The 57,671-nt window shown below is 70.9% G+C and carries 33 protein-coding genes, 1 tRNA gene and 2 pseudogenes (2 of these 36 only partly in view); 13 read left to right on the top strand and 23 right to left on the bottom strand.

The features are described 5' to 3' along the window. The 4 genes in view from AB0A95_RS15635 to AB0A95_RS15620 are tightly spaced (each overlapping or abutting the next) and all read right to left on the bottom strand, a layout consistent with a single transcriptional unit that may run on beyond the window. Positions 1-744: the 5' end (the start) of a UvrD-helicase domain-containing protein gene (locus AB0A95_RS15635; RefSeq protein ID WP_357556404.1), read on the bottom strand. 1,395 nt of this gene lie to the left of the window's left edge; the window shows 744 of its 2,139 coding nt (coding positions 1-744); the start codon lies at positions 742-744; its stop codon lies off the left edge, out of view. Continuing rightward, positions 744-7,097 (bottom strand): DEAD/DEAH box helicase, encoded by a 6,354-nt coding sequence (locus AB0A95_RS15630; protein ID WP_357556403.1) that lies wholly within the window; start codon positions 7,095-7,097, stop codon positions 744-746. Before AB0A95_RS15630 ends, AB0A95_RS15635 begins: the two co-directional genes overlap by 1 nt. Further along, complete coding sequence (locus AB0A95_RS15625) at positions 7,094-11,806, bottom strand: class I SAM-dependent DNA methyltransferase (RefSeq protein WP_357556402.1); 4,713 nt, start codon at positions 11,804-11,806, stop codon at positions 7,094-7,096. Before AB0A95_RS15625 ends, AB0A95_RS15630 begins: the two co-directional genes overlap by 4 nt. Then, entirely contained in the window at positions 11,803-14,688 is a 2,886-nt protein-coding gene (locus AB0A95_RS15620) for a helicase-related protein (RefSeq protein ID WP_357556401.1), read from the bottom strand. The genes AB0A95_RS15625 and AB0A95_RS15620 overlap by 4 nt, the downstream gene beginning before the upstream one ends. Positions 14,689-14,791: 103 nt before the next feature. Here AB0A95_RS15620 and AB0A95_RS15615 point away from each other — a divergent pair, with 103 nt between their 5' ends. Then, entirely contained in the window at positions 14,792-15,226 is a 435-nt protein-coding gene (locus AB0A95_RS15615; RefSeq protein ID WP_357556400.1) for a very short patch repair endonuclease, read from the top strand. On the opposite strand, the gene AB0A95_RS15610 is transcribed toward AB0A95_RS15615, so the two are convergent. Genes AB0A95_RS15610 through AB0A95_RS15600 form a run of 3 tightly spaced genes read right to left on the bottom strand, consistent with a single transcriptional unit; the run spans position 15,216 to position 21,649 of the window. Next, the gene (locus AB0A95_RS15610; protein ID WP_357556399.1) at positions 15,216-16,958 is read right to left on the bottom strand and encodes a hypothetical protein; all 1,743 of its coding nucleotides are present in this window, start codon (positions 16,956-16,958) and stop codon (positions 15,216-15,218) included. The two genes, AB0A95_RS15615 and AB0A95_RS15610, sit on opposite strands and share 11 nt — an antisense overlap. A 12-nt stretch (positions 16,959-16,970) precedes the next feature. Further along, entirely contained in the window at positions 16,971-20,033 is a 3,063-nt protein-coding gene (locus tag AB0A95_RS15605) for a helicase-related protein (RefSeq protein ID WP_357556398.1), read from the bottom strand. Beyond that, positions 20,030-21,649, bottom strand: coding sequence for a sigma-70 family RNA polymerase sigma factor (locus tag AB0A95_RS15600; RefSeq protein WP_357556397.1), 1,620 nt, complete (start codon positions 21,647-21,649; stop codon positions 20,030-20,032). The genes AB0A95_RS15605 and AB0A95_RS15600 overlap by 4 nt, the downstream gene beginning before the upstream one ends. Positions 21,650-21,991: 342 nt before the next feature. Here AB0A95_RS15600 and AB0A95_RS15595 point away from each other — a divergent pair, with 342 nt between their 5' ends. Beyond that, positions 21,992-23,092, top strand: coding sequence for a DNA cytosine methyltransferase (locus tag AB0A95_RS15595; RefSeq protein ID WP_357556396.1), 1,101 nt, complete (start codon positions 21,992-21,994; stop codon positions 23,090-23,092). 36 nt (positions 23,093-23,128) lie between these two features. On the opposite strand, the gene AB0A95_RS15590 is transcribed toward AB0A95_RS15595, so the two are convergent. From AB0A95_RS15590 to AB0A95_RS15575, 4 genes are all read right to left on the bottom strand, one after another. Next, positions 23,129-24,451, bottom strand: coding sequence for a restriction endonuclease (locus AB0A95_RS15590; protein ID WP_357556395.1), 1,323 nt, complete (start codon positions 24,449-24,451; stop codon positions 23,129-23,131). 274 nt (positions 24,452-24,725) lie between these two features. Next, entirely contained in the window at positions 24,726-25,760 is a 1,035-nt protein-coding gene (locus AB0A95_RS15585; protein WP_357556394.1) for a site-specific integrase, read from the bottom strand. Then, on the bottom strand, positions 25,738-26,223 hold the full coding sequence (locus AB0A95_RS15580) for a hypothetical protein (protein WP_357556393.1): 486 nt from the start codon (positions 26,221-26,223) through the stop codon (positions 25,738-25,740). The genes AB0A95_RS15585 and AB0A95_RS15580 overlap by 23 nt, the downstream gene beginning before the upstream one ends. Before the next feature lie 117 nt (positions 26,224-26,340). Beyond that, a tRNA-Leu gene (locus AB0A95_RS15575) sits at positions 26,341-26,427 on the bottom strand. A 251-nt stretch (positions 26,428-26,678) separates the two neighbouring features. On the opposite strand from AB0A95_RS15575, the pseudogene AB0A95_RS15570 reads away from it, so the two are divergent. The 6 genes and pseudogenes from AB0A95_RS15570 to AB0A95_RS15545 all read left to right on the top strand — a co-directional run. Next, a pseudogene (locus AB0A95_RS15570) lies at positions 26,679-27,074 on the top strand (hypothetical protein); the annotation flags it as partial. Between the two features lie 1,782 nt (positions 27,075-28,856). After that, a pseudogene (locus AB0A95_RS15565) lies at positions 28,857-29,321 on the top strand (fibronectin type III domain-containing protein); the annotation flags it as partial. A gap of 177 nt (positions 29,322-29,498) precedes the next feature. Beyond that, on the top strand, positions 29,499-32,126 hold the full coding sequence (locus AB0A95_RS15560) for a fibronectin type III domain-containing protein (RefSeq protein WP_357556392.1): 2,628 nt from the start codon (positions 29,499-29,501) through the stop codon (positions 32,124-32,126). Positions 32,127-32,153: 27 nt separating this feature from the next. Beyond that, positions 32,154-33,149 (top strand): MoxR family ATPase, encoded by a 996-nt coding sequence (locus tag AB0A95_RS15555; protein WP_357556391.1) that lies wholly within the window; start codon positions 32,154-32,156, stop codon positions 33,147-33,149. 14 nt (positions 33,150-33,163) lie between these two features. Continuing rightward, the gene (locus tag AB0A95_RS15550; protein WP_357556390.1) at positions 33,164-34,369 is read left to right on the top strand and encodes a DUF58 domain-containing protein; all 1,206 of its coding nucleotides are present in this window, start codon (positions 33,164-33,166) and stop codon (positions 34,367-34,369) included. Further along, the gene (locus tag AB0A95_RS15545) at positions 34,363-36,675 is read left to right on the top strand and encodes a transglutaminaseTgpA domain-containing protein (protein ID WP_357556389.1); all 2,313 of its coding nucleotides are present in this window, start codon (positions 34,363-34,365) and stop codon (positions 36,673-36,675) included. The genes AB0A95_RS15550 and AB0A95_RS15545 overlap by 7 nt, the downstream gene beginning before the upstream one ends. Positions 36,676-36,714: 39 nt before the next feature. On the opposite strand, the gene AB0A95_RS15540 is transcribed toward AB0A95_RS15545, so the two are convergent. Together AB0A95_RS15540 and AB0A95_RS15535 are read right to left on the bottom strand one after the other, a co-directional pair. Continuing rightward, positions 36,715-37,506: an SDR family oxidoreductase gene (locus AB0A95_RS15540; protein WP_357556388.1), complete on the bottom strand. Its 792-nt coding sequence runs from the start codon at positions 37,504-37,506 to the stop codon at positions 36,715-36,717. After that, on the bottom strand, positions 37,503-38,486 hold the full coding sequence (locus AB0A95_RS15535) for an LLM class F420-dependent oxidoreductase (protein ID WP_357556427.1): 984 nt from the start codon (positions 38,484-38,486) through the stop codon (positions 37,503-37,505). Before AB0A95_RS15535 ends, AB0A95_RS15540 begins: the two co-directional genes overlap by 4 nt. A gap of 154 nt (positions 38,487-38,640) precedes the next feature. Between AB0A95_RS15535 and AB0A95_RS15530 the strand changes: the two genes are divergently transcribed. Together AB0A95_RS15530 and AB0A95_RS15525 are read left to right on the top strand one after the other, a co-directional pair. Beyond that, positions 38,641-39,855, top strand: a complete 1,215-nt coding sequence (locus tag AB0A95_RS15530) for a low temperature requirement protein A (protein ID WP_357556387.1) — start codon at positions 38,641-38,643, stop codon at positions 39,853-39,855. Between the two features lie 25 nt (positions 39,856-39,880). Continuing rightward, a complete protein-coding gene (locus AB0A95_RS15525) occupies positions 39,881-40,744 on the top strand; it encodes a DUF1028 domain-containing protein (RefSeq protein WP_357556386.1) in 864 nt (287 codons plus the stop codon). Positions 40,745-40,865: 121 nt separating this feature from the next. On the opposite strand, the gene AB0A95_RS15520 is transcribed toward AB0A95_RS15525, so the two are convergent. Next, positions 40,866-41,534 (bottom strand): maleylpyruvate isomerase N-terminal domain-containing protein, encoded by a 669-nt coding sequence (locus tag AB0A95_RS15520; RefSeq protein ID WP_357556385.1) that lies wholly within the window; start codon positions 41,532-41,534, stop codon positions 40,866-40,868. An 8-nt stretch (positions 41,535-41,542) separates the two neighbouring features. Next, positions 41,543-42,430, bottom strand: coding sequence for a phosphatase PAP2 family protein (locus AB0A95_RS15515; RefSeq protein ID WP_357556426.1), 888 nt, complete (start codon positions 42,428-42,430; stop codon positions 41,543-41,545). Positions 42,431-42,570: 140 nt separating this feature from the next. Between AB0A95_RS15515 and AB0A95_RS15510 the strand changes: the two genes are divergently transcribed. After that, entirely contained in the window at positions 42,571-43,263 is a 693-nt protein-coding gene (locus AB0A95_RS15510) for a DUF3159 domain-containing protein (protein WP_357556425.1), read from the top strand. A gap of 292 nt (positions 43,264-43,555) precedes the next feature. On the opposite strand, the gene AB0A95_RS15505 is transcribed toward AB0A95_RS15510, so the two are convergent. Beyond that, positions 43,556-46,462 carry a glycoside hydrolase family 48 protein gene (locus AB0A95_RS15505; RefSeq protein WP_357556384.1) on the bottom strand — a complete coding sequence of 969 codons (2,907 nt, stop codon included), beginning with the start codon at positions 46,460-46,462 and terminating at the stop codon, positions 43,556-43,558. A gap of 839 nt (positions 46,463-47,301) precedes the next feature. Here AB0A95_RS15505 and AB0A95_RS15500 point away from each other — a divergent pair. Continuing rightward, positions 47,302-48,645 carry a GH1 family beta-glucosidase gene (locus tag AB0A95_RS15500; RefSeq protein WP_357556383.1) on the top strand — a complete coding sequence of 448 codons (1,344 nt, stop codon included), beginning with the start codon at positions 47,302-47,304 and terminating at the stop codon, positions 48,643-48,645. 83 nt (positions 48,646-48,728) lie between these two features. On the opposite strand, the gene AB0A95_RS15495 is transcribed toward AB0A95_RS15500, so the two are convergent. The 3 genes from AB0A95_RS15495 to AB0A95_RS15485 all read right to left on the bottom strand — a co-directional run bounded on the left by AB0A95_RS15495 (position 48,729) and on the right by AB0A95_RS15485 (position 53,197). Beyond that, on the bottom strand, positions 48,729-49,142 hold the full coding sequence (locus tag AB0A95_RS15495) for a roadblock/LC7 domain-containing protein (protein ID WP_355008432.1): 414 nt from the start codon (positions 49,140-49,142) through the stop codon (positions 48,729-48,731). A 5-nt stretch (positions 49,143-49,147) separates the two neighbouring features. Then, positions 49,148-51,685 carry an ATP-binding protein gene (locus tag AB0A95_RS15490; RefSeq protein WP_357556382.1) on the bottom strand — a complete coding sequence of 846 codons (2,538 nt, stop codon included), beginning with the start codon at positions 51,683-51,685 and terminating at the stop codon, positions 49,148-49,150. Positions 51,686-51,784: 99 nt separating this feature from the next. Continuing rightward, on the bottom strand, positions 51,785-53,197 hold the full coding sequence (locus tag AB0A95_RS15485) for an FGGY family carbohydrate kinase (protein WP_357556381.1): 1,413 nt from the start codon (positions 53,195-53,197) through the stop codon (positions 51,785-51,787). A gap of 208 nt (positions 53,198-53,405) precedes the next feature. On the opposite strand from AB0A95_RS15485, the gene AB0A95_RS15480 reads away from it, so the two are divergent. Beyond that, positions 53,406-55,328 carry an anthranilate synthase family protein gene (locus AB0A95_RS15480; protein WP_357556380.1) on the top strand — a complete coding sequence of 641 codons (1,923 nt, stop codon included), beginning with the start codon at positions 53,406-53,408 and terminating at the stop codon, positions 55,326-55,328. A gap of 88 nt (positions 55,329-55,416) precedes the next feature. On the opposite strand, the gene wrbA is transcribed toward AB0A95_RS15480, so the two are convergent. The 4 genes from wrbA to AB0A95_RS15460 all read right to left on the bottom strand — a co-directional run. After that, positions 55,417-56,034, bottom strand: a complete 618-nt coding sequence (gene wrbA / locus AB0A95_RS15475) for an NAD(P)H:quinone oxidoreductase (RefSeq protein WP_357556379.1) — start codon at positions 56,032-56,034, stop codon at positions 55,417-55,419. A gap of 293 nt (positions 56,035-56,327) precedes the next feature. After that, a complete protein-coding gene (locus AB0A95_RS15470; RefSeq protein ID WP_357074482.1) occupies positions 56,328-56,696 on the bottom strand; it encodes a DUF3037 domain-containing protein in 369 nt (122 codons plus the stop codon). Further along, on the bottom strand, positions 56,693-57,451 hold the full coding sequence (locus AB0A95_RS15465; protein WP_357556378.1) for a HipA family kinase: 759 nt from the start codon (positions 57,449-57,451) through the stop codon (positions 56,693-56,695). Before AB0A95_RS15465 ends, AB0A95_RS15470 begins: the two co-directional genes overlap by 4 nt. A gap of 57 nt (positions 57,452-57,508) precedes the next feature. Further along, positions 57,509-57,671, bottom strand: partial view of a hypothetical protein gene (locus AB0A95_RS15460; RefSeq protein ID WP_357074476.1) — the final stretch only. It continues 230 nt past the right edge of the window; the window shows 163 of its 393 coding nt (coding positions 231-393); its start codon lies off the right edge, out of view; it ends in the stop codon at positions 57,509-57,511.

The following is a 57,671-nucleotide window of genomic DNA, read 5'->3' as shown; positions in this document are numbered from 1 at the left end:
CAGGAAGATCCGCCACGCCCCGAAGTCGCCGTTCTCGATGACACGGCGCAGCTCGTCCTGGTCGTCGATGAACGCGTACTGGAGAGCGGCCGCGGGCCGCTTGAGGGACTGCAGGACGTCGGCATCGGCGTCGCCGGTCGGGTCGGTCTTCTCGAGCTGCATGCGGGCGACGATCGCCTCGACGGTGTCGCCGGCGGCGAGGTCGACGAGGATGGTCCCGAGCCAGCCTTCGTGGCGCTGGGCGAGATCGAGCACGGCATCTTCGTCGGCGGCGGCCAGGGCTTGGTCGACGACGTCGTCGGGCAGGCCGAGTGTGTCGACGAGGTCGTTCCGGTCGTGCCCGAGGCGCACGAACAGCGGTGCGACAGACATTGCCACGGTCGGTGGTGGGGCGACGGGCGGGGCCACGGGCGACGTAGTGATCTCGTCGATCTGCGGTAGGCCGTTGATGGGGTTGACCTTCAGGCGTACGCGCTGGGCGACGGCGATCGCGTCGTCGTGCGGCCAGATGCCGTGGATGACGTAGTGGGTTTCGCCGTTGCCGTCCAGTCGGAACATGACCGCACGCCAGAACTCGTCGACCCGGCCGGTGCGCACCCGCGGGTCGGCGCAGTGCTGGATGGGTTCGACGTGCAGGCCGGGCGTGGTGTCGTCGGTGCCAAGCCTCTGCAGGAACGTCATCGCCTTGCCACGGATGGAGCCGTCGATCTTGCTGGCGAGCTTGCCCATGATGATCGTCGGCATCAACGTTCTCCGTGCTCGTAGGGGGTGACGTCGGTCAGGGCGGCGGCGACGCTCTCGGGCGAGGGGTCGACGACTCGCCAACCTGCGGCGGTGAGGTCCGCGCGGTCCTGGGGTGGCATGTGGGTGAAGGCGACGACCACCTGCAGGTCGGGCCAGGACAGGTCGAGCGGGATACCGTCGGGGCCTTCGGCACCGACCACGGGCGGGGCGAGCCCATCGCGGGCGGCGAGGGCCGCGACGAGCTTCCGCTCGTCGCCGGGTGTGGCGGCGTCGTAGACGTCCGCCCACGCACCCACAGGGCGCCCGTGGCCGGGAGTCGCGTCGGACAGGGCGGCGCTCGACGGTCCAACGACGCTGGTCGTCGTCACGATCGTCGGCCAGTCGCGCAGCGCGAGCGCGTTGGACAGGCGAAGCCACGCCCGCCACGCGTCACCGTGGGCGTCGTCTAGTACGCCGTCGCGGTCGTCGAGCACGGCGGCGACCTGCACGACACCGCTGCCGGCCATTTCCACGACCACGGCGAGGGCGCCGGTGCGGTGCAGGTGCACGCGACGTGTGCCCGCCGGCAGGTGCTCGTCGAGTAGGACCGCGCGGGCGACCTCGTCGAGGCCCGCCGTGTCGGGCACCTGGACGGGTTGTGCCCCGATCGACAAGAACATCGGCACGGCCCGGGCGACACTGCGCACCGCGTCGGGGCTGGGGTTCGACACCCACTCCACGAGCCAGTCCACGGGGCCCCTACCGAGGTCCTTGTAGGCCTCTGGGGGGGCCTGGAACTGCGGAACGTTCATCAGGTTTCCGGCCAGGTCGGGGTTGTACCACCGCGGCGCGGTGGCGTTGCCGTCGTCGGCTGCAGCGACGTCGTGGATGGTGATTCCGAGAACGACGAGGCCTGCGTCGCGCAGGTTCGTGCGCTTGCGAGCGTCGTCGGCGAGCCGGTTGACGGCTGCGGTGGCGTGGTAGGCCCGACCGTCGGTGAAGATCGCGACGGCAGGAACGTTCATGTCGTTGGTCTCGAGCAGGAAGTCGGGGCGGGAGTCCCCGACGTTGGCCTGCGGGGTGAGTGTCCACTGCCGGTGCGCGCCAGGCAGGGTGAAACGCACGGCGTTGCCGGTCGGGCCGGGTGCCTCGGTGACGGCAGCCCCGCTTCTGCGTAGGCGGCCGACGAACAGCCGGTGGAAGGCCCGTTCCAGGTGCGACTCGGGTTCCTCGTGGGGCGGCACCTCGGTCACGGTCCAGGTCGTCCCTTCGGCGGTCTCGGCTTCGGGGGGCAGCCCGAGGAGGGCGCGCAGGTGCCGGTCGGCTGACGCCCGCGAGACCCGTCGAATCGCGCCGGGGGCGGTGAACGGTAGCAGGCACCGGTGGCAGGCGAGGCGTTCCTCGTGGCGGCAATCGCAGTCGCGGACCCGGTCCCACGCGAGGATCAGCAGCTCACGAAGGCGTTCGGGGGTGGCGGTCTCGGCGAGGTAGCCGGTGCCGCCGGGTACGGCGTCGTGAAGCAGGATGGCGTCGTGGTTGTCCGTGCCATCGGACAGCGTCGGGTCGATCGCGTGTTCGACCCGGATGTGGTCGGGGTGGCCGCCCATCTGCTCGCGTAGGCCGAGCAGCAGGGCCGCGGAGAGACTGGGCACGGCGAAGTCGTCGCCGAGGCTCACCGCGCGGGGCAGCCGGATCAGTAGACCCTGGGTACGCAGGGTCCGGGACAAGGCGATTGTGCTCGTCACCTCGGTGGCGGCGGTCCGGTGGGGACACCATGGCCGGTGCTCGTGTGGCCGGTTGCGTCCCGTGTCGGTGTCCTTCTTTCCGCAGCCGGAGCAGACCCGGAACAGGGTGCCTTGGCGTTCGGCGCCGGAGATGGTGCGTGTCGTGCCGTGCCCGGGCGGGCCCATGTTGATCCACCGCAGGTCGACCACGCGCAGGTACGTGCATCCAAGGCCGGTGCCCTCGACGAACCACCGACGGGCGACGTGGGCGGGGTCGACGTCGGCGGCGGCGACGACCTGGAAGGCGACGTGGCCGCGCTCGTCCTTGCGGTCGGAGATCGCCACCTCGTCGCGGCGTACCTCGGCGGAGACGCGGGTCAGTTCGACAACGTCGAGGCGCTGGCCGGTGTCGTCGATGCCGGTGCTGCCGCAGCGCGGGCAGGACACTACGGGGACTTCGCGGCCAGACTCCACGACGTCGACGGCGTATCCGCAGGCGGGGCATAACGCCCACGTGCGGACCGACGCGCCGTCCAGACCCAGGTCGATCGCGTCGATCTCGATCTCCCAGCCACGTGCGTAGAACGTCGCACCCGGGGCGAACTCACGCAGCGCCTGCGCGGAGCCACGCTCGAACCGTGCACTGCCGTACTCGTAGGCCCCGGTGTCGGGGTCGGTCCAGGACAGGCCGACATCGAGGGTGACGGTGTCGTCGAGGAGGGTGTAGTTGGGCAGCAGCCCGTACTCCTCGAGGACGCTGATCCAGTACGTGCTGCGCAGGTGGGCGAGCTGGCTGGCGGTCAGCTTGCGAGTGGCCTGCGCGGAGCGCAGCGCCTGCCGGTCGTCGTCGGTCGCTGCCGGTGACGTGACGCGCGCCTCGAGGTCAGGGAGGATGGCGGCGATCCTGGCTTGCCGATGCTTCAACGTTTCGACGGTGTCCTGCCAGCGGCGGCTGGCGGCGTGCACGTGGGCGGCGAAGCCGCTGGTCCTCGGTCCGCCGGCGGGGCGCAGCCAATCACGAAGCCCGGTCACGACCTCAGCGGGCAGTTCGTCGAAGGTGGCGACGAACCGAGGCAGGCGCTCGTCGGCGTCCTGTTCGGCGTGGACCACGAGGTCACCGAGGAAGGTGCCCGGTGCGCTGGATCCGATGGCTCCGACCGCCGTCCTCGGGTGGCGTCGTCCGGTGTCGCGGGCGAAGCCGTCCACGAGGTACGCGGCGTACTGTCGGCGCAGGATCTCCTCGGCGGCCAGGTACGTCGCCGGGGGCCGGACCTCACCGTCGACGACCGACAGCGGGTCACCCAGCTTGGGCAGGTGCTCGCCGCGTCCGGTGACGAAGGCCAGGTTGAGCGCGTTACCGGTGAGGCGGCCGGCGCGACCGACCCTCTGCAGGTACGACGCGACGGTGCGCGGCAGCGATGCGAGGAACACCGCCGACAGGTCACCGATGTCGATGCCCATCTCCAGGGTGGGGGTGGCGACGAGGACGTTCGGCGCCTGCGGGCTGGTGGCTGCATCGCGGAAGCCGTCCTCGTACGCCAGGCGCGTCTCGTCGTCGAGGAGGCTGGTGTGTTCGCGGGCGACGACCCGGCGCATGTCGGGCGAGGCGTACAGGCGCCGGTAGAAGTTGTCGGCCAGCGCCTCGGGCAGGAGGTGGCCGCGGCAGCGTACGTGCAGGCACGGCGCGCCGGTGAGCTGCGCGACGGCCGACGTCGTGCCCGGTGTGGTGGCCCGGCACGTGTCGCAGACCAGCAGGTGGCGACCCGCCTCGAGGTCGTCCTCCTCGGTGGGCACGACGACGATCCCGGCGGCGGGAATCGCGTACACGGTCGCGCCGGCCCCGCTGGTCGTCGTCGAGAGCACACCGTCGCGGGCGAGCCGGTCGAGCAGCAGCCGCGCGAGTCGTCCGCCGTCGAGCGGTGATACGTCGAGCACCCGCGAGGTCCAGCGGGCGTACCACGACTGTGCAGACGTCACCGGGTCCAGGCCACCGTCGCGGTTCGGCTCGGCCGAGCCACCAACCTTCGGGTACGCGGGCGCGGGCCGGTCCCGAGGGAACGCGGGCATGCCCTCGCCTCGAGGCCGCCCACCCCAGATCGACCACCGGCGGCCGTCCTCGACGCGGTACCGGTCGAACCACGGGTGGTCGATTGCGCCCTGGGCGCGCAGCCGGTCCAGCACGCCGCGTACCCACTGCACGAGCGTCGCGTCGTCGGGCCCCGCCGAGCCGAGCGTCCCCTGCCATGAAGCACTCTGCAGGGCGGCGCGCGCCACGCTGGCCATCCGTGCAGGCAGACCCGCTTCGACCTCGACGGCCACCGATCCCGTCAGTTCGAGGGTGCGACCGGTACGCGAGTTGAGCCCGAACTCCAGCGCCGCGTCGAGCGCGAGCCGCTTGCGCACCCGCGACCGCACCGAGGCGGGCACCGACCGCAAGGTCTTCGCCCGCCAGAACTCCGCGAAGGATTCCCGGTCGGCGCAGTCGGGGGCGAGGATGCGGTACCGCGTGAACGGGTTGTCGCCTGCCTGCCGCATCACCTCGTCGACGAGCGCGTCGAGCGCGAGTGCGCCGTCGGCGACGGCGTCACGCAGCGCGGACCGCAGGGTAAGCGTGTGCGACCGGGCCTGCACGAACCCCGCTCGGTGCGCGGCGTCCTGCACGGAGTCGGTGAAGACCAGTGCCTTCTTTTCCCGGGCGTCGAGCGTCGGAGACCCGAACAGCGTCGACAGCGACACCGACAGCAGCGTGGCGACCGCGCTGCCGAGGAACCGGATCCCGTCCTCCTGCCCGCACGACGGGCACGTGTCCTTCCGCCCCTGCTCGTCGGCGTCGACGCCAACGTTGGTGAGCACCGGCAGGACCCAGCCATCGCGCAGGTCCGGGTCGTCCTCGGCCACGTCGGCGAGCAGTTCGCGGTTGCGGACCGAGAACCACACCAGCCCTTCGACGCGCTCGCCCTCCTCGATACGGGCTGCAGCCTCGGCGGGCGCATACAGCAGCGGCCGGAACCGGCCCTCCTTGATTGCGTGGTCGCGGCGGATCCCGTCGTCGTCGACGGCGAGGCTGTTGCCGACGGGTGCGAGACCCACACCCCAGCCGGAGCGACCGCAGTGCCGGCAGTAGATCGCCGGGAACGACGGCCGCACTTCCTCGGCGTCGCCACCCGCGACCGGAGGGCCGTCGTCGCCCCATCGGAACCGCGCCGTCGCTGCGGCGGCGCGGTCGATGCGTGTCAGCTCGCGGACCCAGAGGTGGACGTCCAACGCCAACGCCTCACGTCCAGTGACCGCCCGCACGTGGCCGAGCATCGCCAGGACGTAAGACAGCAGGGTCGCCGCGCGGGGATCGCTGCCAAGGCCCGCATGACCGAGGACCCGGCCCGCGAGCGTGTCGAGCGCGACCGCATGCTCCGCTTCACGAGCGAGGTCTCGGACGAACGGGTGCGCGCGGCACAGCGCCGACAGCAGATCAGGGTGCGCGCCGGCGAACCGGCCGGCATCGACCCCGTACAGCAGACCGAGAACCGTGTGGGCGACCTGCTCGCCCGTCGGGTCGTGGCCCAGCCCCGCGATCGCCTCGACCGCCGCCGTCACGTCGAGCGCCCCGACCTCGACCGGCGCGAACCCGTCCGCCCCGACCGTCTCCACCGCGTCGGCGGTCCACTCGTCGAGGCCCAACCGGGTCTCGGTCACGACCGCGTCGGCGTCGAAGCTCTCCCCGAAGACCGTATTCGCGAAGCCGAGCATCACCGCCGGATCGCCCTTGTCGCCGAGCGTCGCCGACGTCGCCACCGGCGTCACCAGCCCCAACGGGCGAGCCCGGGCCGCGTCGTCGACACGTGGGTCGCCGTCGCGCCAGTGGCTCTTCAACGCCAGACCGAGACGACGCAGCAGCATCGCCACGTCCGTACCCTGCGCGCCGTCGTAGGTGTGGAACTCGTCGAGTACAAGGTAACGCAGGCTCGTCGCGGACTGCCGCCACAACTCCTGGTCCTCGAAACGCAGCAACAGCTGGTCGAGCATCTTGTAGTTCGTGAGCACGATGTCCGGGGCCGTGTCCCTGATGATCCCCCGGTCGGTGATCAGCCCGTCGGCGGTCACCGTGGTGCGCGTCGGACCGGTCTGCCCGGTGTAGAGGGCCGCGGTCACGCCCTTCAGTGCTGGGTGCGTGGTCAGCAGCTTCGTCAGCCGCGCGGCCTGGTCGTTGGCGAGCGCGTTCATCGGGTACAGGATGAGCGCCTTCGTGCCCGTCACGCCCTCGCGGCGGGCGCGAAGGACATGGTCGATGATCGGATACAGGAACGCCTCGGTCTTGCCGGAGCCCGTGCCCGTCGTGACCAACGTCGGCAGCGGCCGCCGCGGCTCCCCGCCCACCGACGAGGCCAGGCGCGCGAAGGCCGCCGCCTGGTGACCGTAGGGCGGGAAGCCCTCGTACCACTCGAACGACTTCCGCCAGCCCTCGTCGGCGGGGCGGAACGGCAGTCGCAGCCGTACGTACGGGCCCTTGAACATGCCCGACGTCGGATCCGACAGGAACCGGTCCAGCCCATCGCGGACGTCCCCGTCGGTCAGCCCAAAGGTGGTCGTCAGGTAGTCGACGAGACTGTGCCGGATGCCGTCCGCCTGGAGCGTGGGGAGCAGCTCACTCACGAACGCTCCTCCAGCAGCCGCTCGAAGTGGGCGTACGCCTGTCGCATGTCCGCCTCCCGGTCCAACGTCACGAAGGGCAGTTCGTAGGTGTACGTGTTGCCCGCTTGGTTGGTCGCGGTGCGCTCCTCCTGCGAGACCCGGTCACCCTTCTTCCGCCACACGCTCAGCACCGAGTTCGGCACGAGCCGTCCGTTGGCGTCGTAGTAGTACAAGTTGCGGTCGTAGCCGTAGAGGACGGCGAACTGCGTGCGGTAGATCGTGCACAACTCCCCAGCGGTCAGCCCGAGCATGAGCGCAACGAGCGCGTCGATCTCTACGAGAGCCTGGCGTCGGTCGGCCGCGATACGAAGCGGGGTGCCGGAGTCCCATTCGGGGCCGACACCGCCTAAAGGGAGACGGCGGCTGTGGTCGAAGCCGCCGGCCCAGGTATCGCTGCGGAAGGAGGGCCCGTAGCAGTCAGTCCAGAGGTCGGCATATGCAGCGGTAACGCAGTTCAACCGAAGCGAGCGCAAGACAACGTGACCCTGCAGAGCATGCTCGCCGGCGATAGGCAATCGAGCGACAGCACCAAAGCGAATGTTCGCTTTGGGTGCGACTCGAACGGAGAAATCTGAGATAAGCGAGGATGTAAAACCAGCGATCGCCGCTAGATGCAACAAGGTGCCGCCTGCGACGCCGATCGAGAAAACTCCATCGATGTGACTCGCGCCGGGCGGGATTATTCCAGGAGTGAGAGTTCGCTCGCCAGTATTGGCGGCCATCTTGCGCCACGCGACACGGTAGAAATCGCGTGCCGAACGGGGATTATTGTCACCCCAGTGCACATATGAGCGATCATACCGGCGCCTGTCGCCCGCTGGCTTATACGAAGTGATCGGCACTGCGTCTAGCGGAAGCGCCTCCAAGTCCGTGGTTGACCAGTCACGGTGGTGCAGCATCGTCTTATTCGGCGTCTTATACAGCGGCGTCGCCACGAACAGATGAGGCCCCTGGAGGATAACTTCTTCCCACGAAACCGGAGCCCCCCACTCCGACTCGAAGAATCCCTTCTTCCTGTCGATGCTCTCGTCCCAGCCGCGCGAGAAGTGCAGCCTTTCTTCACCGATGCGCCGCGCGTGCGACAGCTTGTCGAGCACCGATGCAGTTGAACGATTTACCGTATACACCATGCGCGTCTGCCGTGTCGGTACATCAGGCGACTCGAGAATTGCATGCCAGGTCGCCAACGTCTCGTCGGTAACGGTGGTTATGCGATTCAAGTGTGGGCGTAGGTCCCAGTTTCCGTCGTGATCCTTGAAGCCGGGCTCTACTCCAGATCCATCGTGGGACAACGACCTCGCCACGGTGTCCGGATGATACATCGAGACCGCGTTGGCGAAGCGAGGCATCCCTGTGGGCGATCCATAAATATTTACGCCGTAGTGCTTCTGGTTCTGGATATCGAAAAGCCCAAGCTCGTTAATGAACTCCCAATGCCTCCTCAGCCGAAGGTAAGCCTCCGCCCGAAGCATCCGCGCATCCTCGTCGGTAAAATGCGACTCTAGGTGGATTAGGCCCACCATGCCGCGCGGCGAGGAATCCCGCCAAGTCTGCTCCATGAAGCAGCGATACAAGTCTGGTTGAAGCCCTTGCAGACGCGGATACTGGATCGCCGACCCGACGAATTCCGCAAGACAGGCGACTTCGCTCGTGCCGTTGACCACGAGACTGTTGATCCCGGGCAGTGCGAGCGTTACCTCACGCCGCGCCTTGACATGTGCCTGTGTCGGCTTGACCGCTAACTGCCACCACGGGTCGCCCTCAGCGAGCAGAGCGTCCACGTCCGACCGGGGCCGCACCCACGGCGGGTTTCCCACTTGGAGGTCGAAACCGCCCTGCGCGAACACCGCCGTGAAGTCCAGATTCCAGTGGAAGAAACCCTGCTGCTCCGCAACCCGCTCGCATACAACAAGCCACCGATGCGCCTGTTGCGCGTCCGCCACCGGCAGTGCATTCGCGAAGCCGAGTTCGAGCTTCTCGGCAGCATTTAGCTCATCCCAGCTTGCTCCTGCAGTGAGGGTCTCACGCGGCAGGGACGTCTTGCGTAGCTCAGGGCTACGACCGAGCAGCGCCTGCAAACCGGCGATCCACTGTGGCATCGTGGGCGGATCCACCCGTACCCCATCAATGGTGGTGGACTCCTCGGTGAGCGGCCAGAACCACAATGCCGTCCAAGCGTCCATGACACGGCGCAGACGCTGAAAGGAGCCGTCGGGGTCGGCGAGGGCAGCCTCAATCTGCTCACGCTGCACAGCACCGCCTTCCGGCAGGTCGCCGCCCTCCCACACCGGGATCGCCCGGCGAATCTCCCGCTCGGCAATGCTCAGCCGCCGGTGCGCGATCTGCCACAGCACCTCGACCCGGTGCGCCAGCTCGACGAGCGCGTTGACGTGCTGCTGCGTCGGCTTCGACTTAACGCTGCTGCGCCACATCTTGAGACGCTTCGCCGCATCTGGGGCGAGCGCGACGGCCTCCTTCGCGTCAGCGGCGGCACCCCACCCCTCCGCGGGCAGCAGAAAGTGATGGATGCCGTCGTCCGCGACCCGCCCAGCCTCGATGTCTGCCACGAGCGACGTCAGCGGCACGTCGCGCGGCACAGTGCCGAGCCATGACTTGTCGCTCACCTGCCCGCGTCGATAAACGGCTCGGCGAGCGCCGAGGAGGGAGTTGCCGCGGCGCAGGTGCAGGCCGAACCACGGGGCCGACAGGCCCTCGACCATCGTGTCGAGCCACAGAGAGATCTCAGCCAGCTCGACAGCGGTGGCATTGAGATCCACGCCGTACACGTTGTGCAGCGCCAGATATGCCTTGACCTCCTGGAGACGACGCGGGTACTCGTCGGGGTCGATCCGGATACCCAGTTCGGCCTGGCGGCGCTTGAGGTACTGCTCGGCGAGCTGCCGTACCGCCTCGATGGCGAAGGCCCCCGAGCCGAGCGCCGGTTCGCAGACGGTCAGTTCGAGGATCTCGGCGGCGCTCGTCGTCCGCCCGTCCTGGTCGAGCAGTTCCTCGAGGGCCTGTCCGACGGTGAAGCGGGTGAGCACCTCAGGGGTGTAGTACGACGCCGACTGCTGTCGCTCGCGCCCCGCGAGGCGGAACACGAACGAACCCCGTCGGTGCAGCACCGGCTTCTGCTCGCCGGTCAGCTGGTCCACGAACCTGACGAAGTCGGCGGGCGCGATCCCCTCCGCCCGTTCGACGGGAACTACCCAGGAGCCCTTCGAGGAATCACCGTTCTTGGCGACCTCGTACAGGTCGGTCTCGGCGAAGAAACCGGTGTAGGACATGAGGCCCTCGTACACCGCGCCGAGCTGGTTGATGCCCAACTCCGCGTACGAGATGAAGCCTCGGTCCTTGCCCCTCGACTCCTTGCTCAGGAGCAGGTGGGTGAGCACCTGCTGTACGGCGGCGTTGCCGAGGCCCACTTCGTCGATGTGTGCGATCGCCTCTGGGCGGAACAGGTCGGCACGCAACGGGTTGAAGGTCAACCCCTCCGCAAACGCCGACCCCTGATCGTCGTCTTCACTGATGGCGGGAGTGTGGCCCGAGTCGACGAGCCGGAACAGCACGCCGAGTGAGTCGTACAGGTGAGTGCCGTTGCGGGCGCGTGGCGTGGCCAGCTCCACCTGCACAAGCTCCCGCAGGCGGTCGAGGCTGTATCCCTGGTCGTACTCGCGGGCACCGACGGGCAGCACGCCCAGCTCGGGCGACGCCTCCGCGTAGAGGAGGAACAGGATGCGGTAGAGGAACCGCAGCGACTGCTTCGCCAGCGGCTGGGCTTCACTCGCCGGCAACGGGTCGAGGCCCTGTTCGCGGCGGCGGGCGACTACCTCGTTGGCGATGATCTCGATGGACAGGCGGACGCCGTCCCGCAGGTCCTTGGAGACGCCGACGGTGTGCTTGACGGAGGCCGCGAGGATGTCGTGCCACCACAGCTTCCCGTCCGCGTCGGGGGCGATCGACTGCGCAGCCAGGCAGGTCAGGGCTCGGTCGATCTCCCCGCCTTTCTTGGTGTCGTTGCGTTCGCAGACAAGCTGCACGTCGACGGCGAGGTAGCGACCCTCGGCCCAGCGCTCCCGCTCGGCGAGCAGCGCCCAGCGTCCGGCGAGCACGAGGACGAGGTCGGGGGCGTCGTCGGCGACGAACATCGCCGAAACCAGCCGCGCGGCGGACTTCACCTCGTCGGCGTCGTCGCCGAGCTGGACCGGCTCGCGCAGCGTCACCGCGTCACGGGCCAGCAGCTCTTCGACGCTGGCGACCGGCCGCGCGGATACGACGACCAACGGCGACCGGTCGGTGACGCCCGGCGACGACACCCGCAGCAGCGGACCCTGCCGATCGAGGACGAGGCCGTGGCCGGTCAGCTCGAGCACGTCGAGCATCCGATCGTGGACCGCCACAGCCGCATCCTCGGGGGCGAGTCCGTCGCGCCTGTCGGCACCGGCTGCTGGATCGAGGAGTTCGGCCAGCGTCGCGAGATCGGATTCAAGCCCTTGTCGGGCCTCTGTGAACCGCGACCGTGGCGTCTTGCGGCCTTCCTTCGCCTCGGCGTCCCACGCGTCGCGGCGCTTCTTGACCTCCGAACGGAACGACTCGCCCTTGGCCTCGGTGGTGAAGTAGTGCTCCGAGATCCAACCCTCGCCGACGAGGATCGCGTCCGTCCCGCTCACCGTTTGCCACCCTCCGTGTCGGGCACGACCACCAGCAGCGGCCGTACGAGCTGTCGGTCGGGTGCCATCGCCCGCACCAACGCTCGTTCCTGTTCCACACTCGTCCTGCGTTGCTTGACGTCGCTGCGCTGGATCAGCGCCTCTGCCTCCTTGTCCCAGCGGTCCAGCCGTCTGGACCACTCCTCGACCCGTAGCGCCACGTCCTGCGCCGCCGCCTCGAACACGGTGAGTAGATGCTTTTCGGCCTCGTGGACTGCCGGGGCCACGAGGCGTTGCAGCACGTCGATGTCCACGACCGGCCCGGGATTGTTACGAGTGACGTCCCAGCCGAGGGCGTGGAGCGCTTCCCGTGCCGAGTCGTGCGGAGTGATCAGCGCGAACGATGGGTCGTCCGGCACCGGGAACTCCGCCGTCAGCCAGGCCGCCGACACGACCTGGCCGCGCCGGTTGGTCAGCGTGCCGAGCAGCAGCACCGACGGGGCGTCGACGGCACCGCGGACGGCGAACACCTCGTTGCGGCCCAGGGCAGCCAGCGCCCGGTCCGCCGCCCATTCCAGGACGGGGTGCAGCGGGCCGAGGTAGTGGGCGTCCGGCCAGGTCGAGTCGCTGTCGTCGCGTAGCGCCGCCGCGAGCCGGTCCTTGCCGCGCGCCAGGGTCGTAGCGAGCACCAGCCGCTCGGTGACCCTGCGGTCGGCGAGATAGGTCTGCGGTAGCACCTCGAGGCGCTGTACGAGGTCTCGCGGCGGGGTCAACTCGACGGTGCCGAACGCGGCGTCACGGCGCCAGGCGACGCCTCCGCGGGCCGGCGGTGCCGCGGGGTCGATGAACGCCTCGCGGAGCGCGTCCTCGAGGTAGGAGACGTCGTCGCCGTAGAGGCCCGACCCAAGGTCGGTCGCCGGATCGGAGTGACCGCCGGTCGGCTCCTCGGCGCCGGGGGTCGTGGGTGCGTCGAAGAGCTGCGCGAACAGAGCGGACAGGTCGTTGCCGGCAGCTACGGCGGCAACGGGGCGGACGACGTCGTCGAGGTCCTTTCTGCCGGCGAGGACGGCACGGATCTCGTCCTCCTCGCCCTTGACGTCGTAGCGGCCCATCAGCGAGGCGACGTCACCCAGTGCGGCGTGCGCCTCGTCCTCCTTCTCCACCAGTTTGGCGAGAATTCGTACGTCTCCGGCGAACCGGTCACTCGACGGGTCGAGCAGCAGGGCCGTGACCCGGGGCGGGTGCTTCTGCCCGTACCGATCGATGCGGCCGTTGCGCTGCTCGATACGAATCAGGCTCCACGGAATGTCGTAGTGGACCAACTCGTGGCACTGCGCATGTAGGTTGACGCCCTCGGAAGCCACGTCGCCGGTGACCAGTACACGCACTCGTGCCTGCTCCTGCTTGAACGCCTCCACGATGCGCTGCTGCTCGTCGTCGGCCAGCCCACCGTGCATCATCTCGACAGCCTCGGCGGGCAGGCCGAGGTCCTTGGGTAGGTTCCGGTGCAGCCAGCGCAGGGTCTCCAGCCGCTCGGCGAAGACCACCGCCCGCACGGGCGATCCGCGACCGACACGCATCTCCTTGAGGTGCTCGACGAGCTGGCGGTACTTCGCCGACGGCCGCCGCAGCGTCTTCTCGTTGAGCGCGGCCAGCCGTTCGAGAGCGCGCCGCTCGACGTCAGCCCGGTCATCGTCGCCGAGCCGGCCCAGTCGCCCTTCGATGCTCTCCTTGAGCGCCGCTGGCGAGGACAGGAACGCCTTGGCGAGCGTCCACGGGAACAGCGAGGGGTTCTGTCCCGAGTACGGGCTACCGCCCCGGCCGGGCCACAGCCACGTCTCCTCCAGTTCGCGGGCGACGGCGTCTTCCTCGGGGGTGGCGGGAACCAGCACGTTGTTCGGCTCCTGCCGCTCCGCCCAGTCGGCGCCGACGACCCGCGCGACCTCCGGGCTGTGCCGGTGCCGCCGCACGACCAGTCGCCGTACCTCCTCCGGATGGAGAGTGCCATCGGCGGGCACGGCCGACGGGTCCAACAGCCGGACCAGCTCCGCGAAGGATTCCGCTCGGCCGTTGTGCGGGGTCGCCGAGGCGAGGATCAGCGCCTCGGAGCTGCGCGCCAGCAGACGCGCCAGCCGGTTGTTCAGCGTGGAGACGTTGGAGAGGTTGTGCGACTCGTCGATGACGACGGCGTCCCAGCGTTGCTTGCGCAAGCTCGCGACATACCGGTCGGACTTCAGCGTGTCGATCGAGATGATCGCCCGCTTGTAGTAGGTGAACGGGTTGCGCGTCGCGGGCAGCTTCTGGCGTACCCGCTGGATGCCGGCCGAGTCCAGCCGGACGAATGGCAAGGCGAAGCGGGTCCACAGTTCGTGCTGCATCTGCTCCAGCACGTGCCGGGGCGTCACCACGAGGATGCGGTCGCCGCGTCCGCGACGCACCAGCTCGGAGAGGATCATGCCGATCTCGAGGGTCTTGCCGAGGCCAACCGCGTCGGCGAGCAGGATCCGCGGTCGCAGGTTCTCCGGGTCCAGTGCCTTGCGTGCTGCCGACTGCTGATAGCTCAGCGCGTCGGCGAGCCCGCGGGCAGCCACCGACAGCGAACGCTCCCCCACGGGTACGGCGGTCTTGCGGACGGTCGATTCGAGCCACAGTCGGGCGGTGCGGTAGCGCGGGCTGCCGTCGGCCACCACCCGGGCCCGCGTCGGCTCCAGCGGCGTCACGTCGTCAAGCTGCTCGTAGAACGACGCGTTCGTATCGCGGACCAGCTCGCTGAGGCCTTGGACGTGCACCAGGGTGCCGTCGGCGGTCTCCTCGGTGGCGCGGACGAGCCATTCCTCGTCTCGGACCACCACGACCGATCCCGGCGCGAGTGTTCCACGGACGTCGCGCTTCGTTGCCGTCACAGGTGCATTCTCCGTCTTCGAACCGTCACTACTAGTTAGGTGGCTTCCCGGCTGAGCCTAGCTTTGGATGATCTTTCGTGAAGTCCCCGGATAGGTTGGTGACATGGACCGAAAGTCCACCCTGCCAGCACCGCTCGACGCCGAGACCTCGGCCCGGTTCCGGAGGATGCCCCGATCATCCACGAAACCCGAGCTGGCTCTCAGGCGCGTACTGCACGGCCGGGGACTGCGATTCCGGGTCAACCATCCCGGGCTGCCGGGTCGCCCGGACCTGGCTTTCACCCGGGCGAAGATCGCGGTCTTCGTCGACGGCTGCTTCTGGCATCGCTGTCCCGAGCACGGCACCCTTCCCCGCAACAATCGGGAGTGGTGGCAGGACAAGCTCGACCGCAACGTCGCCCGCGACCGCGCCAAGGACGCCGCTCTCGCCGACCTGGGCTGGACCGTCCTGCACGTATGGGAACACGAGGCGCCCGATGCCGCCGCCGACCGGGTCGAGGCCGAGTGGCGGCGTCGGGTGCCGCCCGCTATCGGTTGACCGGCGGCCGCAGGTAGCCGTCCGTGCCGAACAGCACACTGCGGTCGAGAAACCGGTTGAAGAACCGGCACGACGGCTCGCCCAGGTGCACGCACGCGCTGCACGCTCCGCTCCCCCGGTTGCACCCCGGGTCCAGCGGGCAGCGGTGCTCCGCGTCGACAAACGCGCCGAGCAGGTCGTCGAGGTTCGATTCGAAGACCGCCTGCATGCCACCGAGGACGAAGTCGCCACGGGCGGCGGCGTACACGAAGAACCCGAGGTGGGCGGGAACGAGATACTCGCTCAACGCATCCCGTTCGATGCCCGAGAACACCGCAGCCTGTCGGATGAACCTGTGGGCATACGTGTGAACAAGCTTGAGCAGGTCGGTGCCTACCGATCCGACCGACGGGTCGTCACGCTTGGACGGCACTACGGCCGACTGCAGGACCGCAACTCGCGCTGCAACCGGGTCACCGTTTCCAGGGGTCCAGGAAGCGAGGCGGTGTCCTCTGGACGACAACCACGTCGCGACGCGCACCGGATCGAGACGCACCAGGAACGCCTCGGTCTCAGCCAGGTTGCCGTACAACCGGTAGCCGCCCCGCTTGCGTCGGAACGGAACGAGCCGGCACTTCTTCGGGTCGTCCTCCCCACGGGTGTAGCCGTACATAGCGCTCAGCACCGGGAACCGGTCGACGAGGTCCAGGCCGTCGATCCCCGCGCGGGCCAAGGCTCCCGGGTAGCTGGTCCGGTAGCGCAGGTCGAGCGCGTCGCCCGGCGTGCTGCCGCGCAGAGCCGTGGTCGGCGTCCGGCTCTCCGCTAGCGCCATCGCGACGTCAACGGCCTCCCGCTCGGCTTCTGCTCTCCGATCCGCCGACAACTGGTCGATCGGGTGGTCGCCGGGCTTCGCAAGCTGACCTCCTTGCTCGGCCATGTCCGCCATCGTCGCGGCGAACGTCGGGTCCATGCCGTCGCCGATCAGCTTGGCGAGGAACTCCTCCTTCGTCTGCTTCGCCGTGACGTCGGCGGGCCGGGCGGCGGTCAGGCCCTCGGCCAGCCATACCAGCGCCTTGCGGGCGCCGCCGGCAAGTTTCAGACCTTCCCGGTGCTCCGGCCGCGGTGGATTGATGAGCACCATGCCCCGCGGCGTGTACACGGCCCGGGCCTTGTGCACGTTCCACCGCACGGAACCGTCGCCACACGCGCATCGCTTGTTGAAGCCGAGCCCCTGCATCGTCAGCTTGTCGCAGACCGGGCAGACGAACGTGATGTCGGCTGCCTTCGCGCTCTTGGGGATGACGACCTTCACGTCGTCGTGCACCTCGCACCGCTTGATCCAAGGCTCGGTGATCGCGCCGCAGTCGTGGATGCCGACGAAGTGCAGCTGGCCCCACTTGCGCTGCCCACACCTACACGCCCGATCGAGGGACTTGCCGATGCGCTTACAGACTCGACAGAGCCACACCTGCGGATACCGCTCGACCGTGACGCCGCGGGCTTCTTCGAGTTCGACGACCTCGACGGCAGCGTTGCGCAGCAGGTCGTCGCCCATGCCCCCGTCGGTGTCGTGCGCAATCCACGCTCCCACCTCGCGCAGCAGGTGCCTGCGCACGAGATCGGTGTCGACCTGGATCGCGCTCGGTGCCGACCACTCGGCAACGCGATAGATCTCGCCCCGCAGGTCGACCGTCTGGTCGGGCAGGAACGTACGCAGGATCTGGCTGCCGCTACGGGATCCGAGAATCGTCATGCCGTCCGCCTGTCAATCGTGGATGGGAGCGCTGGCCTCGACGTCGCGGAGGCTCATCATCGGGGAACGGGGACCAAGCTCGCTGACGAACGTGGCCTTGTTGGCGGGATCCTCGAGGTCGACGAACCACGCCTGCAACCACTCGGCGATCTGCTCGCGGTGCACCGAGTCCTCGGCCCCGTCGAGGCCGAGCACCCTGGCTACCTCAGCGGCCTCCGCCGCCGGAGTCATGCCGGAGTTGCGGGCGTAGTCCCGCAGCTTCGCCGGCGTACTCAGCCGCTGTCGGCTCGCCGGTTCACGGATCATCAGCGTCCGGGCGCCGACGACGCCGGCGATCGTCAGGTCCAGGACACGGCGGCTGCGGCGGGTGATCGGGATGGCATCGACGAACCGGTCGCCCTGGCGCACGTACTGCTCGAAGTGCCGGAACGTCTGCGCGTCCCGTTCCCTGCCGATCTTGTGCAGTACGTACACCAGACCGGGGAATTTGCGCCCCACTCGGGCCGTGGTCTGGATGAACTCTGCCGTCGTCAACGGCAGGCCCAGCATCACCATCGTGTTGAGTCGGTTGACGTCGACTCCGTGGGAGAGCATCGAGCTGGCGGCGACGACATGGATCCGTTCGGCGAAGTCGTCCTCCGGATTTTCCAGGCGCTCCAGGATCGCGCGGACCTCGTCGAAGTCGGTCTGACCGGTGAGCTGCTCGACGTTGATGCCCGCGACGGTGTTGTTACTGCCGAGGCTCCGGCCGGCGGCTTCCACGTCGTAGAGCGTCGTCCCGTAGACGACGTCGGTGCCGTAGAGGCTGACCAACGTGGCTGCGTGCCGCGGGTCGACCCCGGCCTCCGCGCACACCGCCGCAGGGTCGTCGACCAGCTCCCGTACGCACCGCTGCAACGCGTCGAGGGTCCGGTCGCTCACGTGCTCCAACGTCACGCCGCGCGGCGCGACGGCGACGAACCGCCTCAGCGGCTGAGTCGTCGGTGTGGTCCAGAAGGACTCGCCCGCCCGCGGTCCCGGCTGCGGAAACACCCGTCCCTGCCGCTGGTAGAGCACGTCGATCTGCCGGTCGTACCCGGTCAGCGTCGCACTGCTCGCCACGATCTTCGCCCGCGTTCCACACAGTTCCCATTGCAGATGGTCGAGCAGGCTCTCGTAGTGGGAGTCCACCGCTCCGAGGCTGTCCCGAAGCAGGTGCAGCTCGTCCTGCAGTCGCAGCGACGGCCCGAACCGCTTCGCGTCCATCTGCAGAGGCTTGAGGACCTTTCCGCCCTGGCAGTCCGGCACCAGGCAGCCGTTCGGCGACTTCGACCGCTCGGCGTAGGTGAAGCCGTGCCACTTCACAGGGCACACTTTCTGAGGTGGACCGACGAGGCCACGCATCGCCTGTTGGAGACCGATCGACGCCGCCTTGTCCAACGTGCCGACCACCACGGTCGGCAGGAACCGGAACACCTCCTGGTCGACGACGTACATCGGCAGCGCTTGCCCCCTCGTGGGACAGGTCGCGCTGGTGCAGCGGTGCTCGAGCTTCCACCGTTCGCGATCGAACCGCATCTTCAGGTTCTCGTCGCGGCAGAACGGGCAGTACAGCAGCACCTGGTACCGGTCCGGCATTCCAGGGCTGTCCGGGGTGACCTCGTCGCCCTCGGTCTTGGGCACCACCTTGTTGGGCGTCCCGGCTCGGCCCACCAGGAAGCCGAGGCTGAACTGCGTGCCACCGACGCCTTCTTCCTTGCGCACCATCTCGGCGCCGGCGAGCGCGTCGGCGAACCGCTGGGTCTGCTGCAGGCTCAGAAGCCGTAGCGGGAACCGGGACCACGCGGTGACCCCCATGGTCTTGCCGGTGAGGCGGTCGAAGAACGCCGCGGTCAGCAACAGCCCCAGGTAGGTCTCCGTCTTGCCGCCGCCGGTGGCGAACCACACCGTGTCGACGTGCCGCGCCTCGTCGTCAGGCTCGGCCAGGAACCTGATGGCAGACAGCAGGAAGCCGACCTGGAACGACCGCCACGCGCTGTATCCACGTCCTCGGGCGCTGCGGGCGATCGCCATGTTCATCAGCTGGAACGCACGCAGGATCTCCGGTCGGGTCCGCAGCAACTCCAGGCCAGTACGCAGCCGACCGAGTTCCGCGAACACCTCGGCCGCCGACCGGTCCGCCTCGGCACGCATCGCCGCCGTCCACGCCTGCGCGGCTTGCCGCGTATCCAACGCAGTAGGCGACCACTGCGCGTCGTCGTACGCCGCCAACGCGTCCACCAGCTTGGCGAGCTCGGGCAGCGGGTCGCTCGCCAAGGTCTCGAACGACAGGTCCGGCTCCTCGTAGACGCCGTTCCAGTACTGGGGCCGAGAGGTCTGTACCGCAACCGTGTCCGACGTGCAGAAGGCACCCGATGCCAGGATCTCGACGCCGACGTTCACCCCGTACGCGGGCACGGCACGGTCGTAGCGGAAGCTGTCGGGCAGCGCCTCCAACTGGAACGGTGCGGTCGCCAGACCAGAGACCTCGATCTGCGTCTCGTACAGGTGCGAGTCCTTCAGCCCTGGCGGTTTCTCCGGACTGGTGTTGACCAGCTGAACGACGAGCTCCGTCTCCCTGTGCCAGTCCTCGACGTCGATCCGCACCTCGGCGGACAGGCCCGGCGCCCCGACCGCCGCGAACGCGTCCGCGAGCTGTTTGCCGCCGAACGATCCGCCCTCCGCGCCGACCAGCACCGACACGACCTCCTCGACGAGGTCGCTACGCCACCAACGCCGGTCGGGATCCGGGCCGTCCTTGGGGTCCTGTACCCATGCCCTCGCCCGTACCTTCACCGACAACGACCACGACGGTGCCGCAGCCGGCCGTAGTCGGATGCCGATGGCGCATGGGTCCAACCGCTCGGACCGCTCATCGGCCGCACCCTTGCGTACCTCGTCCTCGCAGGCGAGCCTGCCGAGCCAGAACGTGCCCGACGGCGACACCTCCAACCGTTCCAACCCGTCACCCCGGCCCGCCGCCACCACCCGACGGTCGAGCCAGGCGACGAATGCCTCGCACGCCTGCTCCTCCGACTGAACTACTGCCCCGCTCATGAGCCCTGCCTCCCAACGAAACCGCCGGACCGGCCGGCTTTCGAATCATCGACCAGGTACGACCGCAGTGCCGCCGCCTGCTCACTCTCCTGGAGCTTCACCAACGACTTGTCCTGGATCTGTCGGATCCGCTCACGGGTGACGTTGTAATCGGTAGCGATGTCGTCCAACGTCTCCTTCTCCCCCGTACCGAGGCCGAACCGACGTTCGAGGATGCGGACCGACCGCTCCGGCAGAAGCGCCGTGAGCATGCGCTTCGTGTCCGCATGGAACATCGCATGGATGACGATCTGCGCAGGATCGGTACGGCCGTCGCGATCCTCCTCGCGGACCAGGACGTCCGACAGGTGGAGATCCCCCTCGTCACCGAGGAGCGCATCGAGACTCCGGAACGGGTGCATGAGATCCAGGAATGCCTGGACCCTTCCCGGCTCCACGCCCGTCAAATCGGCAATCTCCGCCAACGTGGGCTCCCGGTCGAGCCGCGCGGTGAGCTTCGAAACCGCCCTCCTGACCTTCTGCACCTGCTCATGGACATGGACGGGGATCCGGACCGTCCTGCCCCGGTCGCCGATGCCGCGCTCGATGAACTGTCGGATCCAGTTGGTGGCGTAGGTCGAGAACTTGAAGCCCTTCGACCCGTCGAACTTGTCAGCCGCGCGCATCAGTCCCAGGTTGCCGTCCTGGATCCGGTCGGCGAACTCGATGCCGCTGGACTCGTAGTGCCGAGCCTTCGCGATCGAGACCACCAACCGTAGGTTCGCGCACACCAGCTCAGCGTGTGCCCGCCGCCCATCGGCGGCCCGGGCCCGCAGGCTCCGCTGGACGTTCGGCGCGAGCTCGCCCTGCTCCGCAGCGTCGAGCTCCTCCTGGGCCGCGACGCCCTGCGAGATCAACGACCACAGCTCGACCTCCCGAGGTCCGTCGATCAAGGGATACCGAGCGATCGTGCGCAGGTATTGGCCGACCGAGTCCCCGTGGAACTCGTAGCCCTTGCGAGCTGCTCGCCCTGGAAGTGGTTCGGCGGACTCAGGCAGTTCGACCCCCGCCTCCTCCAGCAGGTCGAGCAACTCGCCGAGCTGGGTGGGGGACAGCTTCCGCTTGGTGGCCAGCAACGCCACCTCGGCGCGCGTGAGTCGACCTCCCGTGCGGGACCAGTCTCCCAAGAGGTCGTCGAGAACCGCATCCACGACCTCGTCGGCAGACCGACGGGCCGGAATCTCCGGCTCCTCCCCGAACATCCACGCGAAGTCGTCGTCAGGCGCGGCCTCGTCCGCCGCGCCCCCCGGCTGCTCGCTGACCTCCGGCGCGGCCAGGGGCAGGGGTACGGCATGGACGTCTTGGTCTCCGAGGTCACCGACGGTGGCTCCGTCGACGATCGGGCTAGTCGCGGTCGCAGGAACGTCGGCGACGCCGACCCTGGTCAGGGCAACCAGCAGTGCGTCGACATCACGATGTGTCAGACGGTGCCGGGCGACGAAGTCGGCCACCAGCGAGTGGGTCTGGCGCACGCCGCGACGGTCGAGGATCGTGCGCAGCTCGTCTACCAAGGCACGGGTGATGGGGGTCGGAACACCTGCCGAGCGCTGCATCGGCGCTTGCGCCCACGTCGCCATGACCGCCTCCTTGCTGATGGGAGGCTCATAGTAGGGACCAAGTCCGACAGAGCTGGATCAATAGTACAAATGTACTATTGATCCACGGACGGCTCGAACTGGGCAGGCGCTTGCTCGTTCAGTCGTCCCACGCTGCACTGACAGCGCGGACCTGCAGCTCAAGACGCCTCTTGCTGAACTGATCGACCCTGCCGGATCATCGCAGGCGTACCGTGCGGCCGGCAGCCCCGCGGAATGTCGTCATCAAGACAGTGCATCTGCCCGTTCGGCTACGATGCGACGGAACCCACGTCGTCCGACCGTCGGACACCGACGATGCGGTTGATCCACTAGAGTCCGGGCATGGCCGTACGCCCTGTGACCATCTCCGCCGTGGATCTCTTCTGCGGTGTCGGGGGGCTGTCCTACGGGCTGCAGGAAGCAGGCATACACCTGGCTGCGGGCGTCGACCTCGACCGCAGTTGTGACTACCCGTACCGCGCCAACGTCCGGGCACCGTTCTTGAAGCGCGACGTCTGCGACCTCGGTGTCGAGGAGCTGGCCGGCTTGTGGCCAGCCGGAGCAGTGCGGGTCCTCGCGGGCTGCGCGCCGTGCCAGCCGTTCTCGTCGTACCGCCGCGGTGTCGACACCTCTCGGGAGGCCCAGTGGCCCCTGCTCGACGAGGTGAGCCGACTGGTCGAGGGCACCTTGCCGGAGATCGTGACGATGGAGAACGTGCCAAGGATCGGCAGCACCCCGATCTTCGCGAAGTTCGTCGCCCGTCTGCGAGAGCTCGGCTACCAGGTGGACTACGAATCCTGCTACTGCCCGGCGTACGACGTGCCGCAACACCGCCGACGAATGGTCCTCGTCGCCTCGCTCCTGGGTGACATCACCGTCCCCAAGGGAACGACCTCGCCCGCCAACTACGCGACGGTACGACAGGCGATCGGTGGCCTGGACCCGGTGGGCAGCGGGGGGACCCATCCGGGCGACCGACTCCACAAGAGTCGGAGCCTGGACAAGATCAACCTCGAACGCATCAAGCAGTCGACGCCTGGTGGGACCTGGGAGGACTGGCCTGAAGAACTGAGGTCCCCCTGCCACCGCAAGGCTTCCGGCAACACCTTCCGCAACGTCTACGCGCGTATGGCCTGGGACGAGCCGTCACCGACGATCACCACACTGGCCTATAGCTACGGCGCTGGCCGGTTCGGGCATCCCGAGCAGGACAGGGCCATGAGCCTTCGAGAGGCCGCGATCCTGCAGAGCTTCCCGCCGGACTACGAGTTCGTGGAGCCGGAGGCTCCGGTGCAGTTTGCGCCACTTGGCCGGCTCATCGGCAACGCGGTACCACCTCGGCTGGCTGCGGCGGTGGGAAGCGCAATCGTCGAGCACGTCAAGGGAGTAAGAGGCGCTGTGCGAAAGACCCGGCGGAAGAAATCCATTCCTGCGGCACGTTGAGCTGCGTTCCACTCCGCATTCATGGCATTGGCGTGGTCATCCGAACAGGATCTCCTCCGGTCGGCGGTGGGTCACCGCCGACTCGTACTCGCCCACGATCGAGCGAAGTAGCGCATCGACGTCTCCCCCGTGGTCGGTCGCAGCCATCCGGACGACCTGCTCCACGAGCACCCGGCCATTGACCAACACGAGCGGATACTGGTCGTCGATGATCTCGACCTGCGCTTGTCGCGAGAAGACGCCCGTCGTGACGAAGGCGCCGATCCACCCTCGGCGGAGACGGGCGACCACGCGGGCCACCTGGTCCGGGCCGACCGAGGACCTCGGCGCGACGCACTTCGCCTGGCCGAGCACGACCAGGGGCGTGTTGCTCGTCGGCGAGCCGACGTCGAGCCGCCCTACGAAGTCCACGCCGCCGTCCCCTCCGGCTCGCGTCAGCCAGCCATCACGGTAGACAGCACCCGAGCCACCAAGGATCTGAGCTGCTATCCGAGAGGCAAGCATCTCGAAGGCATGTTTGCGGGCGTCGAAGAAGCTGTACAGCTGTTGGAGGAGGCGCTCCTCGACGGATCCGGCGATCGGGAGCTGCTCCTCCGTCGTCTTGACGCGCGACGAGATCACCCTTCGGCGTACCCGCGGGATCGCGGCTCGTCCCTGCGCCACCCAGCGCTTCCATGACTCGGGGGCGTAGCGGGCTGTCTGCGTCACGGTCAGGTTTGCATCGCGTCGATCGTCGACCCATCTCATGTCGAGCGTGTCGCCAGCCACGGCAAGGTCCAATACCGCCAGGTCCAAGACCAGGTTGGGGAAGCTACGGCCGGTGGTTGGATCGCGCTGCACCACGTGTTCCAGCCGTTCGATGACGGCGACGCCGCAGAACTCGACGTGACCCTTCACGATGCGACGACCGCCGTCGTTCACCGTGATCGAACGAAACACCAGCAATGGAGGCGCAAGGGCTCGCTCCCGCTCACTCGTCCCCGCATGCAGACTCCACGCATCCAAGAGGGCGCGGTTGCCCGAAGTCGCACCAGGCAACCCGACCGTCGAGGACTTGTGATCCCCGTAGTACCGGATGTGCCCGTGGTCGAGGTCGAACTCGTCATGCCAAGGATTCGACGTGTGTCCGGCCTTCCACGGGCTGGACCTGATCGCGATCAGAGGGCGGCGAGGGCCGTCCGGGCCCACTACCGAAGCCGTCGGGTTGATGCCTCGCTCCAGCATCAGCCTTGGAGCTTCCCGATCAGGTGGGGATGTCAGGTAGTGATAGTTGGGATATCCATCAAGGACGACCTCGATCGGGCTGGCACCTCGCGCATATCGCATGATGTCGTAGATGCCAGCCGGACGTGGATTCACCGGGTGCATTATGCCCAACAGCGTCCAGGCACGGTAGGCGCCCGGCGCGCCCGTAACCGGTGCCACGACAACCAAGCTTGGCGCCAGCGTGGACATGACGCCAGTAGTTCGCTCACGTCCAGCCCTGCCGGTGACCCGTATCTTGAGAGAGGAAGGTCGGTGGAGACCGTTCCGCCCCTCGATTAGTTGGATCGAGACATTGAAGGGGTGCAACTCAACGAGTCGTCTGCTCGCAACGATCTGTATCGGCGGTCAGGGGAAGGGCAGCTGCGTCCTACGCGGAGGCGTCGGTAGGGCGAGCGAGCGGATGTGGTTGCCCGGTCATGGCGGACAGCGCAGTGGCGACGGCGTTCAGGTCGGCCTTGATGTAGGTAGTGGTGGCCGCACCGGTGCTGTCGGTATGTCCGGCATACGCGCGAGCCACCCCATAGCCGAAGTGGCGTTCCACCCAGGTGAGGGTCGTGTGGCGTAGCCAGTGGGTCGAGATGCCCTGGGCGGCGACCCAGGGCAGCCGTTCTCCAATGCGCTTCCATAGGTGATCATAGCGACGGCTGGTGATTGCACCACCGTGGCGGAAACGCAGCAGGGCGTCAGTGGGTAGGACTGCGCCGCGCTGTCGAGCGTGATCGTAGAGACTCGCTGCCAAATCCAGCGTAATGGGCTGCCATCGCAGGGTTCCGCCTTTCTCGGTGAGCCGGACAAGTCCACGATCTCGGTCGAGATCCATGAGGCGCAGAGCGAGCGCACCTCCACGCCGGCAGGCAGTCTCCGTGTGCAGTCGGAGCAGGATGGCGTCCAGGACAACGTCGTTACCACTGCTACGAGCTACCTCATTGATCTCTTCCAGCTCCTCCGGGGTCAATGCGCGTCGGGTACTGGGTAGCCGACGCGGTTTGCTCACCCGGTGGGCCGGGCTGTCGGACGCATCCATCAAACCATCGGCGACTGCCCGGTTGTAGATGGCCCGGACGGCGGCAATGACGTGCTCCCCAGCGTGCCGGCCGCCGCGACCGTTACGCCGTGGCAAAGCAACCGCGGCGGCCTGACGCAGCAGCGCCTCGACGTCCGTAGCAACTATGCTGTCCAGCCGACGGTCCCCCCACTGCGCTGCGATCCGGGCCCAGTAGCTGCCGTAGGTGCGGCTGGCACCCGGACCCGCCGCTGCCACGACGCGAGGCAGGTATTCGGCGATGGTCGGCACTTGTGGCCGCTGGGCGTCCCGGAGATCGTCAACGCTCACGCCAAGCTCGGCCAACAATCGCTGTGCGTCCGCGATGCGTCGATCATCACTCATGGTCGTCGCCTGCAAGGCGGGAATGGTGCTCGGTCAACAGCCGCACCAATGTATCAACCGGATGGACCACTAGGACCTCCTGAGACGGTGAAGCAGCCAGCAACACCGGCACACCGGTCAGCAACCCACACATCTGCCGGACCGCAGCCGGCAGGCACAGCCCGCCCCGATCGCGTACGACATGCCGACCGGTGGACGCCGAAGCGGCCACCAACACTCCCGCCACAACGCCGATATCGACCCTGCTACCGGGCCGCCAACTCAAGACATCGAGGAGCTCACGGGCCGATAGCCGCCCCGACCTATCCAGACGGGCCATCCGCACCACGAGAGCACCCACGTCGGGATCGGCTGGCAGGATCAGCCGCGGCAACACCGGCAACGGCGCCGGAGCCCGGACGGGTCGCGTGATCTTGGGCGGAACCAGGGCACCGATGACCTGCTCACCATCGGCCAGCCGCAGACGATTCGAACTCATGCCGCAATCGTCGGGGGCGACCCCTCCAGCGAACTTGACTTCGCTGGAAGAACCTGCGCGACCACCCGCCTACGGATACTGTGACAGGTCACGCAACGTGTGAAGCTCCACTAAAACTGGTGTCCGAGGGGGGACTTGAACCCCCACGCCCTATACGGGCACTAGCACCTCAAGCTAGCGCGTCTGCCATTCCGCCACCCGGACCTACACGTTCAGCCTACCCCGCCGACCAGATGATCTTGCAATCCGATGGTCGGTCCGGCGGGCCGCACGGGGAGTTACTGTACACGCCGCTCGTGGATCATGCACATCGCCTTCCGGCCCCGCCCTCCCCGCACTCTTGCCACTGGTCAAACCACCCCGTACCCGCCCATCGACTCCCCACCCGGGGCGTGTCCGGGTAGCGTCGGGCGGCCCTCTGACGGCAGCATTGCGTCGTGTCCCATCCCTCTCCCCTGGCAGCCGCCCAGCACCGGGCCCTCGCCCTGCGCGCCGCGGGCGACCTCAGGGCCGCCCGGCAGCTACTCGCGGAGGCCGTCGGATCCGCTCCCCCGCCGTACGCCGAGGACCACCCGGAGATGCTGCACACCGCGCACCTGCTGGCGCGGCTGCACCGCGAGGCGGACGATCCGCTCGCCGCCCGCCGGGTGTTGGAGGAGGCGTTCGCGGCGGGCGAGCGGCGTTGGCAGCACGCCGACCCGGTGATGCTCGCGCTCGCCTTCGAACTCGCCGAGGTCGCGGAGGAGTTGGGCAACCGGCACGAGGCCCGCCGCAACTACACCCGCGTCGCCACCGCCGGTCCCGCCACGCTTGGGGAGCACCACCCGGCGGTACGCGCCGCCCGCGACTATCTTGGCCCGTCCGCGTCGACGCCCACCAAGCAGCACGGGCCAGGCCCGGATCCGGTCGCCGCGTCGGCCGAGTCCGGCATCCGGTCGGCGCTGTCCGGCCCGACGCTGTCCATGGCGACCCTGGCCGCGATGCGCCCCTCCGCTGGTGGCCCGGCACCCACCAACTCGCCCTGGGCTCCGCCGCAAGCGCCTGCCACCACCCCCTGGTCAACCCCTCCCGGGGTACGCGGCCCCGCCGCGCCCAACCCGACCATCGACGCCGCCGCAGCGCCAGCTGCCGATTCTCGGCGTACGCCAATGCCTCCCCCGATCACACCGACTCAGCCCAGCTCACCGCCCGCCGTACCCGGGCCCGCCCTGCCGCCCCGTCAGCGTGCCAACGAGCACCCACCCGGGTCCGCCCGGTCGACGATCGACCAACCAACCCGGCCAAGACCCGGGAGCCACCCGCCCCAGACACGAGGAGAAGGCCAGCCAGCCCAGCCCGGAATCGAGAGCCAGCCACCCCGGCCGAGGGCTGAAAGCCAGCCACCCCGGCCGAGGGCCGAAAGCCAGCCACCGCCGTCTGGTCAGCGGCCACCACAGCGACCGATGTCCGGGCCACCCGTAGCGCCCCGCCAGCGCACGGGTGACCAGGAGACCCACCCGGCGGTCGACGTGCCGGACCGGCCCGCCACCCCGGCACCGGCCGCCGCCACGCCCGCGCCGGGGCTGCCAGCGCCTCAGTGGGACAACCCCACCATCCAGGTACGACAGATCGAACCGCTGCTCGCCGAGGAGGCCGTCCGTGCCGCAGCCGGAGCAGCCGGAGCAGCCGGAGCGAGTGGACCGGTCGACACGTCCGGCGTCGACTCGCCGAACCGACCGTCCCCAGCCGGTGGGCCGGTGCATCCCATCAGCGGTCCACCAGCCCACCCGGTCAGCGGCTCGCCCGCCCCTCCACCACCGATCTCCGCACCGCCCACCCACCCGTACCCGGTCTCCGGGCCACCGGCGCACCCGTCCCCGACCTTCGGATCACCAGCCCACCCCTATCCGGTCTCCGCGCCACCCGGCCACGAGCACCCCGTGTCCGCACCACCAGGCCACGCGCACCCCGTGTCCGCACCGCCCGGCCACGCATACCCCGCACAACCGATGAGTGCGCCGCCGGGGCCCACCTATCCCGTCTCCGGACCGCCCGGCTACGCACACCCCGTGTCCACGCCACCCGGCTACGCGCACCCCGTCTCCGCACCACCGGTGAGCGCGCCACCCGTACCGCCGTGGGGGTTGACCGCGCCGCCGTGGAGCCGCACCGCCCCGCCGCAACCCCTGCCGTCTGCCGGTGCCGACCCCGTCGAGGAGTCCCCGATGGACGCGGACGACAGTGGCGCCGACGGCGAGTTCGGGCTGGGGAGCGTCGATGCCGCGGTGGTGCCGACCCCACAGGCGTATACCGCGATGTCGGATCAGACCGAGCTGATCCCGGCCGTCCCGGCTGACGGTGGCCCGGCCCGGGGTGACGCCAGCTCGACCCCGGCCGTCGCCGCCCCGTCAATTTCGACCGCCGGGCCGACTCCGGCGGCGTGGTCAGCGGACGCTGGCGCCGGGCCGGCGGAGTCGCGGCCAGCCACGCCGCGAGCGACGCCGCAGTACCACCACGACCAGTATCCGACTCAGAACCAGTACCCGGCTCACGAGCAGTACCCGACCCCGGAGCACCAGGCCCCGTACCCGGGTCAGCAGTACCCGGTGCGCGACGTGTACCGGCCGGCGTACCCCGATGAGGGCGGGTCGGCGGGGCGCAGCCGGGCGACGCTGATCGGCGCGGTGGTGGCGGCCGGGGTGGCCGTCGTGGCGGTGGCCGGCCTGGGTGCTGTGGTGTTGACCCGCGACGACCCGCCGCCCGGGGGTACCGCGCCGACGGCTGCGGGCCAGGCGACGGTGGGGCCACCGCCCGGGGATCTGAAGCTGCGTGACGATTCGACAACGATCACGCTGACCTGGACGGATCCGTCCGGCGGCGCGGTGCCGTTCATGGTCGCCGCCGGGCGGGCCGGGCAGCCGCTGGGGGTGATGGCCACCGTGGACCCGGGTAAGACCAGCTACACGGTGAACGGGTTGAACTCGCGAGTGGATCATTGCTTCACGGTGTTGGCTGTCTACTCCACCGACAGCTTCGCGACCTCGGGCCAGGTCTGTACGACGCGGGAGCGCGCCGGCGGGCCGAGCGGCGAGCCCTCGGCGCAGCCGTCGCCGAGCTGAGACACACCGAGCGGAACCGAGGTGAGCTGGGCGTCCACTGCGCACACGCTCGGTATCCACAGGGGTGACGGTGCGGGTTCCCCCGTCACCAGCAGCGCCATATGATGGCACCCGGCTCAGGGGAGGGGTCGCCGCGAGGCGCCGCCACCTGCCACGACTCAGGGGAGGCTGCCGGCTGTGGCCAGCATCGAAGACTCCGTACCGACAGAGGCCCGCCGCTCCCGGTCCCGGCTGCGCGGCGGGCTGGTGACGGTGGGCACTGTGGCCGCGCTGCTGGCGGCCATGGGGCTGACCGTTCTGGGGCTCGGCGCTGCCGACAACGCGGTGGCCAACTACGACGCGAGTTCGTGGTTGTGGAGCGCGGCGCGCAGCGAGCTGGCCCGGGTCAACGGGGTCACCGCCCGGGTGGACACCCGCACCGAGATCCCCGGTGCGGTCCGGCACCCGATGCAGATCGCCCAGACCGACCGGCTGCTGGTCCTGCGTGATTTGCAGACCGGGCAGATCAGCTCACTGGACCTGGCCACCCTCCAGCTCACCGCGACCACCCGGACCACCCCCGGTCTGGGCGTGAGTGTCGCGCTGCACGAGGATTCGGCGTTCGTCGTCGACGCCGTGCAGGGCATCGTGCGCCAGCTCGACCCGCGGTCGCTGACCCCGGTCGGGGAGCCGGTGCACTATCCGCCGGGCATCACCGGCGGGACGTTCGACGGCGAGGGTCGGCTCTGGGTCGCGGTGCCCAGTCAGGGCACCGTCTCGGCGATCACCGCCGCCACGTTGCCGTCCGCGCCGGCCTCGGCGGGGCCCGCCGGCGGCGGGCTCAGCCCGAAGCGGGTCGAGTCGTACGACGTGGCCGAGGCCAGCCACGAGTTGGTGGTGTCCAGCCTGGACGAGGGTGTGGCGGTGCTCGACCGCACGGCCGGGAAGCTGGTGCGGGTGCAGGGGGGCAAGGTCCAGCCGACGCCGTTGACGCTGTCCGGTCCGGGTGAGCTGCCCACGCGCACCAGCGGGCAGCGGGTTCCGGTGACGGTGCCCGGCGAGCGGCGGGTGCTGGTGGTGGGTGACGGTGGGGAGGAGCGGGCGTTCACGGTGCCGGGTGAGGGTGACCGGCTCAGTCCGGCGGTGGCCTGGGCGGACCGGTTCTACTGCGCCGACGAGGCCACCGGCACGATCTACACCTTCGACGCGGGTGGCCAGTTGGTGGAGACCATCCGCGGGCGGGCGAACGGGCCGCTGGAGCTGGAGGTCCGGGAGAACCACCTGTTCATCAACTCTCCCGACGCGGCGACCGCCCGGGTGGTAGACGACAAGCACCAGGTGCGTGAGGTCGACAAGTACGCCAACGATGTGCTCGGCGGCGATCCGCCGCCGGTCGCCCCGCCGCCGCCCCCGCCGAAGAAGCCGCGGGTGGGCAAGCCGAGCGCGCCGCGCAGTGTCACCGCCGCCGCCGGCAACGCGCAGGCGCGGGTGAGCTGGCGGCCGGCCGCCGCGAACGGCGCCGAGATCATCAAGTACGTGGTGGAGGGCGCCGGTCAGCGCCTGGAGGTGGGCGCCAACCAGCGTGCGGTGGAGGTCAAGGGTCTGACCAACGGCGAGACGTACCGGTTCGCGGTGCACGCCGTCAACGCCAAGGGCGACGGGCCGCCCCGCACCAGCAACCCGGTGATTCCGACCGCGGCGGTGCCGGACCCGCCGGCGAGCGTGACAGCCCAGGAGCGGCCGGACGGCACGGTGCTGGTGAAGTGGCCGGCGGCGAACGGGCAGGGCAACACCATCGCCAGGTACGCGGTGACGGCCAGTTCGGCGGGGACGAACGCGCCGGTCGGCGAGTCGACGAAGACGGAGCTGGTGGTGCCCGCCGGTGAGTTGGAGTTCGGCACGCAGTACGCGTTCACTGTCGTCGCGGTCAACGACAAGGGTGCCGGTTCGGCGGCGTCGCCGGTCAGCAACACCGTGGTGCCGTTCGCGGTGCCCGGTGCGCCGGTCGAGCTGCGCGCCGGCACTGTCGCCAACCAGCCCGGCTCGGTCACCGTGCAGTGGGCGCCGGCCGAGGCCAACGGCCGACCGGTGACGAAATACCTGGTGGACGTCGGTGGGCGGGTCACTGAGGTGACCGACACCCGCACGACGGTCACCGGGTTGGGCAACGGCCAGAACGTCACGGTGAAGGTGAAGGCGGTCAACGAGGCGGGTGCCGGCCCGGAGGCCACCGCCACCGCGCGTACTGTCGCGGAGCCACGGGTCACGGTGACCGGCTCGTCGGCGACGGCCACCGCGGCGACAGTGACGTTCACTGTGGACGCGGGCGGCGGTCAGGCGACCTGCGCGGTGAGCACGCCGGGTGAGCCGACGAAGGCCGGTGCGTGTTCCAGCATCACGATGACGGGCCTGGCACCCGGCACGGCGTACACGTTCACGGTGACGGCCACCAACGCCGCCGGCCAGGGCAGGGCGACGCGGGCCCAGACCACCCCCTCGCTGTACGGCATCGCGACCTGCAAGAACGGGCCGGACGGCGCCCAGCGCACCTACTGCGACGAGGAGCGCGACGGCCGCAACGGCAACGAGGTCTTCAAGGTGACCCGGCAGGACAACGACCAGCAGGCCGGTTGGGCGAAGCCCGGCACCCGGTTGGAGGCGTACTGCAAGAAGGCCGGCGAGGACGTCGACTCCTACGTCTACAACAACCACAAGCGCAGCACCTGGTGGGTGCAGGTCGACTTCAACGGGAAGAAGAACTACATCCCGTGGGCCTGGCTCAACCTGGAGGGCGGCGACGACATCAATGTCCTGCCCACCTGCTGAACCACCAGGCAAGGAGCACCGCCGACCGTGAACGCCCACGAGCCGCTCACCCAGCCGGAGGTCCAGGGCTTCGCCGCCCTGGCCGCCCGGCTGGCCGAGAACGTCAACGCGGTGGTGCTCGGCAAGCCGCAGGTGGTCCGGCTGGCGCTGACCGCGCTGTTCGCGCAGGGTCACGTGCTCCTGGAGGACGTGCCGGGGGTCGGTAAGACGACACTGGCGCGGGCCATCGCCGCCACGGTGAAGGGTGAGTGGCGGCGCATCCAGTTCACGCCCGACCTGCTCCCGTCGGACGTGTCCGGGGTGACCATCTTCAACCAGGCGAGCAGGGACTTCGAGTTTCACCCGGGGCCGGTCTTCGCCAACATCGTGATCGCCGACGAGATCAACAGGGCGTCGCCGAAAACCCAGTCGGCGCTGCTGGAGGTGATGGAGGAACGCACCGTCACGGTGGACGGGGTCCGCCATCCGGTGCCGTCGCCGTTCCTGGTGGTGGCCACGCAGAACCCGGTGGAGATGGACGGCACCTACCGGCTGCCCGAGGCCCAGTTGGACCGTTTCCTGGTGAAACTCTCCGTCGGCTACCCGGACGAGGCGGTCGAGGTGGAGGTGCTGCGCGGCGCGACGGTGCGTTCCCCGGAGGCGCTCGCCCCGGTCACCGACACCGCCACCGTCGGGGAGATGGTGCGGATGGCCCGCCGGGTGCACATCGCCGAGCCGCTCTACGCGTACGCGGTCCGGCTGGCCGCCGCGACCCGCACCCACCCGCAGGTACGGGTCGGGGTCAGTCCCCGGGGTGTGATCGCGTTGACCCGCGCGGCCTGCTCGTACGCGCTCATCGACGGGCGGGGCTGGATCATGCCGGAGGATCTGAAGGCGCTCGCCGAAGCGGTGTTCGCACATCGGCTGCTGCTCACCCCCGAGGCCCAGGTGCGCGGGATGACCGCCGCGGAGGTGCTGCGCCAGGCCATCGCCTCGGTGCCGGTGCCCCTGCCGTCGGGGCAGCCCGCTCCGGTGCAGGGCTGACCGGCAGCAGCGGCATGGGGATCACCGCCCGTGGAGTCGGGCTGCTCGTCGCCGCCGTCGTACTGCTGGCTGTGGGTTTCCGGTTCGCGTACCCCGAGTTGACGCTGCTCGGCGCGGCGGCCGGCGCGGCCGTCGGTTATGCCGCACTCGTCGCGGCCTGGCGGCCCCGGCTGACGGTGACCCGGCACGCCGATCCGGACCGGGTGGCCCGCGGTGAGCCGGCGAGCATGACGTTGACAGTGCGCAACGTGGGCCGATTGCGGTCGGCGAACCTGCTGGCCGAGGACCGGTGCGGGGATCGCGGCGTGCCGGTGCCGGTGTTGCGCCTGCGGCCGGGCCGGGACACCGAGGTCCGCTACGACGTGCCGACCCACCGTCGTGGCGTGGTGCCGGTGGGGCCGCTGCGGGTGACCCGACGCGACCCGCTGGGGTTGGTGGCGTTGGCCCGCCCGTACGGGACGGTGGTGCCGGTGTGGGTGTATCCCCGGGTCCACCCGCTGACGGCGGTGCCGCGCGGTGCGGGGCGCAGCCTCGACGGCCGGGTGGACGGGGTGCCCCACGGCTCGATCACGTTCGACTCGCTACGGGAGTACGTGGTGGGCGACGAGTTGCGCCGGGTGCACTGGCGGACCAGCGCCCGGGTGGGTGAGCTGATGGTGCGGGAGAACGTGGACACCAGCCTGCCGCGCCTTGTCGTCCTGCTGGACAACCGGGCCGTCGCGCACCCGTGGCGAGTGGGTGGGGTGGCCGAGTCGTTCGAGTCGGCGTGTGAGGCGGCGGCGTCGGTCGTCACCGCCGCGCACCGCGCGGACCTGCCGGTGGTGTTGCTGTTCGCCGACGGCGAGCCGACCGCGCCGGGAGCGGCCACCGGATCGGCCGCGCCGGGAACGCACGGCGAGCAGACGGATGTCGGCACCGCGCTGGGGCCACTGGACCGGCTGGCCGCCGCCGACCTGTCCGACTCGGACGAGGCGATCCGCGGGGTGGCCTCCCGGCTGCGCCAGGACCGGCTCGGTGACACGCTTGTCTTCCTGACCGGGCCGGGTGGGCGCGACGACCTGGGGCACGTGGGGGCGCTGCGCGGGGCGTACCCGTCGGTGGTGGTCGGGGTGTTCGGCGCGGCCGAGCCGACGCCGCCGGGCGCGGCTGGCCTGGTGGTGGTCGACGCGGCGGACGGCGCGCAGTTCGCCGCCGAGTGGGACGGGGTACGCCGGTGGTGACGCACGCCGTGCGGGTGTTGCGGGCGGCGGCGGTCCCGGTGGCGCTGATCGGGCTGACCGCGCTCGCCGGGGTGGTGCTCGGCCGGGTGTACGCGGGGGACCTGCTGACCCGACTGGTGATCGGTGCGGCGGTTGGTTCGGTGTTGGTCAGTGTGGCCGCCCGGCGGTTGCCGTCCTGGCTGGTGGCGCCGGTGTCGGTGGCCGCGATGGCCGGTTGGACACTGTGGTCGCTGCGGCTGGCCGCCAACCACGCCGAGCTTCCGGGTGGTCTGCTGGAGATCACCGGCGACGCCGCGCGCAACGGCATTCCCCGGTTGCTGACCGCGATGATCCCGGTGCAGCCCACCCCGGACACGGTGCTGGTGCCGGTGGTGGCCGCCTGGCTGGCCGGGTTGGCCGGTGCCGAGGTCGCGCTGCGCACCGGCCGGGTGCTGCTGGGTTACCTGCCGGCGGCGGGCCTCTACGTCGCCGCCCTCTACGTGGTGGGCCCGAATGCCGCGCCGGCGGTCGGGGTGACTGTGGCGTTCGTCGCTGTCGCGGCGGTCGGCCTTGCCGCTCCCGCCGGCACGGCAACGGCCGGCGGCGATCCGGCCGCCGACCTGGCCCCCCGGGTACGCGCGGCGGTGCGGCTGCGCCTGGCCACCAGCGCGGCGCTCGGGGTGGCCCTGGTGGTGGGGCTTGTCGCGTTGCTCGGCCCGGTCGTCGCCGGTCAGGTCGACGGGCGGCCGGTGGACCCCCGCCGGTACGTGGAGCCGCCGCAGGTGCAGTCGCTCGACGAGAACCCGCTGATCCGGATCTCCGGTTGGGCGCTGCACCCGGAGCAGAAGCTCCTCGACGTGAGCACGGAACGCTCCGGCGCACCGCTCCCCCCGCCGGAGCCGGGGACCGCGCCGGAGCCGGAACCCGGGGCCGGGCCGGCGGCGCAGACCGGCGTGCGGATCCGGTTGGCGGTGCTCAGCGACTACGACGGGGTGACCTGGCGGGTCGGCGCGACGTACCGCAACGCGGGCCGGATCCTGCCGGCCGCCGCCCCGGCCCGTGACAGCACAGTGGAGACGGTCCGCCAGCAGATCACCGTCGCGGAGCTGAGCGGTCGGCTGCTGCCCGCGGTGGCGACGCCCCGGGAGGTCAGCGGCGCACGGGTGGCGTACGACCCGGCGAGCGGGACGTTGATCCGGCCGGAGGGGTTGACGCCGGGGCTGCGGTACGCGGTGACCTCGGTCGAGGAGCACCCGGACCCCAACCTGTTGGCCAGCGCCAACGTGCCCGCCGGCGAGGAGGTGGCCCGGGTGCTGCGGGTCGCCGACGGGGTGCCCGACCCGATGCGCCGGTTGGCCAAGCAGCTGGCCGAGGACAATGGCGCGCCGCTCGCCCGGGCGCTGGCCATCGAGCAGTTCCTGGCCGAGCACTACCGGGTGGTGGCGGACGCGCCGAGCGGGCACGCGTACCCGAATCTGGGTTTCTTTCTCTTCGGGCCGCGCGGCGGTGGCGGGCAGGAGGGCACCTCGGAGCAGTTCGCGGCGGCGTTCGCGGTGCTCGGCCGGTTGTCCGGGTTGCCGACGCGGGTGGTGGTGGGTTTCCGGGCCGGTGGGCAGGGGCCGGTGCTTGCCGGTGACGCGTTCGCCTGGCCGGAGGTGCTCTTCGACGGGCTGGGTTGGGTGCCGTTCAATCCGCTGCCGCGCCCGAACGAGGAGCCGAGGCCGGTGGAGGAGGATTTCCGTCCGACTCCGGAGGACCCGCCGCCGTCGGAGGCACCGGCGCCGACTGTGGAGCCGTCCGCGTCGCCGGAGCCGGCCGCCGCCTCGGGCGGGCCGCCCAGCGCTGACGGGTTGTCCACGATGGTGCTGGTCGGCGGTGGCAGCGGTGGTCTGCTGCTGCTGGTGGGGGCGCTGCTGCTGACCCTGCTGGCGCTGCGCCGCTCGCTCACCCGCGCGCGGCTGGAGAAGGGCGACGCCGGTCAACGCGTCGCCGGCGCCTGGCGGGAGGTCACCGACGCGCTGCGGCTGGCCGGTCGACCGGTCGGTGACGACCTGGCCGCCACCGAGGTGGCCGGGCACGCCCGCGAGGCCCTCACCGAGGCCCGGGCGGGCGCGGCCGACGACGGGCCGTCAGTCGACGAGTTGGCGACCCTGCTCAATCAGGTGGGCTTCGCCCCGGGTGCCGCGACAGCAGACCAGGCGGCCCGCGCTGCCGAGGTGGCCACCGTCTACGTGGCCACCCTGCGCTCCGCGCGCCCCTGGTGGCGTCGGCTCCTCTGGTCGGTGCACCCCACTCCCCTGCGCCGCGCCCGCCGGTCCGCCCGGTGATGCCGGTCCCCCGGTGTGGTCACGGCAGGACGGCACGGGTCAGGCCGTCAGGCGGCGGACGAGTTTGCGCATGCCGGCCTGCCAGCCGTCCGGGTCCTCGGCGCGGCGGCGGGCGTAGTCGGCGACCTCCGGGTGCGGCAGGATCAGGAAGCGTTCCTCGGCCAGCCCGGCGATGGCCGCCTCGGCGACCTGGTCGGGCGTGAGCACCGCGCCGGACGCGGCGACCACCCGGGCACCGAGATGACCATCGAGGAGCCCGTCGGCGAGCATCGGGGTGTCCACCCCCTGCGGGCACAGTGCGCTGACCCGGATGCCCCGGTCCCGGTAGGTGATCGCGAGCCACTCGGCGAACCCCACCGAGGCGTGTTTCGTCGTGGTGTACGCGGCGTCGCCGACCGCGGTCAGCACGCCCGCCGCCGAGCAGGTGTGCAGCAGGTGCCCGCCGCCTCGGGCGAGCATGCCGGGCAGCACCGCGCGGGCCGAGTAGACGTGGGCGAGCACGTTGACCCGCCACGCCCGGTCCCAGCCGGCGTCGTCGACCTCCACGCCCCCGCCGGTGGTCACCCCCGCGTTGGCGCAGAACAGGTCGATCCGGCCGTAGCGCTCCTCGGTGTCGGCGACGAGGTCGCGGACCTGCTCCTCGTCGGTGACGTCGAGGGCGATGGGGTGCGCCACCGGGCCGATGCTCTCGGCCACCGCGTCCGCCGCGGCGGCATCGAGGTCGGCGACCACCACGGCGGCGGCCCCCTCCGCGGCGAAGCGGCGGCACAGCGCCGCGCCGATGCCGCCGGCCCCGCCGGTGACCACCACGATCCGGTCGGTGAGGTTCACGCGGACGCTCCCACGGGATCGGCGCCCAACTGGGCGATGAGGTCGAGCAGCGCGGTCGCGCCGCCGGCGGTGGTCGCCGGGGTGGGCAGCAGCGCCAGGACCGGCACGTCGACGCCGGCGTCGGCGTAGCGGCGTACCTCGGCGCGGCACCGCTGCGGTGAGCCGTGCAGCACCAACGCGTCGACAACGTCGTCGGGCACCGCCGCGCTGGCGCCGCGCCGGTCACCGGCGGCCCAGGCCGCCCACATCGGCCCGAGCGCCTCGCCGCGGCCGAGCCAGCGGTGGAACTCGGCGTACGCGCCGACGGTGAGGTAGCTGGTGATGAGCCGGCGGCCCAGCGCCCGGGCGTACCCGGCGTCCTCGGTGGGGCAGACGAAGATCCGGGCGGCGACCTCGAAGCCGGCACGCCGATCGCCCAACTCGGCGAGGGCACGAGGCACGTCGTCGGCGCCGAGCCAGTTGAGGATGACACCGTCGGCCTCCGCGCCGGCCAGCCGGAGCATCCCCGGGCGCAGCGCGGCGAGCAGGATCGGTGGCGGCACCGCCGGTGGTCGTTCCAGCGTGAACCGGCGTACGGCGAACGTGTCGTAGGCCTGGTCGACGGTCTCGCCACGCAGCGCGGCGCGCAGGAAGCGCAGCATGTCGCGGGTGCGGCGGAACGGCTCGTCGAACGGCACGGCGTTCCAGTCCCGCACGAGCACCGGTGAGGACGCGCCGATCCCGAGGGTGAACCGGCCGGGCGCGGCCTCGGCCAACGCCGCCGCGCTCATCGCCAGCAACCCGGGGCCCCGGGTGAAGACCGGTGTGATCGCGGTGCCCAACCGCAGCCCCGGCTGCCAGGCCGCGGCGAGCGCCAGCGGGGTGAACGCGTCGGTCCCGGCGACCTCTGACGACCAGACGTCGGTGAACCCGGCCTGGTCGAGGGCCGCATAGGCCGCGTCGTGGTGCGCCAGGGCGATCCCGCCCAGCGGCACCGTCATACCCCATCGATTCGTCACCGCCCGATCGTGCCCGTTGACGGGGCACCCGAGCAAGATCCCCGGGTTGGGCAGAATCGCCGGTTTCCGGTCGCCCGTGCCGCTGCGGATGCTACGACTTCGGCGTGGACCGGACCAACGGCGCAGGCCGCTGACCATGGCCTTCAGGGCAGCAGGGCACCTGGAGCCGGCCAAGCGCGACCCGGGCCGGGCGACCTTCCTCGAACTCTTCTTCGATCTGGTGTTCGTCTTCGCGCTCACCCGGATCTCGGCGCGTGCGTTCGAGGACCTGACCGACGGGCCGGCTCGGGAGCACGCCGCGGCGGCGATCACCGGGAGCGGCAAGACGCTGTTGCTGCTGCTCGCCCTCTGGTCGGTCTGGCAGGGCACCGCGTGGACGACGAGCCGGTACGACCCGTACCGGGTGTCGTTGCAGACCGTGGTGATCACCGCGTTGGTGTGCAGCATGCTGCTCGGGGTGGCGATCCCCCGGGCCTTCAGCGAGACCGCGTTGATGTTCGCGGTGGCGTACGTGGTGGCGCAGGTGACCCGACCGGTGATCCTGTCGATAGCGCTGGGACCCCACCCGTACCGCCGGTTGAAGATCCGCATGGCTGTGGTGTTCTCCGTCAGCGGGGTGTTCTGGATCATCGGGGCGCTGCTGAACACCAACATGCAGGTCATGCTCTGGACGGCGGCGCTGGCCTTGGAGTACGTGGCCGCCCGGTGTGGCTGGCCGGTGCCGTGGCTGGGCCGCTCGACGGTCTCCAAGTGGGAGATCGCCGGGGAACACCTGGCGGAGCGGTACCAGCAGTTCTTCCTCGTCGCGCTGGGCGAGACGATCCTGGTGGCGGGTTTCGCGTACAGCGAGGGGCCGTTCGAGTCGGGGCACGTGTGGGCGTTCGCGCTCGCGCTGGCCACCTCGATCATGTTGTGGCGGATCTACGTGCAGCGGGCCGGGCGGATCCTGGGCGAGGCGGTGGTGAAGGCCCGGCACCCCGCCACCATCGGGCGGTCGGCGGCCGACACCCACCTGGTGATGGTGGTCGGTCTCGCCGCCACCGCGATCGGCTACGAGCTGATCATCCCGCATCCGCTGGAGCAGATCCCCGGGCCGTGGCTGGCCATGACGCTCGGTGGCCCGGCCCTGTTCCTGGCCGGGCGGGCCCGCCTGGAGTACGAGGTGTTCGCGCGGGTGTCCCCGTCCCGGTGGATCGCCCTGCTGGTGTTGGCGGCGTCGGCGGTGCCGCTGCTGTTCCTGCCCGGTGTGGCCGCGACCGCCGTCGGGGTGCTGGTGTTGGCCGCCGTCGCGGTCATCGACGCCCGCCGGGCGCACGGTGCGCCGCCGGAGGCCGCCGCGCCACCCTTCTGAGCCGACCCGGGTCTAGTCTCGGCGGGTGACCTTCTCGCTCGTCGCCCGCTCCGCCGACGGTCGCCGGCACGGCGTCGCCGTCGCCAGCAAGTTCCTCGCCGCCGGGGCGCTGGTGCCGGCCGCCGCCGCCGAGGTCGGCGCACTGGCCACCCAGGCGCACGTCAACCTCGCCTACCGGCCGCAGGGCCTCACCCTGTTGCGCACCGGCGTGGCCCCGGCCGACGTGGTGGCCGGGCTGATCGCCGCCGATCGCGAGCGGGAGCACCGCCAGCTCGGCGTGGTGGGTGTCGACGGTTCGGGTGCCACCTGGACCGGGCCGGCCTGCCATCCGTGGGCGGGCGGGCGGGCCGGCGACGGCTGGGCCGCGCAGGGCAACGTGCTCACCGGCCCGGAGGTCGTCGACGCGCTTGCCGACGCCTGGCTGGCCGGGTCGGCGCTGCCGTTCGCCGAGCGGCTGGTCGCCGCGTTGCGGGCCGGCGACGAGGCCGGCGGCGACCGGCGGGGCCGGCAGAGCGCCGGCCTGCTGGTGGTCGAGCGCGGCGGAGGGTACGGCGGCACCAGCGACGTGCTTGTCGACCTTCGGGTGGACGACCACCCGGACCCGGTCGCCGAGCTGGGCCGGCTGCTCGCCGTGCACACCATGCTGTTCAGCCGGCCCGACCCGGCCACCCTGCTCGACCTGAGCGGCGCGGTCGCCGACGAGGTGGCGGCGTTGCTCGCCGCGCTGGGTCATCCGGTGGCCGACGGAGGCACCGAAGCGGCGTTGAACTCCTGGGCCGGGTTGGAGAACCTGGAGGAGCGGCTGGTGCCGGGGCGGATCGACCCGGTGGTGCTGACCCACCTGCGCGGCGTCGCCCCACACGTCCCCGCCCCCCGCTCCGCGAGCTGACCTCCACCGCCCAGAGCCGACCCGCGAAGCCGACCAGCAGCGCCCGAAGCTGGCGCGCGGCAGCAAGCAGCAGCCGGGGACGGCGACGCGCGAACGGCAACCGGAAACGGCAGCGAGCGGGTCAGCGGCCGAAGGCGAGCCAGCGGAAGCCGGCGGCGTCGATCGCGGCCCGTTCCGGGGCGGTCAGCGCCGCCCGGCCGGTGGTCTTGCGGATCAGGGTGAGTCGGTCCCAGCGCAGCTCGGCAGGTGTCGGTCGACCCCCGGTGAGCAGGTCGGCGATCACCTCGGCCGCCGGTGGGGTGAGCCAGGGCTGCCGGTCCAGGGCGGCGGCCAGGTCCAGACCGTGCACGCCCACCTCGACGACCCGGGTCCGCAGGAACTCGGTGAGGCCCATCGCGTCGCCGTGCCGGGTCCGTACGACGCGATCGGGTGGTGCGGCGGCCACCGCGGCGTCGCTGGCCCGCCAGGCCCGGTCCCACTCGGTCGCCAGCGTCGCCCGGTCCACCCGCGTCGCGTCGCGCCGGCCTCCGGCGATCCGGTCGGCGTCGACGGTCGGGGTGAACTTCGCCCGGCCGAAGTAATCGGCGGCGTCGACCTCGGCGCGTGGCGGGGCCGGCGCGGCGAGCATGTCGGTGAGTCGGCCGGCCCCGGTGCGCACGTGCGCGATCAACTCCCGGACCGTCCATGGCGGACAATCGGTGAGCCGGTCGAGATCGGCGTCGACCAGCCCGGCCAGGATCTCGGTGAGCTGCCCACACTCGGCGGAGAACGCCGCGCGGACCCGGTCCATCGGCCCACTCAGCCCTTGACCCGGGGCACCAGCCGGTGCACGACGGTGAGCACCAACGCCATCACCACCGCCATCGTGCCGGCGATCCCGGCGGCGCTGCCCGCGTACCCGACGAACAGGGGTCGGCGGGCCAACTCGTCCGGGCCGATGTCGCGCAGGTCGACAAGCCAGGCGAGGGCCAGGCCGCAGGCGGCCAGGGCCAGTGCCCCGCCCACGCCGAGCACCAGCGCGGCCACCCGGTGCGCGTCGCCGGGTGCGACCTCGGCCTGCTCCCGCTGGGTGATCAGCAGGACCAGCCCGGCGACCGCCGCCCAGACGCCCACCACCAGGTACGCGGCGACCGCGTCGCTGGGCCGGTGCCAGCCGGCGGACAGGGTGGCGACTCCGGCGATGGCGGCATAGGCGGCGCCGAGGAAGGCGCCGGCCGCCCGCACCTTGGCCGGCAACACGAGCACCAGCGCGACCGCCACCGCACCGGCCACCGTGGTGTGCCCGCTGGGCAGGCTGTTGCCCACCGCGACGCGCTCCGGGTCGACGCCGTAGTCGGGACGGTTGAGCCCGTACTTCAACAGCTGGGTCGAGACGTTCGCGCCGGCGATCAGGAGGGTCGCGGTGATCGCCAGGGCGATCCGTCCCCGGATCAGCGCGATGAAACCGATCATCGCGGTGGCGGCCAGCAGGGAGACCACCGACATCGCGTTGAGGATCCGGTCGACAGGGCCCTCGATGGTGTCCTGCCCGATCCGGTTGCCGGTGAGGGCGACGGTGTCCACCCACTGGCCGATCCCGCTGTGCACCGCCACCCGCCACACGACGAGGAATGCGGCAGCCTGGACGAGGGCCAGGACGACCAACCAGACCGCGGTCCAACCCCGAGCCGTCGCGCGCATCCGCACACCGTAGCGGCAGGTGCCGGCCGGTCGATCGGTGGCCCGCCGCGCGCCGCCGGTTAGGTTGTGCCAGAGGCGAGGAGGCGGCGGTGGACGGAACACCCGAGCACGACAGTGGCCAGTTCGCACCCGATCCGGTCCAGCGGGTGGGTGCCGACCCGGACCCCGGAGGGCGGGCGCGGGCCGAGTCGCTGGCGGACCTGTTGGGCGGGCGGGGCGGTGTTGTCGACGCCACCCTGCCGCCGCTCGCGTTCGCTGCGGGCTGGCTGCTGGGCGGCGAGTCGCTGCGGGGTGGGATCGGCGCGGCGCTGGCGGTGGGCGCGGTGGTGGCCGGCGTACGGCTGCGTCGGGGTGACCGGCCGCGTTCGGTGCTGATCGGTCTGCTGGCCGTGTGTGTCGCGGCGTTGATCGCGGTGCGCACCGGCCGGGCCGAGGATTTCTTCCTCATCCAGGTGTTGTCCAACGCGGCCAGCGCCCTCGCCTGGGCGGTCAGCATCGTGGTGCGGTGGCCGCTGCTGGGTGTGTTGGTCGGCGGGGTGTTGGGCCAGCGCACCCGGTGGCGGCGCGACCGGGCGCTGCTGCGCGGTTACGGCCGGGCGAGTTGGGTGTGGACGGCGACCTACCTGGTGCGGCTGGCGGTGTTCGTGCCGCTCTACCTGGGTGGGCAGGTGCTCGCACTCGTGGTGGCCCGGGTGGCTCTGACCTGGCCGCTGGTCGCCGCGGCGCTGGCACTGAGCTGGGTGGTGCTGCGGCGGTCGTTGCCGGCCGGGCACCCCGGTCTGCGTCATCCGGTCACCGTAGATTCGGGGGCGAACCGGGGCCGATCCGGGCGGGCGTAGGGCAAAAAAGTGGAGAGGCCGCCACGGGGGGAGCGGCCTCTCCGGTGACGTACGTTACTCCGTTGCGGACTTCGGTGTGATCCCGTGACGGCCCGAATTTCTGGGCTTTTTTGCGGTTGGCTCCAGTCCGGGCGGTGGGGTGGGCCAGCCGATCCGCTGCGTCGGCCAGATGGCCGGCCCACCCCGGCCTGACCGTGGGTGTCAGGCCGTCCCGCCAGCCGGAGTCCGTCGTTCCCCGGACCCCGGCCGGATCCCGGGGTGGGCGGTCCACGCCACCCACCCCGGGTCGTCGTCAGCCGTTCGGGAACAGGCTGCCGAAGTCGGCGTACGCCATGGCGACGTCAGCCTGTGCCCAGAACCGGTGGTAGTTGAAGCTCGGCTCCGGGCCACCGTCCAGGTACGCCTGCACCTTGGGCCAGTCCGGGTCGTTCTTGTAGAAGGACCGGATGTCGAGGAAGCTCTTGCCGGCGGCGATGGTGTCGCCGTTCGGCATCTTCCCGGTCCAGCCCGGCGGCACGTAGAGGCCCTGGCCCGTGGACGCGTTGTAGGTGTCGTCGAAGCGCCGGTAGTCGCCACGCTTCTCCGTGGTGGAGACACCCTTGGCGTCCGCGGCGGCGGAGAGCGCGTCGAGCAGCCCCTTCGCCGTGTCCTTGGCCGCCACGTTGCCCGACTTGGCCGCGTACGCGATCAGGGTCCGGGCGTAGGCGCCGGCGACGCCGACGTCCTGGCCCTTGACCGTGACCTCGACGTGCAGGCCGGTGTTGGGCTGCGGGTTACTCGGGTTCCAGGTGGTCGGCTGGCCGCTCCACGCCATGTCCGACGGGATCGACCAGTTGGTGCCGAGGGTGGTGTTGGCGATCGCCCACGGCACCCACTTGTCCAGCAGCGCCTTGGCCTTCGCGTTACCGGTCTGCAGGTACAGCTCGGCGATGCGCTGCATCGACCAGGCCTGCATACCGAACCACTGGTTCGACGGCGGGTCGTTGTAGACCGGGTCGACGTCGTAGAACATGCCGTAGAAGGTGCTGGTGCCGGCCGGCGGCTGGGCGTAGCTGCCGTCCCAGCTGTTTGTCGCACCACCGGCGATGCCGCCCTCGGCGGACTGGAGCCAGGTGTAGAACTCCAGCTGCCGTTCGAAGCTCTTGGTCCAGTCCGCGACCGCGGTCGGCGACTGCGGCTTGAGCTCCGGGGTGTTGGTCAGCGCCCAGGCCGCGAACGGGTTCTGGTAGCCGAAGTGGTTGTGGCTGGAGCCGATCCGCCAGGACCAGTTCTGGCTGGCGTCGTACGCACCGCCCCAGGCGTAGTACCAGGAGAGCAGGTAGTGCGCCGAGTCCTTGCCGCTGCCGGCGGGGCAGGTGCTGGCCCCGACGCAGTTGCCGATCTTCTTGAAGTACTTGTCGAACATCGCGTACCGCAGGTAGTCGCCCATCTTGGCGGCCTTCGCGATGGTGGCCGCGACGTCGGCCTGCTTGTTCTGCGCCTTGGCCCAGGTCAGCGCCCAGTACGCGGCCTGCACGGCGCGGGCGTCGGCGTCCGGGGCGTTGGTGTACTTCCACTGCTTGGCGGGGGCGCCGGTGTCCTTGACGAACAGGTCGAGGTAGCCGTACTGACCGCCGTGCTTGAAGGTGTCGCAGGAGGGCTGCGGGATGGTCTCCCACACCGACTCCTGGGTGCCCCGCTGGAAGGTGTTGATGTAGGCCGGCTTGGTGGTGCCGTCACCGCAGCGGCCGAAGCCGTAGGTGTTGTCGACGTCCATCAGCCAGTGCATGCCGTAGATGTCGCCGGTGCCGTAGGTGGACTGCAACTCCGAGCGGAGCGGGTCCTGCCCGACCGAGACGTTCGGGTTCAGCGCCGACGGGTACTGGCTGGGCAGGTTGTACTCCGCCGCGTACTGCGGGGTGCCCGCGGAGCCGGCGGTGGGCTGGTCGGCGTGGGTCGGGATGATGTACTTCTCCATCACCGTCCAGGCGTTGTTGAACGGGGCCCAGTTCTGGGTGACCCGCCCGTAGTTCGCCTCCAGCCACAGCCAGAAGCTGAACGCCTCCGACGTGGTCTCGTGCCCGTGGTCGGGCGCCTCGACGATCAGCGTCTCCACCGAGTGGTACGGCACGCCCTCGGGGCTGAAGTAGCCCGAGTTCTTGATCTTGCCGTACTGCTCGAGGAACTTCGCGATGTAGGTGTTGTCGCCGCCCGGGGTGTCGTTGTCGATCTCGGTGGCGGAGACCGCCAGCGAGGCGAGACCGGTGGCGGCGGCCGTGATGGTGGCAGCGCCGCCGACGGTGTCGGCGTCCTCCGCCGCGGCGACCGTGACGGTGACCCCGGTGTTCCAGTTGCTCGGGGTCAGCGTGGTGGAGGTCGGCGAGACCGTGACGTCGGCGTCGCCGCTGGGGGTGAGGGTGACCGGCACGTTGGCCGTCGGCGCGGCGCTGAGCTTGAGGTTGAAGGTGGACGTGCCACCTTCACTGACGCTCACCGCGGACGGGGTGGCGACAAGCGTCGGGCCGTTGGGGGCGCCGACGGTGAACGCCTTCTCGTCGACCCCGATGCCGTTGCCGTTGTCGTACGCCTTCGCCTGCACCGTGTAGTTGCCGGCCGGCAGGTCCTCCTGCGTGTAGGCGTACGGAGCCGAGGTGTCGGTGTTGATCAGCAGGCCGTTGCGGTAGAACTCGACCTTGCTGATCGTCCCGTCCGGGTCGCTGGCCGTGGCGGTCAGCGGCACGTCGGCCGGCGCGGTGAACGGCCCGCTCGGCAGGCCGAGGGACACCGTCGGCGGCAGGTTGGCCGGGGTGCCGTTGCACGGGGTGCCGTTGAGGGTGAACGAGGTGGGCTTCGGGTTGGTGCCCGAGTGGGCGCCGTTGAAGCCGATAGTGGTGGAGGCCCCGGCGGCGAGGTTGCCGTTGTACGACTCGTTGGTCACTGTGACGTCGCTGCCGGTCTGGCTGTATTTGGCCGACCAACCCTGGACGACCCGCTGGCCGCTGTTCGGGAAGGTCCACTTGAGCGTCCAGTTGTTGATCGGATCGCCCAGGTTCTTGATGGTCACGTTGGCGGTGAAGCCGTTGTTCCAGTCGTTGGTCGCGTAGACCACGTCGCAGGCGGGCGCGGCCTGTGCGGCGCCGGCGGGCAGGGTCACCCCGCCCGCGGCGAGCGCGGCGGCGGCGAAGATCGCCACTCGACGGCGTCGTGCCAGTTGTCTCATGTGCGCGGTGTCTCCTCGGACCAGGCCGGGACGGTCCCCGGCGAGGCGCCTTCCCGCGAGGGTGGTGGTCCGCGGGGATTTCGAGGCGCCGGGAAGGTGGTCTCCCCCGGGCCCGGCCGGGGTAGGGCGTGCGGCCCGCACGGGAGGGGTCCCGCCGGCTGCGATCGGGTGACCGTGACCGGACTGTGCTGCCGGCTGCCCTCGGTAGAACCCGCACTCACGCGATGTGGCTCCTGTCGCGTTGAATCGACAGTCTGCCATGGAAGCGCTCCCACAACAAGCGCAGACGCCGCTCGTTCAGCCCGTTGTTTCGATCTCGTTTTGGGTCTTTCACAAAGCGGTGACGGGCGTTACAGTCGCAACATCGGTCGATGGGAGCGCTTCCATCGACAAGGTTCCAAAAAGAAGATCGCTGGGGTCGTCCTGACGGGCCCGGCGAACCATCCCGAGGGCCGACGACGGGCCAGCCCGGACGCCGTCGTCAGCCATCATCCCGCCTTACGGAGGGAGGTGGAACCAGAGCCACTCGCGTGGCCCGGCTCCCGCGCGACACGCACGGCAGGACCCAAATTCCGCCCGTGTGTGTGCAGTTACGGTGGGGACGGGGGTTGCCCTCCCCCGTCCCCACACTAAACCCCCGTACACGATGGGAAAAGAGGCCGACGGGACAGGCGCGCCGCGCCGCCCGGCGGCCTTGTTCGCTGTCTGGGGCCCCCAACCGCCTCGACCCGCCATCGCCGGCCGCCATGACGGCCGGCTGACCCGGGCCAGCCGCCCCTGGCCTATCCTGGGAGCGCTCCCGAATCCCGGCGGTGGCCCCGTATCCACGAGGAGAATCCATGTCGATACCTACCGGGCCCGCCGGCCCGCTGCGCTTCCCCGCCAACTTCGGCTGGGGCGCCGCCACCTCGGCGTACCAGATCGAGGGCGCCGCCAAGGAGGACGGGCGTGGTGAGTCCGTCTGGGACACCTTCAGCCGTGTCCCGGGAAGCACCCGCAACGGCGACACCGGCGACGTGGCCGCCGACCACTACCACCGCTACACCGAGGACCTCGACCTCATGCGCGACCTCGGGTTGCGCAGCTACCGCTTCTCCATCTCCTGGCCGCGCATCCAGCCCGACGGCAGCGGCGTGCCCAACCAGCGCGGGCTCGACTTCTACCGCCGGCTCGTCGACGGCCTGCACGACCGTGGGATCACCCCGATGGCCACCCTGTTCCACTGGGACCTCCCCCAGGCCCTTCAGGACGCCGGCGGCTGGGAGTCGCGCGACACCGCCCACCGCTTCGCCGACTACGCCGACGTCGTCTTCCGCGCCCTCGGCGACCGGGTGCCGGCGTGGCTGACCATCAACGAGCCCAAGACCGTGGTGCAGAACGGCTACCTCACCGGCCACCACGCCCCCGGCCGGCAGGACCCGGACGCCGCCTACCTGGTCGCCCACCACCTGCAACTCGCGCACGGGCTCGCCGTCGGCGCGCTGCGGGCCACCGGCAGCGGCAGCCGGATCGGCCCCGCGCTCAACCTGCACCCCTGCTACCCCGCCGACGACTCTCCGCAGGCCGCCGCCGCCGCCCGCCTCTACGACGGCTACGAGAACCGCCTCTACCTCGACTCCCTGCTCCGAGGCGACTACCCGGAGGACCTGCTTGCCGACCTGGGCCCGCAGAGCCGGATGGTCCAGGGCATCCGCGACGGCGACCTGGCGATCATCTCGGCGCCGATCGACCTGCTGGCCGTCCAGTACTACACACCCATCTACGTCACCGCCGACGGCGGCACCGTGCGACGCTGGGCGACCACCGAGGCCGAGTGGCAGCAGATCTACCCCGAGGGGATATACGACCTGCTGACCCGGGTCACCCGCGACTACGGCCCGATCCCCCTCACCATCACCGAGAACGGCCTGCCCACGGCGGACACGCTGTCCCCGGACGACACCGTCCACGACGCCGGTCGGATCGACTTCCTGCGCGACCACCTCACCGCCGTGCACCGGGCCATCGCCGACGGGGTGCCGCTGGAGAGCTTCCACGTCTGGTCGCTGCTTGACAACTTCGAGTGGGACGCGGGCTACGACCAGCGCTGGGGTCTCGTCTACGTGGACTACCCCACCCAGCGGCGGGTGCTCAAGAGCAGCGCCACCTGGTACCGCTCCGTCATCACCGACGGCGGCTTCTGAGCGGGCCGCCACCCGGAGTGCCGGGCCCGGACGGCTCGGCTCGGGTGAGCCGGTGACCGTCCGGGTCTCGGCCCGAGGGCCGATCAGCGGGGCAGGGCCTGCTGCAACTCCGCTCGCAGCGCCGGGGTGAGCATCTCCCCCGCCTGCTTGGCCAGCCGGGCCATCTCGTAGCCCACCACGCCGATGTCCGCGTCTCCGGCGGCCAACGTGGCCAGGATCGAACCGTCGCGGATCTGCATCACCAGGAAGTAGCCGCGGCCCATCTCGACCACCGTCTGCTTGACGATGTCGCCGTCGAACATCGAGGCCGCGCCCGCCGTGATACTCATCAGCCCGGAGGTCACCGCCGCGAGCTTGTCGGCGTTGTCGCGGGGCAGGTGGTCGGAGATCGCCACCAGCAGCCCGTCCGAGGAGACCACCACCGCGTGCGCCACGCCCGGCACCCGCTCCGCGAACGCGCTCACCAGCCAGCTCAGGTCACGCGCCTCCTGGCTCAACGTCGTCACTGTCGTCGTCCTCCTTCGTCGTACCCCCCGGACGGTGGCACGGGTATCTCGGTGGTGTCCTCGGCCTCGGCACGCCGCACCCCGCTGTAGAGCCGGGAGAGCATGCCGCCGACCGCTTCCGGGTCCGGGTCGACGCGCTTCGGCGCCGAGGTCGGTTGTGCCGTACGGGTGACCGCGCTCAACTGCGCCATCGGCACCCGCACCGGCAGCCCGCGTTCGTTAGTGCCGCCGGTCACCGGGATGGCCGGCGGCATCGCCGCCGCGGGCGCCGCAGGCGTGGACGGACCCTGCCGCGACCACCAGCCCCCGCCGTTGCCGGAGGTGGCGGCCGGGGCCAGCACATCCTCCGAGCGCATCGGCACCGGGCGGGCCTGACGCGGCACGGCGACCCCCGGCGGACGACCGGCGACCGGCAGGTCCCTGGCGTCGAAGCCCGCCACCGGGGCACCGGTCTCCCGGGCACCCGCTGGCTGTGCGGCTCCGCCCCGAGCGGCGTTCGCCGCCAGCATCCGCGCCGACGCGGGTGGATCCAACTCCACCGCGCCCGCCGGTGCCAGCAGCCCCGCGGGCAGCACCAGCCGGGCGACCAGGCCGTTCTGACCACCGTCGAGGCGCACTGTCACGCCCAGCCGGGCGGCCAGGTGGCTGACCACGAACAGACCCATCCGCTCCACCGCCGCGACATCCGCGGCCGGAGGGCTGGACAGCACCGCGTTCGCCTCGGCCAGCGCGGTCGGGCTCATGCCCAGACCGCTGTCGGCGATCTCGATCAGCGCGGTCACGGCCTCGACCCGGGCGGTCACCACCACGAGGGTGTCCGGGCGGGAGAAGGCCGTCGCGTTCTCCAGCAGCTCGGCCGCGAGGTGCACCAGCTCGCCGACGGCGTGCCCCACCACGTACACGTCGGCCACCGACTCGATGCGGACCCGCTGGTACTGCTCGATCTCCGCGGCGGCGGCCAGCAGCATCGCACCGAGGCCGACCGGCCGGTTCCACCGCCGGGTGGAATCGGTGCCGGCGAGCACCAGCAGACTCTCGTCGTTACGGCGCATACGGGCGGCCAGGTGATCGAGCTTGAACAGGTTCTCCAACTGGTCCGGGTCGCTCTCCTCACGCTCCAGGTCGTCCAGCAGCTCCAGTTGGCGCTCCACGAGCACCTGGCTGCGGCGGGCCAGGTTGACGAACATCGCGTTGACGTTGCGCCGCATGAGCGCCTGCTCGACGGCGACGGTGACCGCGCTGCGGTGCACCGCCACGAACGCCTCGGCCAGCTCACCGATCTCGTCGAGCGAGCGGACCACCGCCGGCGCGACCTCGATGGTGGGCACCCCACCGCCGACGGTCTTCAGTCGACCCAGGGCGTCCGGCAGCTCGACCTGCGCGATCCGCAGCGCCTGACTCCGCAGCAACCGCATCGAACGCGCCACCGACCGCCCGACGAGCAACGAGATCAGCAGGGCTACCAGCAGGACCGCGACGACTCCACCGACGACCAGCAGGGTGGCCCGGAGCTGACCGTTGCTGGCGTCGTCGGCCTGCCGCACGGCGTCGTCCAGAATCCCCGCCTCAAGCTGGCGCAGCTGGTCCTGGCGCTGCTGGCTGGCCGACCACCACTGCTCCGACGGCAGCACCTCGGGCGCCGCGTCGCCGGCTGGCAGGCTGCGTTCCTCAAGCCGCGTGGCGACCAGGAATCCCGGGGTCACAGTGGTCTCGTCGTAGCGGCGGATCTGGTCGTTCGTCGCGGCCACCCGGAACGCGCTGAGCGCGGTGAGCTGTTGGGCGCGCAGGTCCGCCAGGAGCACCCGGTCCTCGGTGCCGTACCCACCGGTGCGGCCGGCGGCGTAGAGCCGGGCCCGGACCTGGGAGGAGAGCTCCTTGACCCGGGCGAGCTGCACGTAGCGCAGGACCGCGTCGTTCAGCTCGGGCTGGCCCTGGCCGGGGGTCGGCTCGGCGAGCAGGTCGAGCATCGCGCCGATCGCCCGGAAGTAGTTGCTCAGGATCGTGTCGCTGCTCAGCACCGCGGGCGGGATCGCCGGCCGGATGTCGTCGACCTGGTCGTACGCCTCCAACGCCTCGGAGTAGGCGACCCGCCAGGACGCGTCGGCGTCGGCGAGGGGCGCGGCGGCCCGACGCAGGTTGTCGATGGCCCGGTCGGCCGCCGCCTGCAACGGCCGCAGGTTGTTCACAGCGGTTTCCCGGTCGCCGCCCCGGCGCAGCTCACCCAGCTCCCCCGCCGAGCGGTCGCGCTCCTGCTGGAGCTGGTGCACCACCGCGGTGATCTGCCGGCCGATGCCGACCTGGCGGGAGAAGTCGTTCAACGCCGTCGTCCGCCCGACCAACGCGCTGGTCTGCACACCGGCGAGCACCAGGAACGCCAGCGACGGCACGATCAGCACCGTCGCGAGCTTGGTGCTCATCCGCCAGTCCCGCAGCCGGAACGGTGACCGGCGTCGATGCGGGACAACTCGGACGTCGAAACGACGCCGGCGGTGGCTCGACACCGCGCCGTTCGCCGGGTCGGGACCTGCCGCCACCCTGCCTCCTCGGTCCTACCGCGTCCACCGCGGTCCGGGGAGCGGGGTCCATCCAACCAGGCTCGCGACCAGTGTCAACGGCCTGGGCAGCGTGGAGGTTCAGGAAGGATACTGCGGGTGGGAACCTCCTGCCGTGGTCGGCATGACCAGCTCGTCCGTCCGGCCGATGTCGGCGAGCCCGATCGCGTCACCGAAGCGACCCAACGCCACGAGTGCCGCACCTGTCGCACCGATCTCCGGGTTGCGTTGGTGCGACACCGGTCGCGGTGCCAGCGCGGTCGCGAAGGCCTGCCGCCACCACACCGAGGCCGCCACCGCGCCCCCGCCCAGCACCACACCCACCGGTTTGTCGACTGTGGACTCAAGCACCGCGAGATCCTCGGCGACCAGCTCGCACAACCCCTGCATCAGCCCGGCCAGGATGTCCACCGAGGTGGTGCTGAAGCTGAGGCCGCGGAGCTGCCCGCTGCCGGCGGGCACCAGGCCGGGCGGCCGGTCGCCACCGAAGCGGGGGTCGGTCGGTCGGCCACCGCCCGCCGGCACCAGCGCCAGCGCCGCGTCCAGCTCGGCGCCCTGGGGCAACCGCAACTCCCGGTTCGCCCAGGCGAACAGGTTGCCGCCACTGGAGTACGCCGCGCCGGTGACCACGTGGTCGTGGTCGACCCGGTAACGCCACAGTCGTTCGGGGAGCCGGGGCATCGGGTCGCCGGCGGGAATCCGCTGCATCAGCCGTACGGCCGCCGAGGTGCCCACTGTGACCGCGGCCCGGCTCGGGTCGACGCAGCCCGAACCGACGTTCGAGGCCCCACCGTCACCCACCGGGGGCGCCCACCGCGCCTGGGCCAGCTGCGGCCACCGGTGGGCCAGCTCGGCCCGGAGCCGGCCGTGCCAGTCCAACGCGCCGAGGGCCGGCAGGTCGGCTGGTCGCGCCCCGGCCAGCGTCAACGCCTCCTCGTCCCAGCGCAGGGTGCGCAGGTCGAGCAGACCGGTTCCGGAGGCCTGGGACACCGACATGGGCGCGTCGTCGAGCAGCTCGCCCAGCACGTACTCGGGCAGGCCGACGAACCTGGCGATCGGCGTGCCGGACTGCTCGCGCAGCCAGGGCAACCGCATCGACCAGTACGAACGGTGCCACCAACAGCCGGTGCGCTGGTGGAAACCGTCCGGGTCGGAAGGTCCGGCCGTACCGCCGACCGGCGCGGGCCGGGTGTCCAGCCAGGTGAGCACCGGGCCGATCGGGGTGCCGTCACTGTCGAGCGGCAGCACCGAGTGCCACTGGGCGGAGACCGCCACCAGCTCGACGTCGTGCAGGCGCCCCGCGTCGGCCAGCTCGTCGAGGCACTCGATCAGGCAGGCGAGGTAGCCGGGGCCGGACAGCGTGCCGGTGCCGTCGTCGCCGATGGCGAGGTCGACCTTGCGCCGGGCCAGGGCGCCGGGTAGCGGACGGCTGTCGCCGTCCAGCACCAGCCCGCGTACCGAGGAGGTGCCCAGATCGAGCGCGAGAATGTTCATCGCCGGTCAAGTTACCCGGTGTCAGCCGGGCGCCGGGCGCGTAGGGTGGATCACATGCTCGCGCATCTGACCTGCTGGTGGCCCGCCAACCCGGCGGCCACCTTCCGCGCGTAGCTTCATCCACGCGGCCGCCATCGAGGCGGCCGCCGGTTCTCCCGGCCCGGATGGCCGCCCCGAACGGCGGCGCCCGGCCCCACGGGAGACCTTGATGACCCACCTGACCGACCTGATCGCCGCCGTGACCAGCGGCGTAGACCCGGGCCCCTTCGCGCTGGTACGCCGCGACGACGCCGACGAGCTGGAGTTGTTCACCGGCACCGTCGGCACCGTTGAGCGTCTCGCCGACATCCCGCTGCCGCCGGGCACGCCGGGAGCGCGGACGCTGGCCCTGGTGCCGTACCGCCAGATCACCGAGCGCGGCTTCGCCTGCGTCGACGACGGCGCCCCGCTGGAGTGCCTCCAGGTCCGCGAGCATCGGCGGGTCGCGCTGGCCGACGCCCTGGCCGCGCTGCCCGACGAACCGGTCCGCACCACCGACGCCGCCTTCGACGTCACCGACGAGGAGTACGCGGAGACCGTGCGGCGGGTGCTCGCCGAGGAGATCGGCAGTGGCGCGGGCGCCAACTTCGTCATCCACCGCACCCTGCACGCCACGGTGCAGGGCCGACCGCTGGTGGCCGCGCTGGCCGCGCTGCGCCGGCTGCTGGTCGCCGAGCGCGGCGCGTACTGGACGTTCGTCGTGCACACCGGCACCCGGACGCTCGTCGGTGCCAGCCCGGAGCGGCACGTGAGCGTCGACGACGGGCTGGTCATGATGAACCCGATCAGCGGCACCTTCCGACGCTCCGATGACACCCCGGACCGGGCGGCGCTGCTGCGTTTCCTCGCCGACGAGAAGGAGGTCGAGGAGCTGTACATGGTGCTCGACGAGGAGCTGAAGATGATGGCCACCGTCGCCGAGCACGGCGGCCAGGTGATCGGCCCGTACCTGAAGGAGATGTCGCACCTGGCGCACACCGAGTACCTGCTCGCCGGGCGGGGCACCCGCGACGTGCGGGAGGTGCTGCGCGAGACGATGTTCGCCCCGACCGTGACCGGCAGCCCGATGGAGAACGCCTGCCGGGTGATCGCCCGACACGAGGGCCGCGGCCGCAGCTACTACGCGGGCGTGCTCGCCCTGCTCGGCCACGACGAGGCCGGGCGGCAGACGCTGGACGCGCCGATCCTGATCCGTACCGCCGAGATCTCCCCCACCGGTCACCTGCGGGTGCCGGTGGGCGCCACCCTGGTCCGGCACTCCACGGCGGCCGGCGAGGTGGCGGAGACCCACGCCAAGGCCGCCGGTGTGCTGGCCGCGCTGGGCCTCGGGCCGGCGGCGCCCGCCGGCGACGGCGGCCCGGTCGCGCGGCTGGCCGACGACCCGGAGGTACGCGACGCGCTGGCCGCGCGCAACGCGCCGCTGGCGCGGTTCTGGCTGGACCAGCGGGCACCGGACGCGCCCGGGTTGCCCGGTCTGGTCGGCCGCCGCGTGTTGATCGTGGACGCCGAGGACACCTTCACCGGGATGCTCGCCCACCAGCTGGGCGCGCTGGGCCTCACGGTGAGCCTGCGGCAGTGGCACGCGGGCGGCCCCGTCGACGGGTACGACCTGGTGGTGGTCGGCCCCGGGCCGGGCGACCCGGGCAGCCCGGACGAGCCGAAGATGGCGGCACTGCGGGGGTTGCTGACCGAGTTGCTGGCGACCGGCCGTCCCACCCTCGCGGTCTGCCTGGGCCACCAGGTGCTGGCCGGGATGCTGGGGCTGGCGCTGCACCGTCGGGAGGCGCCCTATCAGGGGTTGCAGCGGGAGGTGTCGCTGTTCGGGCGGACCCGCCGGGTCGGGTTCTACTCCACGTTCACCGCCCGCGCGCAGGCCGACCGGATGGTCACCGCGTACGGGCCGGTGGAGTTGGCCCGGGACCCGGGCGACGGCGCCGTGCACGCCCTGCGGGGGCGTGGTTTCGCCGGGGTGCAGTTCCACCCCGAGTCGGTGCTCAGCCCGGACGGGCTCGCGGTGCTCAGCGAACTGCTGAGTGATCTCCTGCCGGCACCGCACGCCGACGAGTTGTCCACCACGGGCGGGCGCGCATAGCCGTCCGGCCACCGGGGTAGGGCTGAATGGCGACCGGTGGCGTGGGCGGGCCGAGAGCCCCCGCCCGTGCCACCGGTCGCTTGCGCCGTCAGCCGGCCATGCCCGCCTTCAGCGCGGCGCCCAGCAGCACCGCGCGTCGTGCGGTGAGCGCACAGGCCCCCAGCGCCACGGCGTCCGGGGCGATCTCCCCGTTGTTGCTCGTGTGCGAGGCGCCGTACGGGTTGCCGGCGATGAACTGGCTGGTGTCGGTGTAACCGGGGGCGACCACGACCCCGCCCCAGTGGTAGAAGACGTTGAACAGCGAGGTCAGGGTGGTCTCCTGCCCGCCGTGCACGGTCGCCGTCGAGGTGAAGGCCGCGTAGACCTTGTTGGCCAGCGCGCCCTGTGCCCAGAGCGGGCCGGTGGTGTCGATGAACTGCTTCAGCTGGGCCGCGATCATGCCGTACCGGGTCGGCGCACCCATGATCACCACGTCGGCCCAGGACAGGTCGTCGACCATCGCCTCGGGCACGTCCTGGGTCTCCAGGTGGTGCGCCTGCCACCCGGAGTTGGAGCGGATCGCCTCGTCCGGCGCCAGCTCGCGCACCTTGCGCAGGCGCACGTCCGCGCCGGCATCTCCGGCGGCCTCGCAGACGGCCTGCGCCATCTGGTACGTGATGCTGGTGGCGCTGTAGTAGATCACCGCTACCTTGGTCTGGGCAGCCATCAGATGTTCCCCTTCTCGTCTCGGGTCAGCTCCCGCGACTACCCGCTGGGGGCGACCTCTAACGGCAGGGCGCACGGGCCCGTTCCGGTCCGTCCGGCTCAAGTTTTCCGCAACTTCCCGACTGTTTCGGTCCCCCGACGCGTACGGACGGCGATCCTGATGTCACCGGTGCCGGCGGGAACCAGCCGCCGCCCCGCACCGAGCACCTGAACGGGGGATCGCGCTCCGCCACCAACGACGCTGGCGTAGCGCGATCAGGGGGCCGCCTGAGCACTGCCGTCGGCCGACTCCGCTCAGCGGACCAGGGCTGCCATCAACCGGTCCAGCTCGGCCGCCGGATCGGCGGTGAGCCCGGTGTGCACCGGCCCGGTCTGGATCATCGTGCTGCGCGGAGCGGCAAGCCAGTGGAACCGCTCACCGAGCCGCATCCGGGTCGCCGGCCCGTCGCCGGAGCAGGTCCGGTCCCAGGAGGAGAGCACCGCGGCCACCGCCGGCAGATCGACGTCGGGCGCCAGGGCGCGGACGCGGTCGGCGTCCAGGTGCGTACGCGCGGCCAGGAAATCGCGCTGCTGGCAGTAGAGCAACACCCCGACGTTTATCTGCTCGCCGCGTTCGATGCGGGGCACCAGCCGGATCAGCGCGTACTCGAAGGGTTGCCTCATGCCGCGCTCCCCTGCGGCAGCCAGTCGGCGGTGCGGGCGACCCGGCGGGACAGGTGTCGCAGGTACGCGGCGCGGGCGTCGTCGGCCGTCTCGAAGTCGGCGGCGGTCAGCCACTCCGCCGGCACCAGGGCCAACACCTCGGTGAGCAGGTCCGGGGTGATCCGGGCAGCCAGCTCGGCGTCGGCGTCGGCCAGCCGGGAGGCGAACGGCGCCAACACATGGTCCTCGGCCCGGTAGGCACGGTGCACGGCCGCCTCGGCCCGCGGCCAGTTGTGGTGGAAGTAGAGCGACGCGCCGTGGTCGATCAGCCACAACTCCCGGTGCCAGACGAGGAGGTTGGGGTTGCGCCAACTCCGGTCGACGTTCTCCACGTACGCGTCGAACCACAGCACCCGGGACGCCAGCACCGGGTCGACGGGGTGCGCCAACGGGTCGAAACCCAGCGCCCCGGGCAGGAAGTCCATCCCCAGGTTGGCGCCGCCGCTGTTGCGCAGCAGCTCCTGCACCTCCTGGTCGGGCTCGGCCCGCCCGATGACCGGGTCGATGTCGAGCACGACAAGCGGGGGCACCCGCAGCTCCAGCCGGCGGGCCAACTCGCCGCAGATCACCTCGGCGATCAGCGCCTTGGGCCCCTGGCCGGCGCCCCGGAACTTCGCCACGTACGTGCCCAGGTCGTCGGCCTCCACCACGCCCGGCAGCGACCCACCCTCGCGCAGCGGGGTGACGTAACGGATCGCGGTGACCTGGCGGAGCACGCCGCCCACCCTACTGGGGCCGCGGGCCGTGGCGGCCGGGTGTGCCGCCGACCGGCGTCAGTCGAGCTTGTCGCGCAGCTTGTCGACCTGGGTCTGGAGCCGGTCCACCGCGTTCTCGTTGTTGACGAACGTGGAGATGCCCGCCGCCAGTCCGAGGCCGATCAGCACGGCCAGGATGCTCAGCACCAGGCCGCCGATCGACACGCCACGCCCGGTGACC

Source organism: Micromonospora sp. NPDC049230 (assembly GCF_040647875.1).
In the GTDB taxonomy this organism is placed as follows: domain Bacteria; phylum Actinomycetota; class Actinomycetes; order Mycobacteriales; family Micromonosporaceae; genus Micromonospora.
The sequence above is the reverse complement of the archived record's forward strand: the minus strand, read 5'-3'. Positions and strand labels throughout refer to the sequence as shown.

Excerpts from the sequence above, each read along its gene's own strand:
- AB0A95_RS15615 (WP_357556400.1), top strand. The coding sequence starts at position 14,792 with ATGGACCGAAAGTCCACCCTGCCAGCACCGCTCGACGCCGAGACCTCG.
- AB0A95_RS15480 (WP_357556380.1), top strand. The coding sequence starts at position 53,406 with ATGACCCACCTGACCGACCTGATCGCCGCCGTGACCAGCGGCGTAGAC.
- AB0A95_RS15500 (WP_357556383.1), top strand. The coding sequence starts at position 47,302 with ATGTCGATACCTACCGGGCCCGCCGGCCCGCTGCGCTTCCCCGCCAAC.
- AB0A95_RS15600 (WP_357556397.1), bottom strand. The coding sequence starts at position 21,649 with ATGGCGACGTGGGCGCAAGCGCCGATGCAGCGCTCGGCAGGTGTTCCG.
- AB0A95_RS15550 (WP_357556390.1), top strand. The coding sequence starts at position 33,164 with ATGGGGATCACCGCCCGTGGAGTCGGGCTGCTCGTCGCCGCCGTCGTA.
- AB0A95_RS15530 (WP_357556387.1), top strand. The coding sequence starts at position 38,641 with ATGGCCTTCAGGGCAGCAGGGCACCTGGAGCCGGCCAAGCGCGACCCG.
- AB0A95_RS15470 (WP_357074482.1), bottom strand. The coding sequence starts at position 56,696 with ATGAGGCAACCCTTCGAGTACGCGCTGATCCGGCTGGTGCCCCGCATC.
- wrbA (WP_357556379.1), bottom strand. The coding sequence starts at position 56,034 with ATGGCTGCCCAGACCAAGGTAGCGGTGATCTACTACAGCGCCACCAGC.
- AB0A95_RS15505 (WP_357556384.1), bottom strand. The coding sequence starts at position 46,462 with ATGAGACAACTGGCACGACGCCGTCGAGTGGCGATCTTCGCCGCCGCC.
- AB0A95_RS15520 (WP_357556385.1), bottom strand. The coding sequence starts at position 41,534 with ATGGACCGGGTCCGCGCGGCGTTCTCCGCCGAGTGTGGGCAGCTCACC.
- AB0A95_RS15485 (WP_357556381.1), bottom strand. The coding sequence starts at position 53,197 with ATGAACATTCTCGCGCTCGATCTGGGCACCTCCTCGGTACGCGGGCTG.
- AB0A95_RS15605 (WP_357556398.1), bottom strand. The coding sequence starts at position 20,033 with ATGAGCGGGGCAGTAGTTCAGTCGGAGGAGCAGGCGTGCGAGGCATTC.
- AB0A95_RS15595 (WP_357556396.1), top strand. The coding sequence starts at position 21,992 with ATGGCCGTACGCCCTGTGACCATCTCCGCCGTGGATCTCTTCTGCGGT.
- AB0A95_RS15610 (WP_357556399.1), bottom strand. The coding sequence starts at position 16,958 with ATGACGATTCTCGGATCCCGTAGCGGCAGCCAGATCCTGCGTACGTTC.
- AB0A95_RS15580 (WP_357556393.1), bottom strand. The coding sequence starts at position 26,223 with ATGAGTTCGAATCGTCTGCGGCTGGCCGATGGTGAGCAGGTCATCGGT.
- AB0A95_RS15535 (WP_357556427.1), bottom strand. The coding sequence starts at position 38,486 with ATGACGGTGCCGCTGGGCGGGATCGCCCTGGCGCACCACGACGCGGCC.